At 71.4% G+C, this 57,671-nt stretch carries 41 protein-coding genes and 1 pseudogene (2 of these 42 running past the window's edge); 17 read left to right on the top strand and 25 right to left on the bottom strand.

The window, feature by feature from the left end:
* The 6 genes from ACZ3HQ_RS01055 to ACZ3HQ_RS01080 all read left to right on the top strand — a co-directional run.
* Positions 1–1,025, top strand: the 3' portion of a protein-coding gene (locus tag ACZ3HQ_RS01055; RefSeq protein ID WP_467506899.1) for an ABC transporter ATP-binding protein. It extends 841 nt beyond the left edge of the window; only the last 1,025 of its 1,866 coding nucleotides appear in the window; the start codon falls outside the window, past its left edge; its stop codon occupies positions 1,023–1,025.
* 22 nt (positions 1,026–1,047) lie between these two features.
* Positions 1,048–2,760 (top strand): ABC transporter transmembrane domain-containing protein, encoded by a 1,713-nt coding sequence (locus tag ACZ3HQ_RS01060; protein ID WP_467506900.1) that lies wholly within the window; start codon positions 1,048–1,050, stop codon positions 2,758–2,760.
* A complete protein-coding gene (locus ACZ3HQ_RS01065; protein ID WP_467506902.1) occupies positions 2,757–4,520 on the top strand; it encodes an ABC transporter ATP-binding protein in 1,764 nt (587 codons plus the stop codon). The genes ACZ3HQ_RS01060 and ACZ3HQ_RS01065 overlap by 4 nt, the downstream gene beginning before the upstream one ends.
* A gap of 302 nt (positions 4,521–4,822) precedes the next feature.
* Entirely contained in the window at positions 4,823–6,862 is a 2,040-nt protein-coding gene (locus tag ACZ3HQ_RS01070) for a M4 family metallopeptidase (RefSeq protein ID WP_467506904.1), read from the top strand.
* 254 nt (positions 6,863–7,116) lie between these two features.
* Entirely contained in the window at positions 7,117–8,754 is a 1,638-nt protein-coding gene (locus ACZ3HQ_RS01075; RefSeq protein ID WP_467506906.1) for a M4 family metallopeptidase, read from the top strand.
* 71 nt (positions 8,755–8,825) lie between these two features.
* Complete coding sequence (locus ACZ3HQ_RS01080) at positions 8,826–9,347, top strand: DUF1990 family protein (protein ID WP_467506907.1); 522 nt, start codon at positions 8,826–8,828, stop codon at positions 9,345–9,347.
* Positions 9,348–9,390: 43 nt separating this feature from the next.
* Here ACZ3HQ_RS01080 and ACZ3HQ_RS01085 read toward each other — a convergent pair whose 3' ends face one another.
* A complete protein-coding gene (locus ACZ3HQ_RS01085) occupies positions 9,391–12,018 on the bottom strand; it encodes a glycosyltransferase family 1 protein (protein WP_467506909.1) in 2,628 nt (875 codons plus the stop codon).
* A gap of 443 nt (positions 12,019–12,461) precedes the next feature.
* On the opposite strand from ACZ3HQ_RS01085, the gene ACZ3HQ_RS01090 reads away from it, so the two are divergent.
* The 4 genes from ACZ3HQ_RS01090 to glgB all read left to right on the top strand — a co-directional run bounded on the left by ACZ3HQ_RS01090 (position 12,462) and on the right by glgB (position 20,161).
* Positions 12,462–14,576 carry an alpha-1,4-glucan--maltose-1-phosphate maltosyltransferase gene (locus ACZ3HQ_RS01090; protein ID WP_467506911.1) on the top strand — a complete coding sequence of 705 codons (2,115 nt, stop codon included), beginning with the start codon at positions 12,462–12,464 and terminating at the stop codon, positions 14,574–14,576.
* The gene (gene treS / locus ACZ3HQ_RS01095) at positions 14,573–16,273 is read left to right on the top strand and encodes a maltose alpha-D-glucosyltransferase (RefSeq protein ID WP_467506913.1); all 1,701 of its coding nucleotides are present in this window, start codon (positions 14,573–14,575) and stop codon (positions 16,271–16,273) included. Before ACZ3HQ_RS01090 ends, treS begins: the two co-directional genes overlap by 4 nt.
* 106 nt (positions 16,274–16,379) lie before the next feature.
* Entirely contained in the window at positions 16,380–17,774 is a 1,395-nt protein-coding gene (locus tag ACZ3HQ_RS01100; RefSeq protein ID WP_467506915.1) for a maltokinase N-terminal cap-like domain-containing protein, read from the top strand.
* 32 nt (positions 17,775–17,806) lie between these two features.
* Positions 17,807–20,161 (top strand): 1,4-alpha-glucan branching enzyme, encoded by a 2,355-nt coding sequence (glgB, locus tag ACZ3HQ_RS01105; RefSeq protein ID WP_467506917.1) that lies wholly within the window; start codon positions 17,807–17,809, stop codon positions 20,159–20,161.
* Between the two features lie 49 nt (positions 20,162–20,210).
* Here the strand turns inward: glgB and ACZ3HQ_RS01110 are convergent, their stop codons facing one another.
* From ACZ3HQ_RS01110 to ACZ3HQ_RS01175, 14 genes are all read right to left on the bottom strand, one after another.
* On the bottom strand, positions 20,211–22,484 hold the full coding sequence (locus tag ACZ3HQ_RS01110) for a HelD family protein (protein WP_467506919.1): 2,274 nt from the start codon (positions 22,482–22,484) through the stop codon (positions 20,211–20,213).
* 123 nt (positions 22,485–22,607) lie between these two features.
* Positions 22,608–22,940: a thioredoxin family protein gene (locus ACZ3HQ_RS01115; RefSeq protein WP_467506921.1), complete on the bottom strand. Its 333-nt coding sequence runs from the start codon at positions 22,938–22,940 to the stop codon at positions 22,608–22,610.
* On the bottom strand, positions 22,937–23,365 hold the full coding sequence (locus ACZ3HQ_RS01120) for a MerR family transcriptional regulator (protein ID WP_467506922.1): 429 nt from the start codon (positions 23,363–23,365) through the stop codon (positions 22,937–22,939). The genes ACZ3HQ_RS01115 and ACZ3HQ_RS01120 overlap by 4 nt, the downstream gene beginning before the upstream one ends.
* 43 nt (positions 23,366–23,408) lie before the next feature.
* Positions 23,409–24,815 (bottom strand): DUF6177 family protein, encoded by a 1,407-nt coding sequence (locus ACZ3HQ_RS01125; protein ID WP_467506924.1) that lies wholly within the window; start codon positions 24,813–24,815, stop codon positions 23,409–23,411.
* The gene (eccCa, locus tag ACZ3HQ_RS01130; RefSeq protein WP_467506926.1) at positions 24,812–28,816 is read right to left on the bottom strand and encodes a type VII secretion protein EccCa; all 4,005 of its coding nucleotides are present in this window, start codon (positions 28,814–28,816) and stop codon (positions 24,812–24,814) included. Before eccCa ends, ACZ3HQ_RS01125 begins: the two co-directional genes overlap by 4 nt.
* Positions 28,813–29,928 carry a MinD/ParA family ATP-binding protein gene (locus ACZ3HQ_RS01135; RefSeq protein ID WP_467506928.1) on the bottom strand — a complete coding sequence of 372 codons (1,116 nt, stop codon included), beginning with the start codon at positions 29,926–29,928 and terminating at the stop codon, positions 28,813–28,815. Before ACZ3HQ_RS01135 ends, eccCa begins: the two co-directional genes overlap by 4 nt.
* 16 nt (positions 29,929–29,944) lie before the next feature.
* On the bottom strand, positions 29,945–31,255 hold the full coding sequence (eccD, locus tag ACZ3HQ_RS01140; RefSeq protein WP_467506930.1) for a type VII secretion integral membrane protein EccD: 1,311 nt from the start codon (positions 31,253–31,255) through the stop codon (positions 29,945–29,947).
* 52 nt (positions 31,256–31,307) lie between these two features.
* Positions 31,308–31,553, bottom strand: coding sequence for a hypothetical protein (locus ACZ3HQ_RS01145; RefSeq protein ID WP_467506932.1), 246 nt, complete (start codon positions 31,551–31,553; stop codon positions 31,308–31,310).
* A gap of 12 nt (positions 31,554–31,565) precedes the next feature.
* Positions 31,566–32,366 carry an immunity 49 family protein gene (locus tag ACZ3HQ_RS01150; RefSeq protein WP_467506934.1) on the bottom strand — a complete coding sequence of 267 codons (801 nt, stop codon included), beginning with the start codon at positions 32,364–32,366 and terminating at the stop codon, positions 31,566–31,568.
* Positions 32,367–32,425: 59 nt separating this feature from the next.
* Positions 32,426–34,924, bottom strand: a complete 2,499-nt coding sequence (locus ACZ3HQ_RS01155; protein WP_467506936.1) for a hypothetical protein — start codon at positions 34,922–34,924, stop codon at positions 32,426–32,428.
* Positions 34,921–35,322 carry a DUF6507 family protein gene (locus ACZ3HQ_RS01160; protein WP_161145659.1) on the bottom strand — a complete coding sequence of 134 codons (402 nt, stop codon included), beginning with the start codon at positions 35,320–35,322 and terminating at the stop codon, positions 34,921–34,923. The genes ACZ3HQ_RS01155 and ACZ3HQ_RS01160 overlap by 4 nt, the downstream gene beginning before the upstream one ends.
* 59 nt (positions 35,323–35,381) lie before the next feature.
* The gene (locus ACZ3HQ_RS01165; RefSeq protein ID WP_467507950.1) at positions 35,382–35,690 is read right to left on the bottom strand and encodes a pore-forming ESAT-6 family protein; all 309 of its coding nucleotides are present in this window, start codon (positions 35,688–35,690) and stop codon (positions 35,382–35,384) included.
* A gap of 23 nt (positions 35,691–35,713) precedes the next feature.
* Positions 35,714–36,043 carry a hypothetical protein gene (locus ACZ3HQ_RS01170; protein WP_467506937.1) on the bottom strand — a complete coding sequence of 110 codons (330 nt, stop codon included), beginning with the start codon at positions 36,041–36,043 and terminating at the stop codon, positions 35,714–35,716.
* Between the two features lie 314 nt (positions 36,044–36,357).
* On the bottom strand, positions 36,358–38,046 hold the full coding sequence (locus tag ACZ3HQ_RS01175; protein ID WP_467506939.1) for an MFS transporter: 1,689 nt from the start codon (positions 38,044–38,046) through the stop codon (positions 36,358–36,360).
* A gap of 140 nt (positions 38,047–38,186) precedes the next feature.
* Here ACZ3HQ_RS01175 and ACZ3HQ_RS01180 point away from each other — a divergent pair, with 140 nt between their 5' ends.
* Positions 38,187–38,801 carry a TetR/AcrR family transcriptional regulator gene (locus tag ACZ3HQ_RS01180; protein WP_467506941.1) on the top strand — a complete coding sequence of 205 codons (615 nt, stop codon included), beginning with the start codon at positions 38,187–38,189 and terminating at the stop codon, positions 38,799–38,801.
* Between the two features lie 96 nt (positions 38,802–38,897).
* On the opposite strand, the gene ACZ3HQ_RS01185 is transcribed toward ACZ3HQ_RS01180, so the two are convergent.
* Entirely contained in the window at positions 38,898–40,313 is a 1,416-nt protein-coding gene (locus ACZ3HQ_RS01185; RefSeq protein ID WP_467507951.1) for a cation:dicarboxylate symporter family transporter, read from the bottom strand.
* A gap of 123 nt (positions 40,314–40,436) precedes the next feature.
* Between ACZ3HQ_RS01185 and ACZ3HQ_RS01190 the strand changes: the two are divergent.
* Both ACZ3HQ_RS01190 and ACZ3HQ_RS01195 read left to right on the top strand, forming a co-directional pair.
* Positions 40,437–42,027 (top strand): annotated as a pseudogene (locus ACZ3HQ_RS01190) (sensor histidine kinase); the annotation flags it as partial.
* A gap of 478 nt (positions 42,028–42,505) precedes the next feature.
* Entirely contained in the window at positions 42,506–43,198 is a 693-nt protein-coding gene (locus tag ACZ3HQ_RS01195) for a response regulator (protein ID WP_467506942.1), read from the top strand.
* Positions 43,199–43,217: 19 nt separating this feature from the next.
* Here ACZ3HQ_RS01195 and ACZ3HQ_RS01200 read toward each other — a convergent pair whose 3' ends face one another.
* Positions 43,218–44,243 (bottom strand): ATP-dependent 6-phosphofructokinase, encoded by a 1,026-nt coding sequence (locus ACZ3HQ_RS01200; RefSeq protein WP_467506944.1) that lies wholly within the window; start codon positions 44,241–44,243, stop codon positions 43,218–43,220.
* A gap of 242 nt (positions 44,244–44,485) precedes the next feature.
* On the opposite strand from ACZ3HQ_RS01200, the gene pta reads away from it, so the two are divergent.
* The 3 genes from pta to pyk all read left to right on the top strand — a co-directional run bounded on the left by pta (position 44,486) and on the right by pyk (position 49,320).
* Positions 44,486–46,576 (top strand): phosphate acetyltransferase, encoded by a 2,091-nt coding sequence (gene pta, locus ACZ3HQ_RS01205; RefSeq protein ID WP_467506946.1) that lies wholly within the window; start codon positions 44,486–44,488, stop codon positions 46,574–46,576.
* A complete protein-coding gene (locus tag ACZ3HQ_RS01210) occupies positions 46,573–47,781 on the top strand; it encodes an acetate kinase (protein ID WP_467506948.1) in 1,209 nt (402 codons plus the stop codon). The genes pta and ACZ3HQ_RS01210 overlap by 4 nt, the downstream gene beginning before the upstream one ends.
* A gap of 108 nt (positions 47,782–47,889) precedes the next feature.
* Entirely contained in the window at positions 47,890–49,320 is a 1,431-nt protein-coding gene (gene pyk / locus ACZ3HQ_RS01215; RefSeq protein ID WP_467506950.1) for a pyruvate kinase, read from the top strand.
* Between the two features lie 93 nt (positions 49,321–49,413).
* Here the strand turns inward: pyk and ACZ3HQ_RS01220 are convergent, their stop codons facing one another.
* The 4 genes from ACZ3HQ_RS01220 to ACZ3HQ_RS01235 all read right to left on the bottom strand — a co-directional run bounded on the left by ACZ3HQ_RS01220 (position 49,414) and on the right by ACZ3HQ_RS01235 (position 53,653).
* Positions 49,414–50,772, bottom strand: a complete 1,359-nt coding sequence (locus tag ACZ3HQ_RS01220; RefSeq protein WP_467506952.1) for a hypothetical protein — start codon at positions 50,770–50,772, stop codon at positions 49,414–49,416.
* Positions 50,762–51,289, bottom strand: coding sequence for a DUF6114 domain-containing protein (locus tag ACZ3HQ_RS01225; RefSeq protein WP_467506953.1), 528 nt, complete (start codon positions 51,287–51,289; stop codon positions 50,762–50,764). Before ACZ3HQ_RS01225 ends, ACZ3HQ_RS01220 begins: the two co-directional genes overlap by 11 nt.
* Positions 51,290–51,405: 116 nt before the next feature.
* Positions 51,406–52,059 (bottom strand): DUF6230 family protein, encoded by a 654-nt coding sequence (locus ACZ3HQ_RS01230; protein ID WP_467506955.1) that lies wholly within the window; start codon positions 52,057–52,059, stop codon positions 51,406–51,408.
* Positions 52,060–52,681: 622 nt separating this feature from the next.
* Positions 52,682–53,653, bottom strand: a complete 972-nt coding sequence (locus tag ACZ3HQ_RS01235) for a tetratricopeptide repeat protein (protein WP_467506957.1) — start codon at positions 53,651–53,653, stop codon at positions 52,682–52,684.
* Positions 53,654–53,877: 224 nt separating this feature from the next.
* Here ACZ3HQ_RS01235 and ACZ3HQ_RS01240 point away from each other — a divergent pair, with 224 nt between their 5' ends.
* On the top strand, positions 53,878–54,528 hold the full coding sequence (locus ACZ3HQ_RS01240; RefSeq protein ID WP_467506958.1) for a TetR/AcrR family transcriptional regulator: 651 nt from the start codon (positions 53,878–53,880) through the stop codon (positions 54,526–54,528).
* Positions 54,529–54,534: 6 nt separating this feature from the next.
* On the opposite strand, the gene ACZ3HQ_RS01245 is transcribed toward ACZ3HQ_RS01240, so the two are convergent.
* The 4 genes from ACZ3HQ_RS01245 to ACZ3HQ_RS01260 form a co-directional block, all read right to left on the bottom strand.
* On the bottom strand, positions 54,535–56,235 hold the full coding sequence (locus tag ACZ3HQ_RS01245; protein WP_467506960.1) for an acyl-CoA mutase large subunit family protein: 1,701 nt from the start codon (positions 56,233–56,235) through the stop codon (positions 54,535–54,537).
* 74 nt (positions 56,236–56,309) lie between these two features.
* Positions 56,310–56,648, bottom strand: coding sequence for a DUF3817 domain-containing protein (locus ACZ3HQ_RS01250; protein WP_467506962.1), 339 nt, complete (start codon positions 56,646–56,648; stop codon positions 56,310–56,312).
* Between the two features lie 67 nt (positions 56,649–56,715).
* On the bottom strand, positions 56,716–57,225 hold the full coding sequence (locus tag ACZ3HQ_RS01255) for a MarR family winged helix-turn-helix transcriptional regulator (RefSeq protein ID WP_467506964.1): 510 nt from the start codon (positions 57,223–57,225) through the stop codon (positions 56,716–56,718).
* A gap of 11 nt (positions 57,226–57,236) precedes the next feature.
* On the bottom strand, positions 57,237–57,671 hold the final stretch of the coding sequence (locus ACZ3HQ_RS01260) for an MFS transporter (protein ID WP_467506965.1). It continues 810 nt past the right edge of the window; only the last 435 of its 1,245 coding nucleotides appear in the window; the start codon falls outside the window, past its right edge; the stop codon is at positions 57,237–57,239.

Consider the following 57,671-nt stretch of genomic DNA (forward strand, 5'->3'; position numbering starts at 1 on the left):
AGTACGTCGTCGGCTCCCGGCTGGTCGCCAACACGGCCGTCGCCGGGATCGTGCTGTGGGGCGCCTACCGGGTCGCCTCGGACACCCTGGCGCTCGGTGTGCTGGCGGCGGCGGTGCTGTATCTGCGGCGGCTGTACGACCCGATCGACCGGCTGGGGATGTTCCTCAACTCCTACCAGTCGGCGGCCGCCTCGCTGGAGAAGATCGCCGGTCTGCTGGCCCAGGTCCCGTCCGTGCCGGAGCCCGCCGAGTCCCGCCAACTCCCGCCGCTGAACAGCGACTTCCCCGGCCGCGAGGTGGTCTTCGACGGGGTGCGGTTCGCCTACCGTACCGGCGGCGAGGTGCTGCCCCGCTTCGACCTGACGCTGCCGGCCGGGCAGACGGTCGCCGTGGTCGGCTCCACGGGCGCGGGCAAGTCGACGCTGGCCAAGCTGCTGGCCCGCTTCTACGACCCGACCGAGGGCGCCGTCCTGCTCGACGGGGTGGACCTGCGCGAGCTGGCGCTGCCCGAACTGCGGCGCGGGGTGGTGATGGTGACCCAGGAGGCGTTCCTGTTCTCCGGCACGGTCGCGGACAACATCGCCATCGGCCGCCCGGAGGCCACCCGGGAGGAGATCGAGCACGCGGCGAAGGCCATCGGCGCGCACGAGTTCATCAGCGCCCTGCCCGACGGCTACGACACCGACGTACGCAAGCGCGGCGGCCGCATCTCCGCAGGCCAGCGCCAACTGGTGGCGTTCGCGCGGGCGTTGCTCGCGGACCCGGCGGTGCTGATCCTGGACGAGGCGACCAGCTCGCTGGACGTGCCCGGTGAGCGGGCGGTGCAGCGGGCGATGGCGACCGTGCTGCGCGGCCGTACGGCGGTGGTGATCGCGCACCGGCTGTCCACGGTGGAGATCGCCGACCGGGTGCTGGTGATGGAGCACGGCCGGATCGTCGAGGACGGCCGCCCGGCCCAACTGATCGCCGGTTCCGGTAGGTTCTCCGAGCTGCACAAGGCGTGGCGGGACAGTCTGGCTCAGTGACGGCCGGTGGAACGGGGGCAGGATGATCGACGCGTACGGAGATCCCGGCATACCTGATACGCGCGGCGGCTGGCGCTATCTGTGGTGGCTGGCGCTGCGCCAGCCGGGACGCTCGCTGGCCGGCGCGGTGTTCGGCTCGGCGTGGCTGGTGCTGATGGCGGCCCAGCCGTATCTGCTGTCGCGGGCGGTGGACGACGGGCTGGTGCCGGGCAGGCTCGGGGTGCTGGCGGCCTGGACCGGCGCGATGTTCGCGGCCGGGGTGGCGTGCGCGTGGCTGAGCATCATGCGGCACCGCACCATGACGCGGGTGCGGATGGACGCCAACTTCCGCACGGTGAAGCTGGTGGTGGAGCACGCGGCCCGGCTGGGTGCCGCGCTGCCGCGCCGGGTGGGGGCCGGTGAGGTCGTCACCGTCGGGGTGGGCGATGTGCAGACCCTCGCGCAGGCGCTGACCGTGATGGGGCCGGGCGTCGGCTCGGTCGTCGTGTACTCGGCGGTGGCCGCCCAGCTCCTCACCATCTCCGGCTCGGTGGCCGCCGTGGTGCTGCTGGGCGTGCCGGTCATCGCGCTGCTCACCGGCCCGCTGACCCGCCGCCTCCAGGGCACCGAGACCGAGTACCGCGAGCGCCAGGGCATCCTCACGGCCCGCATCGGCGACCTCGCGGGGGGCTTGCGCGTGCTGGGCGGGCTCGGCGGCAAGTCGCTGTTCGCGGACGCCTTCGCCAGGGACTCCGGGCGGCTGCGGGAGCAGGGCTACCGGGTGGGCGCGGTGACGAGCTGGGTGCAGGCGCTCGGTCTCGGCCTGCCGACGCTGTTCCTGGCCGCGGTGACCTGGCTGGCGGCCCGGCTGGCCGCCGAGGGCGCGATCACGGTGGGCGAGCTGGTGTCGGTGTACGGGTACGCGGCGGTGCTGATCGGCCCGGTCGCCTTCTTCGTCGAGATGAACTACGACCTGAACCGCGCCGTGGTGGCCGCCCGCCGCGTGGTCGCCCTGCTCCGCCTGGCGCCCGAGCCGGACGACGGCACGCAGGCCGCCCCCGAGGGACCGGCCGAGCTGCACGACCCCGCCTCGGGCGTCCGGGTGGCGCCGGGCCGGCTGACCGCGCTGGTCGCGGCCCGCTCCGCCGACGCCGCCGCCGTGGTGGACCGCCTGGGCCGGTACGGGCCGACCGAGGCGCTGTGGGGCGGCGTACGCCTGGACGCGGTGCCGCTGGCCGAGGTGCGGGCGCGGGTGCTGGTCGCGGACAACGAGGCCGACCTGTTCGCCGGGCCCCTGCTGGAGACGGTGTCCGCCGGGCGCCCGGCGGACGAGGCCGCGGTGCGCCGGGCGGTGCGGGCGGCGGTCGCCGAGGACGTCGTACGGGGGCTGCCCGAGGGGCTGGACACCGTGGTGTCGGGGCAGGGCCGCAGCCTCTCCGGGGGCCAGCGGCAGCGGGTCCGGCTGGCGCGGGCGCTGCTGGCCGATCCCGAGGTGCTGCTCGCCGTGGAGCCGACCTCGGCGCTGGACGCGCACACCGAGTCGGCGGTCGCGCACCGGCTGCGCGAGGCGCGGGAGGGCCGTACGACGGTGGTGACCTCGACCTCGCCGCTGCTGCTGGACGTGGCGGACACCGTGCTGTTCCTGGTGGACGGCAAGGTGGCCGCGAGCGGCCCGCACCGGCTGCTACTGGACCGCGAGAAGGGCTACCGGGCGCTGGTGGCACGGGACTTGAGCGACGGGGAGGCCGTGCGGTGACGACGGACACGGGAGCGCTGCCGGTCGCGGACCGGGGCACGGTACGGCGGGCGGCCGCCCGGCTGGTCCGCGCCGACGGGCGGGCCTTTTCGGCCGCGCTGGCCCTGAACGCGCTGGCGGCCGGCGCGGGCATCGTCGGCCCCTGGCTGGTCGGCCGGATCGTGGACGACGTGCGCGCCGGGCGCGGCGTCGGCGCGGTGGACCGGCTCGCGCTGTGGATTCTGCTGTGCGCGCTGGCCCAGTTGGTGCTGGCCCGCTGGGCGCGGTACGTGGCGCACCGGTTCGGGGAGCGGACGCTGGCGCGGGTGCGCGAGACCTTCGTGGAACGGCTGCTGGGGCTGCCCGCCTCGGTGGTCGAGCGGGCCGGCACCGGCGACCTGACCGCGCGCGGCACGGCGGACGTGGCCACGGTCGGCACCACCCTGCGGGACATCGGCCCGGAGCTGCTGGTGTACGCGGTGCAGGCACTGTTCGTGCTCGGCGCGGTGTTCGCGCTCAGCCCGTGGCTCGGCCTGTTCGGGCTGCTCGGGCTGACCCCGGTGTGGCTGGCGGTGCGCTGGTATCTGCGGCGGGCGCGGGACGCCTATCTGGCCGAGGGCGCGGCCACCTCGGCGGTGGCGGAGATCGTGGCGGCCACGGCGGCGGGCGCCCGCACGGTGGAGGCGTTCCGGCTTCAGCGGGCGCGTACGGCGGCGAGCCGGGAGGCGCTGGAGAAGTCCCGCCGCTCCCGCTACCGCACGCTGGGCCTGCGGACCGTGTTCTTCCCCTCGGTCGAGATCTCGTACACCGTCCCGGTGGCCGGGGTGCTGCTGGTCGGGGGCTGGCTGCACGGGCGCGGGCTGATCGGGCTGGGCGCGGTGGTGGCCGGGGCGCTGTACATGCGGCAGTTCACCGACCCGCTGGACATGGTGCTGATGCGGCTGGAGCAACTCCAGTCCAGCGGAGCCTCGTTCGCCCGCGTGGAGGGCATCGCCCAAGCGCCGGCCGCCCCCACGGACACCGCGCGGACCCCGGTGGACGACCGGATCGAGGTGCGCGGGGTGCGGTACGCGTACGAGCGGGGCGGTGAGGTGCTGCGGGGGGTGGACCTGACGGTTCGGCCCGGTGAGCGGCTGGCGGTGGTGGGCGCGTCCGGCGCGGGCAAGACCACGCTGAGCAGGCTGCTGGCCGGCATCGACGCGCCCGCGTCCGGCTCGGTCACGGTGGGCGGGGTCCCGGTCGCGGAGCTGGAGCCCGCGCGGCTGCGCCGCCAGGTGGTGCTGGTGACCCAGGAGCACCATGTGTTCCTCAGTTCGGTCCGGGACAACCTGCTGATCGCCGAACCCGGCGCCACGGACGAGGAGTTGTGGCGGGCGCTGGCGGCCGTGGGCGCCGACGGCTGGGTGCGGGAGCTGCCCGGGGGACTGGACACCGGGCTCGGCCAGGGCGGCCGGGTGACCGACGGTTCCCAGGCGCAGCAGCTCGCGCTGGCCCGCGTGGTGCTGGCCGACCCGCACACGCTGATCCTGGACGAGGCGACCGCCCTGCTCGACCCGGCCACCGCCCGGCACACCGAGCGGGGGCTCGCGGCGGTGCTCGCGGGCCGCACGGTGATCGCCATCGCGCACCGGCTGCACACCGCGCACGACGCGGACCGGGTCGCGGTGATGGAGGACGGCCTCGTCACCGAGCTGGGCACGCACGAGGAACTGGTGGCGGAGGACGGCGCCTACGCGGCGCTGTGGCGCACCTGGCACGGGGACGGCGACGGCACGGCCTGAGGGCCGTCGACACACCGGTTCAACACTGCTCAACACGCTTGCAACAAAGGGGAGTTGGTACGGGAGGCACACCTTCCGGCCAACTTCCCGACGCGCTCCTGACAGGCCCCCCGCTCCCCTGTCACTCTTCCCACGACCGACTCACAGCGACCGCACAGCGCTCACGCGTCCCGCGCCACCCGCGCCCGGACCCGGAGCACGCACCGCGCACCTCGCACTTCCCTGTTCTGCCCCGGACGCCCCAACCCACCGTCCGGTCTCCCTCGGCCGCGCGACCGGCGGCCACGCAGAAGGAGTCAGTGTTGAGCAGCAGCCCCTCCAGCAACCCCTCCCGCAGACGCGCCACCGCGCGCCGCCGCACCGCCACCGTCGCCCTGGCCGGTGTCGCCGCGCTCATCGCCGCCGCCGTCCAGTCCGGCGCGGCGACCGCGGCCCCGGCGGGACCCCGGCCGGGCAAGGCGAACCCCGCCCACACCTCCGTACACCTCACCGCCGCCCAGCGCGCCGCGCTGATCCGGGACGCCGACGCCGGCCGGGCCGCCACGGCCCGCTCGCTCGGGCTCGGCGCCCGGGAGAAGCTCGTCGCCCGCGATGTCGTCAAGGACGGCGACGGCACCCTGCACACCCGCTACGAGCGCACCTACGCGGGCCTCCCCGTGCTCGGCGGCGACCTGATCGTGGACACCGCGCCCTCGGGCGCGGCCAAGCGCGTGGTCAAGGCGTCCGGTGCCGCCCTGAACGTCGCCGGCCTCACCCCGGCCGTGCCGAAGGCGACGGCGGAGCGGCAGGCGGTGGCGCGGGCGAAGACGCTCGGCGGCACCGAGTCGGCCGCCGACAGCGTGCGCACGGTGATCTGGGCCGCCACCGGCAAGCCGGTCCTCGCGTACGAGACGGTCGTCGGCGGCCTCCAGGACGACGGCACCCCGAACGAGCTGCACGTCGTCACCGACGCGGCCACCGGCAAGAAGCTCTACGAGTACCAGGGCATCCGCACCGGCGTCGGCAACACCCAGTACAGCGGCCAAGTGCCCCTCACCACGACTCAGTCGGGCTCGACGTACAACCTGACGGACGGGGACCGGGGCGGGCACAAGACGTACAACCTCAACCGGGGCACCTCCGGCACCGGCACCCTGTTCTCGCAAGGGTCCGACACCTGGGGCAACGGCACCGTCTCGGACCCGGCGACGGCGGGCGCGGACGCGGACTACGGGGCGGCGGTCACCTGGGACTTCTACAAGAACACGTTCGGCCGCAGCGGCATCAAGAACAACGGGGTGGGCGCCTACTCCCGCGTCCACTACGGCAATGCGTATGTGAACGCCTTCTGGAGCGACTCCTGCTTCTGCATGACCTACGGCGACGGCTCGGGCAACGCCGACCCGCTGACCTCGCTGGACGTGGCGGGCCACGAGATGAGCCACGGTGTCACCTCCAACACCGCGGGCCTGAACTACTCGGGCGAGTCCGGCGGCCTGAACGAGGCCACGTCCGACATCTTCGGCACCGGCGTGGAGTTCTACGCCAACAACGCCTCCGACCCCGGTGACTACCTCATCGGCGAGAAGATCGACATCAACGGCGACGGCACGCCGCTGCGGTACCAGGACAAGCCGAGCAAGGACGGCGCGTCCAAGGACAGTTGGTACTCCGGTATCGGCGGCATCGACGTGCACTACTCGTCCGGCCCGGCGAACCACTTCTTCTATCTGCTGAGCGAGGGCAGCGGCGCGAAGGTGATCGGCGGAGTCTCCTACGACTCCCCCACCGCCGACGGCCTCCCGGTCACCGGCATCGGCCGGGACAAGGCCCTCCAGATCTGGTACCGGGCGCTCACCACCAAGTGGACCTCCACCACCAACTACTCGGGCGCGCGCACCGGCACCCTGGCCGCCGCCGGGGAGCTGTACGGCACCACCAGCGCCGAGTACGCGGCCGTGCAGAACGCCTGGGCGGGCGTCGGGGTCGGCACCCGGCCCGGCGGCGACACGGGCACCTCGTACGAATCCACCACGCCGGTGGCCATCCCGGACAACGGTCCGGCGATCACCTCGGACATCACGGTCTCCGGCAGGAGCGGAAACGCGCCAAGCAACTTGCGCGTGGCCGTCAACATCACCCACACCTGGCGGGGTGATCTGGTGATCGATCTGGTCGGGCCGTCGGGCACCTCGTACCGGCTGAAGAACTTCAGCTCCTCGGACTCCGGGGACGACGTGGACGAGACGTACACCGTGAACGCGTCGGGCGAATCCGCCGACGGCACTTGGAAATTGAAGGTGCAGGACCAGGCGGCACAGGACAGGGGCACGCTCAACTCCTGGAAGGTCACCTTCCCGTAGACCACCCCTCCGCCGCCCCTCGCGGCCGGTGAACGGATGCCGTCCGGAGGGTGAACAGCCCTCCGGACGGCGCCCGTTCACACGCCTGCAACAACATCAAGACGCAAGGTTTCGGCCAACATCACCACAGGGTCATGACATGTACGCGTCCCTGGTGCCACGCTCTCCCCACCCGCCGCAGCACAGCGACTTCAGCACGCACCACCCGGCCAGTGACCCCACGCTGGCCGACACCCCCACGTCAAGGAGCTACTGTGAGCCCCCTCTACGCGCGTCACAAGCGCACTTCCCTCGTCATCGCCACCGCCGTCGCCGCCGGTGCCCTCCTCTCCACGGGCCTGGCCTCCAACGCGAGCGCCGAGGGCAAGACCCTGGCCGGCGCCCCGACGCTGCTGTCGGCCTCGGCGCGCACCACGCTGATCCAGCAGGCCCAGTCCGACGCCCCCGAGACCGCCCAGCGCATAGGTCTCGGCGCCAAGGAGAAGCTGGTGGTCAGAGACGTCGTCAAGGACGTCGACGGCACCGTGCACACCCGCTACGAGCGCACCTACGCGGGCCTGCCGGTCCTCGGCGGCGACCTCGTGGTGCACACCGCCAAGTCCGGCAAGGCCGAGGGCGTCACCAAGGCCACCAAGGCGGCCATCAAGGTGGCCTCGCTGAAGCCCCAGATCACCGCGGCCAAGGCGGAGAAGCAGGCGATCGGCGCCGCGCAGACGCTCGGCTCCGCGAAGACCGAGTCGGACGGCGCCCGCAAGGTCATCTGGGCCGGCTCCGGCAAGCCCGTCCTCGCCTACGAGACGATCGTCGGCGGCCTCCAGGACGACGGCACCCCGAACCAGCTCCACGTGATCACCGACGCCGCCACCGGCAAGAAGCTCTACGAGTACCAGGGCGTCGAGACCGGCACCGGCAAGACGCTGTACTCGGGCACGGTCACGCTCAACACCACGCTGTCGGGCTCGACGTACCAGCTCAACGACAGCACGCGTGGCGGGCACAAGGTGTACAACAAGGCCCACAGCTCCAGCTCGACCCAGGGCACCCTGTTCACCGACGCCGACGACGTCTGGGGCACCGGCACCGCCTCCAGCTCGACCTCCGACCAGACGGCCGCCGCCGACGCCGCCTACGGCGCGCAGGCCACCTGGGACTTCTACAAGAACACGTTCGGCCGCAGCGGCATCAAGAACAACGGCGTCGCCGCGTACTCCCGCGTCCACTACGGCAACGCCTACGTGAACGCGTTCTGGGACGACTCCTGCTTCTGCATGACCTACGGCGACGGCTCGGGCAACACCCACCCGCTGACCTCGCTGGACGTGGCGGGCCACGAGATGAGCCACGGTGTCACCTCCAACACCGCGGGCCTGAACTACTCGGGCGAGTCCGGCGGCCTGAACGAGGCCACGTCCGACATCTTCGGCACCGGTGTGGAGTTCTACGCCAACAACGCCTCCGACCCCGGTGACTACCTCATCGGCGAGAAGATCAACATCAACGGCGACGGCACCCCGCTGCGCTACATGGACAAGCCCAGCAAGGACGGCGGCTCGGCGGACTACTGGTCCTCCTCGGTCGGCAACCTGGACGTGCACTACTCGTCCGGCGTCGCCAACCACTTCTTCTACCTGCTGTCCGAGGGCAGCGGCGCGAAGACGATCAACGGGGTCTCGTACAACTCCCCGACCTCCAACGGCTCCACGGTCACCGGCATCGGGCGCGCCAAGGCGCTCCAGATCTGGTACAAGGCGCTGACCACGTACATGACCTCCACCACCAACTACAAGGCGGCCCGCACGGCCACGCTGAGCGCGGCCTCCGCGCTCTACGGCTCCGGCAGCGCCGAGTACAACGCGGTGGCGGCGGCCTGGTCGGGCGTCAACGTCAACTGACGTTCCAGTGGTTGAGACAGGGCGTCCCCTGGGAAGGTGATCTTCCAGGGGGCGCCCTACTCTTGTGACCCATGTCCTCGGCGCCCTTCACCTACGAGCCGGTCGGCGCGACCCGCGACGATCTCGCCGTCTGCCCGCCCGGCTTCCACCACCTCTTCTCCCGCACCCGGATCGGCGAGGGTCCGGGCGTGTTCCGCCGGGCCACGGAGGCGGTCCTGACCTGGGAGATGCACCGGGCGATGGGCGTCGGCATGGAGACCGGCGCCGAGCGCGCGACCCCCGGCACCGAGGTCACGGTCAGCCTCGGCGGGATGATCAAGGCCCCGTGCCGGGTCGTCTGGGCCGCCGACGAACCCCGCCGCGCGGGCTGGGCGTACGGCACCCTGCCGGGCCACCCCGAGGACGGCGAGGAAGCCTTCGTCGTCGAGCGCACCGGCGACGGCACGGTCTGGCTCACGGTCGCCGCCTACAGCCGCCCCGCCAAGTGGTACACCCGCACCGCCGGCCCCCTCGCCCGCGCCCTCCAGCACGCCTACGCCCGCCGGTGCGGCGCGACCCTGAAGCGGCTGTGCGCGGACGAGGCCGAGGACTAGGGCCTTCCCTTCCGGATCGGGCCCCGCCTGGTCGCCGGTCACCTCAGCGCAGCAGCACCCCCGCCGACTCCACCGCCTCCTGGGACGGTGACGTCACCAGGCCCGTTTCCGCTGTGGAGGCGAGGAGGCGGTGGGCGGGGAGGATGCGGACGGTGTAGCCGAAGGGGCCGGTGCGGTCGAGGAAGAGAGGGCCCTCGTAGAGCCAGCGGCCCTCCAGGTCGGGGTTGCCGACCGGCTTCAGCGGGACCGTGCCGGCATCGGTGATGCGGTCGCCGGAGTCCACCCGCCCGGAGACGACCTGGACCTCCACGTCGTCCGGGGTCAGCTCACCGAGCCCCACCCGCACCCGTAGGCCGACGCTGGAGCCCAGCTCCGCCGTGGCGGTGGGCGCGGTGGTCTCCACGTGGTCCACGCTGACCCCCGGCCACGCGGACCGCACCCGCGCCTTCCAGTCGGCCAGTTCGCGCGCGGTGTCCGGGGCGAGAGCCCGGTGGGCCTGGGCGGCCGGGGCGTAGAGCCGCTCGACGTACTCGCGGACCATGCGGCCGGCCAGCACCTTCGGGCCGAGCAGGGTGAGGGTCTGGCGGACCATCTCGATCCACCGGTCGGGCAGCGAGGCCCGGCCGCGCTCGTAGAAGCGGGCGGTGACCCGGCCCTCCAGGAGTTCGTACAGCGCGGCGGCCTCGATGTCGTCCCGGCGCTCGTGGTCGGTGGCCGCGCCGTCCGCCGTGGGGATGGCCCAGCCGAAGTCGGGCTGGAACCATTCGTCCCACCAGCCGTCCAGCACCGAGAGGTTGAGACAGCCGTTCAGCGCGGCCTTCATCCCGGAGGTGCCGCACGCCTCCAGCGGGCGCAGCGGGTTGTTCAGCCAGATGTCGCAGCCGGGGTAGAGCTTCTGCGCCATGCCCATTCCGTAGTCGGGCAGGAACACGATCCGGTGCCGCACCCGAGGGTCGTCCGCGAACCGCACCAGTTCCTGGACGAGCTTCTTGCCGCCGTCGTCCGCCGGGTGCGCCTTGCCCGCCACCACGATCTGCACCGGCCGCTGCGGATGCAGCAGCAGCTCGGTCAGCCGCTCCTTGTCCCGCAGCATCAGGGTGAGCCGCTTGTACGAGGGCACGCGCCGGGCGAAGCCGATGGTGAGCACATCGGGGTCGAGCACCCCGTCGATCCAGCCCAGCTCGGCGTCGGCCGCCCCGCGCTGCCGCCAGGAGGCGCGCAGCCGGGACCGTACCTCCAGCACGAGCTGTTCGCGCAGGGTGCGGCGCAGCTCCCAGATCTCCTGGTCCGGGATCTCCGCGACCGCGTCCCAGCGCTCGGAGCCGCCGACGGTGAGCGCGTCCTCGGCCCGCTGCGCACCGAGCGTGCGGGAGCCGAGCCGCAGCACCTCGGGGGCGACCCAGGTCGGGGCATGCACCCCGTTGGTGACCGAGGTGATCGGCACCTCCTGGGCGTCGAACCCCGGCCAGAGCCCGGCGAACATCTCCCGGCTGACCTGCCCGTGCAGCAGGGACACCCCGTTGGCCCGCTGGGCGAGGCGCAGGCCCATCACGGCCATGTTGAACAGGCCCGGCTCGCCGCCGGGGTAGGTCTCGGTGCCCAGCGCCAGCACACGGCGCGGGTCGAGGCCGGACAGCTCGGCGTCGGGCCCGAAGTGCCGGGCGACCAGGTCCCGGTCGAAGCGGTCGATCCCGGCGGGGACGGGGGTGTGCGTGGTGAACACCGTCCCGGCCCGTACGGTCTCCAGCGCCGCGTCGAAGTCGAGGCCCCCCTTGTCCGGCTCGCCCAGTTCGGCGATGCGCTCCAGGCCGAGGAACCCGGCGTGCCCCTCGTTGGTGTGGAACACCTCCGGTTCGGCGTGCCCGGTGAGCCGGCAGTAGGTGCGCACGGCGCGGACACCCCCTATGCCGAGCAGCATCTCCTGGAGCAGCCGGTGCTCGCTGCCGCCGCCGTAGAGCCGGTCGGTGACGCCGCGTTCGGCGGGGTCGTTCTCCTCCACGTCGGAGTCGAGCAGCAGCAACGGCACCCTGCCGACCTGCGCGACCCAGATCCGGGCGTGCAGGGCGCGCCCGCCGGGGAGGGCGAGGGAGACACGGGCAGGGGTTCCGTCGTCCTCCTTGAGCGGGGTGAGGGGCAGCTCGTTGGGGTCGAGGACGGGGTAGTGCTCCTGCTGCCAGCCGTCACGGGAGAGGGTCTGGCGGAAGTAGCCGTGCCGGTAGAGCAGGCCGACGCCGATCAGCGGTGCGCCGAGGTCGCTGGCGGCCTTGAGGTGGTCGCCGGCCAGGATGCCGAGGCCGCCGGAGTACTGGGGCAGGGCCGCGGTGATGCCGAATTCCGGCGAGAAGTACGCGACCGCCGCGGGCAGCCCGTCACCCTGCTGCTGGTACCAGCGGTCGCCGGTCACGTAGTCGTCCAGGTCGTCGGCGACCGCGGTCAGGCGGCGCAGGAAGCGCCGGTCCTGCGCCAGCTCGGCGAGCCGGGCGGGGCTCACCCGGCCCAGCAGCCGCACCGGGTCACCCTCGGCGGCGGCCCAGTGCTCGGGGTCCACGGACTGGAACAGGTCGCGCGTCTCCGCATGCCAGGACCAGCGCAGGTTGCGCGCCAGGTCGCTGAGCGGCCGGAGGGGTTCGGGGAGAACTGGACGGACGGTGAACCGACGGATCGCCTTCACATTCCACCTCGGACGCATCGCATGGTGAGACGCACGGCGCTGTACGTCTCGTCGTCATTGTCGACGGTAGTGGTTACCGGGGCGTCACCGGGGACGCATCCGGGTGAAGCGGCCCGAATACGGCACATCCGGTACGCAGGGGAACGGAGCGCGGACGAGGGGCGCGCGGTGCACAAGTGCCGGGAAGTGCCGGGAAGCACCGGAATTGGCCGAACCCCGCCGTACCGGGGGGAGTCAAGGCACGCCGGGCGGGAATCCGGGAGACGTAAGGCCGGACCCGTACGCGGCTGTACGCGCGAGTAGTTGACCCAAGTTCCGGATTGCCCACCCGAACCGGGTGGGAAGGCTCCCCCGGTACGACGCATCAGGCACCACAGCACCGCAGCAGGAACCGTCGCCCGCACACCCGGCCCACACCCAAGTCGACGCGGACAGGAGCGGTCATGCCCGCCACGCACCACTCGTCAGCACCGGTGACCCCCGGCAAGGCGGCCGGCAGAAAACCGGCCCGGCCCGCCCACAAGGCTCCACCGCAGGACACCGCCCCGACCGCACCCCCCGAGCCCCCCGCCGGGCAGCCCGTGACGGGCCGCATCCCGGTCCTGGACGTGCGGCCGGTGGTCCAGGGCGGGCGCAGGCCCGCGAAGGCGGTGCCGGGCGAGGTCTTCGAGGTGTCGGCGACCGTCTTCCGCGAGGGGCACGACGCCGTCGCCGCCGATGTCGTGCTGCGCGACCCGGACGGCCGCCCCGGCCCCTTCACCCCGATGCGCGAACTCGCCCCCGGCACCGACCGCTGGGGAGCCACGGTCAGCGCGGACCGGCCCGGCAACTGGACCTACTCGGTGGAGGCGTGGTCCGACCCGGTCGCCACCTGGCGGCACACCGCCGAGATCAAGATCCCGGCCGGCATCGACACCGAGGCGGTCCTGGAGGAGGGCGCGCGGCTGTACGAGCGTGCGGCCGCCGGCGTCCCGGAGAAGCTCCGGAAGACCGTGCTGGACGTGGTCACGGCCCTGCGCGACGCGGACCGCCCGGCCGCCTGGCGGCTGGCCTCCGCCCTGGCCCCGGAGGTCTCCGAGATCCTGTCCCGCCACCCCCTGCGCGAACTGGTCACGGCCTCCGACCCCCTCCCCCTCCAGGTGGAGCGCCGGCGGGCGCTGTACGGCTCCTGGTACGAGTTCTTCCCCCGTTCCGAAGGCACGGTGGACGAGCCCCACGGTACGTTCCGTACGGCGGAGCAGCGTCTGGAGGCCATCGCGGAGATGGGCTTCGACGTGGTGTACCTCCCGCCGATCCACCCGATCGGCACCACGCACCGCAAGGGCCGCAACAACACGCTGACCGCGACCCCGGACGATGTGGGTGTTCCGTGGGCGATCGGCTCCCCCGAGGGCGGTCACGACGCGATCCACCCGGACCTCGGCACGCTTGAGGACTTCGACCACTTCGTGGGCCGGGCGGGCGAGTTGGGCCTCGAAGTCGCCCTGGACTTCGCTCTCCAGTGCTCCCCCGACCACCCGTGGGTGGAGAAGCATCCCCAGTGGTTCCACCACCGCCCCGACGGCACGATCGCCTACGCCGAGAACCCGCCGAAGAAGTACCAGGACATCTATCCCATCGCCTTCGACGCCGACATGGACGGCCTGGTCACCGAGACGGTACGGGTGCTGCGGCACTGGATGGACCACGGCGTCCGCATCTTCCGCGTCGACAACCCGCACACCAAGCCCGTGGTGTTCTGGGAGCGCGTGATCGGGGAGATCAACCGCGCCGACCCCGATGTCATCTTCCTGGCGGAGGCGTTCACGCGTCCGGCGATGATGCACACCCTCGCCCAGATCGGCTTCCAGCAGTCGTACACCTACTTCACCTGGCGCAACGACAAACGGGAGTTGACGGAGTACCTCACCGAACTCTCGGGGGACGCGGCCGCCTACATGCGGCCCAACTTCTTCGCCAACACCCCGGACATCCTGCACGCCTACCTCCAGCAGGGCGGGCGCCCGGCCTTCGAGGTGCGGGCGATCCTCGCGGCGACCCTCTCCCCCACCTGGGGCATCTACAGCGGCTACGAACTCTGTGAGAACGAGCCGTTGAAGGCGGGCAGCGAGGAGTACTGGGACTCGGAGAAGTACCAGCTCAAGCCGAGGGACTGGGAGGCGGCCGCCCGCGAGGGACGCACCATCGCCCCGCTCATCACCAAGCTCAACGAGATCCGCCGGGAGAACCCGGCCCTGCACCAGCTCAGGGACATCCACTTCCACCACGCGGACCAGGACGGAGTGATCGTCTACTCCAAGCGCAGCGGTTCGAACACGGTTCTGGTGGTCGCCAACCTCGACCCGCACCACACCCAGGAGGCCACGGTCTCGTTGGACATGCCGCAACTCGGCCTCGACTGGCACGAGTCGGTGCCGGTGCGCGACCTGCTCACCGGCGAGTCCTATCACTGGGGCAGGGCCAACTATGTGCGACTCGAACCGGGTCGTCGACCCGCGCATGTGTTCTCGGTTCTGCGACCGTCCAACCCGCGGATCGGAGGGTCACCCGCCATATGATCGTCAACGAGCCCGTTCCCGACACCTTCGAGGACACTCCGGCCAAGGACCGGGACCCCGAGTGGTTCAAACGTGCCGTCTTCTACGAGGTCCTGGTCCGCTCCTTCCAGGACAGCAACGGCGACGGTGTCGGTGACCTCAAAGGTCTGACCGCCAAACTCGACTACCTGCAATGGCTCGGCGTGGACTGTCTCTGGCTCCCGCCGTTCTTCAAGTCGCCCTTGCGCGACGGTGGTTACGACGTCTCCGACTACACGGCCGTGCTCCCCGAGTTCGGGGACCTCGCGGACTTCGTGGAGTTCGTGGACGCCGCGCACCAGCGGGGCATGCGGGTCATCATCGACTTCGTCATGAACCACACGAGCGACCAGCACCCGTGGTTCCAGGAGTCCCGCAACAACCCCGATGGCCCGTACGGGGATTACTACGTCTGGGCCGACGACGACAAGCAGTTCCAGGACGCCCGGATCATCTTCGTCGACACCGAGGCGTCGAACTGGACGTACGACCCGGTGCGCAAGCAGTACTACTGGCACCGCTTCTTCTCGCACCAGCCGGACCTCAACTACGACAACCCGGCCGTGCAGGAGGAGATGATCTCCGCCCTCAAGTTCTGGCTGGACCTCGGCATCGACGGGTTCCGGCTCGACGCGGTGCCGTATCTCTACCAGCGCGAGGGCACCAACTGCGAGAACCTCCCGGAGACCCATGACTTCCTCAAGCGGGTCCGCAAGGAGGTCGACGAGCAGTACGCGGACAAGGTCGTACTGGCGGAGGCCAATCAGTGGCCCGAGGACGTGGTCGACTACTTCGGCGACTACTCCACCGGCGGCGACGAATGCCACATGGCGTTCCACTTCCCCGTCATGCCCCGCATCTTCATGGCCGTCCGCCGTGAAAGCCGCTACCCGGTCTCCGAAATCCTCGCCAAGACCCCCGCGATCCCCACCAATTGCCAGTGGGGCATCTTCCTGCGCAACCACGACGAGCTGACCCTCGAAATGGTCACCGACGAGGAACGCGACTACATGTGGGCCGAATACGCCAAAGACCCGCGTATGCGCGCCAACATCGGCATCCGCCGCCGCCTCGCCCCGCTCCTCGACAACGACCGCAACCAGATCGAGCTGTTCACCGCCCTGCTGCTCTCCCTGCCGGGCTCGCCGATCCTGTACTACGGCGACGAGATCGGCATGGGCGACAACATCTGGCTCGGCGACCGCGACGCCGTCCGCACCCCCATGCAGTGGACCCCCGACCGCAACGCCGGCTTCTCCTCCTGCGACCCCGGACGCCTGTTCCTGCCCACCATCATGGACCCGGTCCACGGCTACCAGGTCACCAACGTCGAAGCCTCCATGTCCTCCCCGTCCAGCCTCCTGCACTGGACCCGCCGCATGATCGAGATCCGGAAACAGAACCCCGCCTTCGGGCTCGGCTCCTACACGGAGCTGGTCTCCTCCAACCCGGCGGTGCTCGCGTTCCTGCGGGAGTACGAGGACGACCTCGTGGTCTGCGTGCACAACTTCTCGCGGTTCGCGCAGCCCACCGAGCTGGATCTGCGCCAGTTCACCGGGCGGCACCCGGTGGAGCTGTTCGGCGGGGTGCGCTTCCCGGCCGTCGGTGAGCTGCCGTACCTGCTGACGCTGGCCGGGCACGGCTTCTACTGGTTCCGGCTGCGCCAGGACGCCGCGTAGTCCGGGTAGTTGCGACCGAGCGGGGCGGCGGCCACCGGTTTCCACCGCCCCGCTCGGGGCACCGTTCAGTAACACCCCGACGACCCGGGGAAAGGACGTGACGCCCATGGCGGAAACGGTCACCCCCTCCAGCACGTCAGGTACCACAGCCGAGCTGCTCGAATCGCTCGATCCCCTGTTGCGCGAATGGCTGCCCCGGCAGCGCTGGTTCGCCGGGAAGGGGCGCGCGGTCACCGGATTCGACCTGGTGGCGGCCACCGAACTCCTGCCCCCCGAGGGGAGGTTGGGTCTCTACCACGTACTGCTGCGCGTCCACCAGCCACCGGTGCCGGGCGCTCCCCCGCAGCCCGGTGACTGCTACCAGTTGCTGATAGGCGTGCGCGAGGCGCTGCCGCCCCGGCTGGCGCCCGCGCTGATCGGCCATGTCGTGGACGGCCCGCTCGACGGGCGCACGGTCTACGACGCCCTGTACGACCCCCGGCCCGCCGAGGTGCTGCTGGAGGCCCTGCGCACCGGCGCCCGCGTCGGCGCGCTGCGCTTCGAGCGGGACCCGGCGCACGAGATCCGCGACCAGTTGGTGGCCCGGCTGATGACCGCCGAGCAGTCCAACTCCTCGGTGGTGTACGGCGATACGTTCATCCTCAAGCTGTTGCGCCGGGTCACCGCCGGCGTCAACCCCGACCTGGAGCTGCCGCTCGCCCTGGCCCGTGAGGGCTGCGCGCGGGTGCCCGCGCCGGTGGCCTGGCTCCGTGCCGACCTGGACACCGAGCCGTACGTCCTCGCGGTGCTCCAGCCGTTCATGAACGGCGCGACCGACGGCTGGGAGCTGGCCCTGCGCGAGCTGGCCAAGGGCGAGGACTTCACACGGGAGGCACGGGCGCTCGGCCGGGCCACCGCCGAGGTGCACACCGCCCTCGCCCGCGCCCTGCCGACGGTCACCCTCGGCCATGCCCAACTGGAGCTGATGGCAGGAGGGATGACCGAGCGGCTGGCGGCTGCCGTACAGGCGGTGCCGGCGCTGCGGCCGTACGAGACCGGGTTGCGCTCGGCGTTCGAGGCGCTGGCCGACCTGGCCCGCGAGGGGCAGACCTGGACCGCGCAGCGGGTGCACGGTGATCTGCACCTCGGACAGTGCCTGCGCTCGCCGGGCGACGGCTGGTCGCTGATCGACTTCGAGGGCGAGCCGTCCCGTCCCCTGGCCGAGCGGCGCATGCCGCAGCCCGCCGTGCGTGACATCGCGGGCATGCTGCGCTCCTTCGACTACGCGGCCCACTCCGCGAAGACCCCGGCGCCCGACTGGGCGCACGCCTGCCGGGCCGCCTACTGCACCGGGTACGCCGAGGTCACCGGCCGCGATCCCCGTACCGACCCGGTGATGCTGCGCGCGTACGAGACCGACAAGGCGATCTACGAGGTCGTCTACGAGGCCCGGCACCGGCCCGAGTGGCTGGCGGTCCCGATGTCGGCAGTGCGCCGCCTCGCCACCCCCGACCTGTCATGAGCCCGACCTGACCCCGACCGGGAGACTCGTCCGTGACGTCCAAGAAGCCAGCCGGCCCGAAGAGCAAGTCCGGCAAGAAGCAGGCCAAGTCCTCGCAGGCGGCACCGGTGAAGCAGGTCCGGGCGAAACCCGGCAGGCAGGCGGACTCGCCGGAGAACGCGCCCGCGATCCCGAAGGCGCGTACTCCGGAAGTACCCGCGGTCTCGCCGGCTCTGGAGCGGGCCGACCGTGAGCGGCTGCTCGCGGGCACGCATCACGACCCGCACACCGTGCTGGGCGCGCATCCGGTGCCCGGCGGGGTCGCCTTCCGGGTGTTCCGGCCGTACGCGGAGGCGGTGACCGTCGTCTTCGAGGACGTGCGGGCCGAGCTGCGCGACGACGGGGAGGGCTTCTTCTCCGGCCTGCTCCCGCTGGCCGAGGTCCCGGCCTACCGGCTGTTGGTGTCGTACGACGGCACGGTGCACGAGACCGAGGACCCGTACCGCTTCCTGCCCACGCTGGGTGAGCTGGACCTGCATCTGCTGGGCGAGGGGCGGCACGAGGAGCTGTGGCAGGCGCTCGGGTCGCGGGTGCTGACCCAGCAGGGCGTGACCGGCACCCGGTTCGCGGTGTGGGCGCCGAACGCGCTCGGGGTGCGGGTCGCGGGCGGCTTCGACTTCTGGGACGCGACCGGCTTCCCGATGCGCTCGCTGGGCTCGTCCGGGGTGTGGGAGCTGTTCGTGCCGGGCGTCGGGGAGGGTGAGCTGTACAAGTTCGAGATCACCCGCCCGGACGGCTCGCGCACCCTGCGCGCGGACCCGATGGCCCGCCGTACGGAGGTGCCGCCGGCCACGTCCTCGATCGTGGACGTCTCGCACCACGAGTGGGGCGACGCGGAGTGGATGGCCCACCGCGCGGACCGCCCGGTGCACGAGGCGCCGTTCTCGGTGTACGAGGTGCACCTACCGTCCTGGCGTCCGGGCCTGACCTACCGTCAGCTCGCCGAGCAGCTTCCCGCTTATGTAGGCGATCTCGGCTTCACGCACGTCGAGTTGATGCCGGTGGCCGAGCATCCCTTCGGGGGTTCCTGGGGCTATCAGGTCACTGGGTTCTACGCCCCGACGGCCCGGCTCGGCACCCCCGACGACTTCAAGTACCTGGTGGACAAGCTGCATCAGGCGGGCATCGGGGTGCTGATGGACTGGGTGCCCGCCCATTTCCCGCGCGACGAGTGGGCGTTGGCCGAGTTCGACGGGCGCCCGCTGTACGAGCACGGCGATCCGCTGCGGGCCGCCCATCCGGACTGGGGCACGCTGGAGTTCGACTTCGGGCGGCGCGAGGTGCGGAACTTCCTGGTGGCCAACGCGGTGTACTGGTGCGAGGAGTTCCACATCGACGGGCTCCGCGTGGACGCGGTCGCCTCGATGCTCTACCTCGACTACTCGCGCGAGGCGGGCCAGTGGACGCCGAACGAGTTCGGCGGGCGGGAGAACCTGGACGCGGTCGCCTTCCTCCAGGAGATGAACGCCACCGTCTACCGGCGCTGCCCCGGCGTGGTCACCATCGCCGAGGAGTCCACCGCCTGGGACGGCGTGACCCGGCCGACCCACCACAAGGGCCCGAGCGGCTTCGGCGGGCTGGGCTTCGGGCTGAAGTGGAACATGGGCTGGATGCACGACTCGCTGGCCTACATGAGCCACGAGCCGGTGCACCGCAAGTACCACCACCACGAGATGACCTTCTCGATGGTGTACGCGTACAGCGAGAACTACGTCCTGCCCATCTCCCACGACGAGGTCGTGCACGGCAAGCGGTCGCTGGTCTCCAAGATGCCGGGCGACTGGTGGCAGCAGCGGGCCAACCTGCGGGCCTACCTGGCCTTCATGTGGGCCCACCCCGGCAAGCAACTGCTCTTCATGGGGCAGGAGTTCGCGCAGGGCGCCGAGTGGTCCGAGGCGCACGGCCCGGACTGGTGGCTGCTCGACCCGGCCTACGGTGCCGAGTCCGAGCACCGGGGCGTACGGGAGCTGGTCCGCGACCTGAACACCGCGTACCGGGCGACCCCGGCCCTGTGGGAGCGGGACACCGATCCGGCGGGGTTCGAGTGGATCGTGGGGGACGCGGCGGAGGACAACGTCTTCGCCTTCCTGCGCCGCGACGCCGAGGGCGGCCCGCTGCTGTGCGTCGCCAACCTCTCCCCGCTGGCCCGCCACGACTACCGCCTCGGCGTCCCCGACGACATCCCCGCCTGGCACGAGACCCTCAACACCGACCTCGCCCGCTACGGCGGCGGCGACGTGGCCAACCAGGACACCCTCAAGCCCGAACCCCAGCCCTGGCACGGCCGCCCGACCAGCATCCGCCTGACCCTGCCACCGCTCGCGACGGTGTGGCTGCGGCCGGCGTGAGACCGCGACCGTCCGGGGGCCTTGAGAACGGCTCCCGGACGGACCCCGGTCACACCGTGAGCGCCGCCGGCACCTCGCCCGTGTGCAGTACGCCCAGGCGCTGGGTGGCGCGGGTGAGGGCCACGTACAGGTCGCTGGTGCCGTAGGCGGCGGGGTCGACGACCAGGACCGAGTCGAATTCCAGACCCTTGGACTGGCGGGGGTCGAGCAGGACCACGTTCCGGGTCAGGTCGGGCTCGGCGCCCGGTGTGACGCCGTCCAGCTCGGCGGCGAGGGTGGTGTGCAGGGCGCGCGGCGCGATCACCGCGAGCCGTCCCTCGGCCGGGGTCAGTTCGGCCACCGCCTGCGCGACCGCGCCGGGCAGGTCGCCGGAGGCGTCGCGCACCCAGGGGCGTACGCCGGTGGAGCGGACCGAGCTGGGCGGCTCGAAGTCCGGGTGCTCGGCGCGGACCACGGCGGCGGCGAGGTCCATGATCTCCGACGGGGTGCGGTAGTTGACCCCGAGCCGGGTGTGCTCCCAGCGGTCCTCGACGTAGGGCTGAAGGATGTCCGACCAGGACCCGACCCCGGCCGCCTCGGCCGTCTGCGCGGGGTCCCCGACCAGGGTCATGGAGCGGGTCGGGCTGCGCCGCATCAGCAGCCGCCACGCCATCGGGGACAGCTCCTGCGCCTCGTCCACGATGATGTGCCCGAACGCCCAGGTGCGGTCGGCGGCCGCGCGCTCGGCGGCACTGCGGTGGTCGTCCTCCTCGTGCCGCTCCGCGAACCGCTCGGCGTCGATGATGTCGTGCGCGGACAGCACCTCGGAGGACTCCGGGTCGTCCTCCTCCTTGTCGTCGAACTCATAGGTGCGGGACGCGTACGACACGTCCAGCACGCCCTGCGCGTAAGCGATCTGCGTCTCCCGCTCCCGGTCGGCGCGGGCGCGGGCCAGCCGGTCGTCCTCGCCGAGGAGTTCGGCGGCCTCGTCCAGCAGGGGCACGTCCGCGACGGTCCAGGCTCGGGTGACGGGGCGGCGTACGGCGTCGGCGTCCTCGGGCGAGAGGTGGCCGTCGGGCTCGGCGAGGAAGTCCGCGACCAGCCGGCGCGGGGTGATCCGGGGCCACAACTGGTCGATGGCGGCCCAGACTTCGGGGTTCTCCGCGAGTTCGTCACGGATCTGGGTGATGTCGGAGGGGTCGAGCAGGCTGCTGCCGTCGTAGGGGTCGGTGCCCACGCGTTCGGCGTACAGGTCGGTGAGGGTGTTGAGGATGTGGCCCTCGAAGTGCTCGCGGGCCGCGTTGTGCGGCAGCTTGGCCGCGCGGGTGCGTTCGCGGGCGGTGGCGACCAGGCCCTCGTCGAGCATCAGCACCTCGCGGTCGTGCTCGACGGCGATCACCGGGTCCGGCAGCGCCTGCCGCTCGGCCACGACGGCGGCGAGCACGTCGGCCATCCCGGCGCGGCCCTTCACCACGGCCGCCTCGGGGGTGTCGGTGGCGGTGGCCCTCACGCCGGGGAACAGCTCCCCGACCGTGGCCAGCAGGACGCCGGTCTCACCGAGCGAGGGCAGCACCTCCCCGATGTAGCCGAGGAAGGCGGGGTTGGGGCCGACGATGAGCACCGCGCGGCGGGCGAGCAGTTCGCGGTGCTCGTAGAGCAGGTAGGCGGCGCGGTGCAGGGCGACCGCGGTCTTGCCGGTGCCGGGACCGCCCTCGACCACCATGACGCCCCGGTGCGGGGCCCGGATGATGTCGTCCTGCTCGGCCTGGATGGTCTGCACGATGTCGTTCATGCGGCCGGTGCGGGCGGTGTTCAGCGCGGCGAGCAGGACGGCGTCGCCGGTGGGGTCCTCGTGGCCGGTGCGGGTGTCGTCACCGAGGTCGAGGATCTCGTCGTGCAGCGCGGTGACGGTGCGGCCCTCGCTGGTGATGTGCCGGCGGCGGCGCAGGCCCATCGGGGTGTGCCCGGTGGCCACGTAGAAGGGGCGGGCGACGTCGGCGCGCCAGTCGATGAGGACGGGGGTGCGCTCGGTGTCCTCGCGGCGCAGGCCGATACGGCCGATGTGGTGGGTGGTGCCGTCGGCGAGGTCGATCCGGCCGAAGCAGAGCGAGCCGTCGACGGAGTTCAGCGCGGCGAGCAGCCCGGAGCGCTCGGCGACCAGGATGTCCCGCTCCAGCCGTGCCTGCTGGGGCTTGTCGCCCTGCGCGAGGGCGTCCTTGACCCCGGTCTCGGCGTCTTCCCGCAGCTCGTCCACGCGCTCGTAGAGTCCGTCGATGAATTCCTGCTCGAACCGCAATTCATCGTCGGGAAATTCGGTGTTTGACAATTCCACTCCCGCCCGCATATACTGTGCTCATCAGCTTCCGCATGACCTCTTCCAAAAAGAAGTCGCGAACGGTCCAATATACCGAAAGAAATCCCCCGGGCGCCAATGCCCGGGGGATTTCTTTGCTTGCGGACTCCTTGTTCAGAGCAGGTCGGCCAGCTCCTCCAGCAGCTTGCGCCTAGGGCGGGCGCCGACCATGGAGCGCACCGGCTCACCGTCCTGGAAGACCAGGAGGGTGGGGGTGGAGAGCACCTGGTAGGCGATGGTGGTCGCGGGGTTGCGGTCCACGTCGAGCTGGACCACCTTCAGCCGGTCGCCCTCCGCGAAGGCGATGTCCTTCAGCACCGGCGCGAGCTGCCGGCAGGGCCCGCACCAGTCGGCGGTGAACTGCACCAGCACCGGCAGATCGGCGCCGAGCACCTCCGCCTCGAAATTCGCGTCCGTGACTTCCTCAAGACCGCTGATGACACTCATGCCTCTCGCACTCCCAGCTCGCACACGGGTTCCGGACCCCCCGGAACCAGCGCCTCGGCGGCCAGCCCGGCCCGCGCCTCCTCGGCCCGCCGCAACTGCCCCGCGACCGTCTCCCGCACCGCCACCAGCTCGCCGATGAGCCGGTCCAGCTCATCCAGCTTCCGCCGGTACACCTCCCGCGACGCCGGACACGCGTCCCCCTCCGCGTGCCCGGCCCGCAGACACTCCACGAACGGCCGCGTCTCCTCCAGCTCGAACCCGAAGTCCCTCAGCGTGCGGATCTGCCGCAGCAGCACGAGATCCCGCTCGTCGTACTCCCGATACCCCTTGGCATCCCGCCGCGCGGGCAACAGCCCCCGGGTCTCGTAGTACCGCAACGCCCGCACGGTCGTCCCGGCCCGCTCGGCCAGCTCCCCGATTCGCATGGCTTCGACGGTAGGGGGTGACGTGGGCGTCAGGGCAAGGCGGTCAGGTGGGGGAACCGGCCCTGAGATGGTCGGAGAGCACCTGGAGCGCCGTCCAGGCGGCGGCGTCGGTGCCGTCGCCCAGGGGGTAGTGGAGGGCCGGGGCGGTCGCCGGACCGAGCTGCCGGGGCCGGACGGCCAGGGGCGGCCGACGGGCATGAGTGAGGCCGATGGTCCGTACGTCGCGCGCGCCGAGGGTGAAGGCGACCGGCAGGGGCGGGGGCTCCAGGTGCGGCGGCAGGGTGAGGTCGGCGCGGGCCCGGCGCAGGGTGGTGAGCATGGTGGTCAGACCGTGTTCGCCGACCAGCTTCCCGGCCAGGGCCTCCAGGGCGTCGAGGGGGACCTCACCGGGTGCGGCGAACCCGAGGGTCAGGGTGGTGTCCTCGGCCACTCCGGCGGTGGTGCGCGTGACGCGGTGCGTGGCGATGGCGGGCCGTTCGGGGGTGCCGATGACGACGAGGTGAGCCGGAGCGGGCGCCCGGTCGCGGGCCACCTCGGTCAACTGACGGCGCGACCAGGGCAGGTTCACCGGCTCCGCGGTGCCCCATCCGGCGGGCGGTGCGCCGGTGAGGTGGCGCCAGGCGGCTTCCAGCGCGCCGCCCAGCTCCAGCTCGGCGTCGGGTGCGTGCACCGTACGGAAGGACACGGTGAGCTGCCGGTGTCCCTCGGGCGTCACCCGCGACGTGAACGCGTCGGCGACCTCGATGCCGGGCGGGGCGAACGTACCGTCGCGCCAGGCGAGGCGGACGCCGGACAGGCCGTCGTGGTAGCCGCCCGCGGGGTCCCGGACCACCCACCGGTTGGGGGTGCCGCCGAGCGCGGTGCGCAGCGGCAGCGTCAGCCGGACGTGGGGCGGGGTGACGAGGTGGAACGCGCGGTCCGAGCGAGCCGTGGCGCGCAAGAGGTCGGAGAGCCACGCGGTGAGGGGGACGACGGGGCGATCCGCCAGGACCACCGCCGTGGAGTCGGTCAGTACGTCGACGACAGGCAGGACGGGACCGGAAGCCTCCGCCGGACGGTCCCCCTCGTCGGGCGACGTCACGCGGGCGGTGTGGCCGGCCTCGGGCGGCCAGGTGGTGCCGCCGAGCAGCATCGTCAGGCGTCCGCACACGGAGCCCGCGAGGGATTCGGCGGCGGGGACCGCCGTGGAGGCCCGTGTCTCGGTCCACCAGTACGGCGGTGCGGGTGCCTCGGCCCGCGCACCGAGCAGCCGCTCCGCCTCGCCGGGCGTGTGGACGAGGAGCGGGGCCTCGACCGACACCAGCGGGCGCCCGTCCGCCGTGCAGAGCTGGAGGACCGCGCCGTCGTCGGTGGCGGTCAGACCCAGTTCGGGTCCACCTGCGTGCAGCGCGGCCAGCAGGGCCCCGGTGTCGGGCATCTTCGGCGTGAGCGCGATGACGTCCTTGGTCACGCCGGTGCCTCCCCGGACCCGCTCTCCGCCGCGAGTGCCGTCTGGACGATCTGGTGGCGGCGGCCCCGGCGCACCAGGGTGCCCCGGCCCGGCGGCTGCGCGGAGGCGTACAGACCGGGGAAGAGCTGGCCCTCCGTGCGGTCTCCCGTCATCACCAGCGCCGTGGCGCCGGTCTCGCGCAGCGCCGTCAGGACCGGGTCGTACAGGGCGCGCGAGGCACCCGCGACGCGGCGCGCGACGACGAAGTGCAGTCCGATGTCCTGGGCGGCGGATATGTACGGCAGGAACGGCGCGAGAGGCTGTGACCCCGCCGCGGTGAGGACGTCGTAATCGTCGACCAGGATCACGATGCGCGGGCCGGTGAAGCCGGGTTCGTCGGCCATGGCGTCGGGGTCGACGGTGTCCGGGAGGCGCTTGCCCAACTCTGCCTCGATGCCGTTCGCCAGCGCGAGGGAGAGCTTGGCGTTGTGCGCGTAGCCGCCCCGATAAGGTTCCGGCACCGCGCGGCGTAGGCCCCGGCGGGGGTCGAAGACCGCGAACACCAGCTCATCCTCGCCGTACCGGTCGACGAGTGCGCCGGAGATCAGGCGGAGCAGGTTCGTCCTGCCGCACTCGTTGTCCCCGAGGACCAGCAGGTGCTGGTCGGTCCCGAACAGGTCCAGCACGACCGGGGCCAGGGATTCCTGGTCGACCCCGATCGGCACCGCGCGCGGCTCCTGGTCCGGGCCGGGCAGGCGCTGCGCGGGCAGGCGGGTCGGCAACACCCTTACGGGGGCTGCGGATTCACCGTGCCAGGTGGCCCGCAGGGAACGTGCGGCGGATTCCAGGGCCGGACCCAGGTCGGCCGCCGAGGCGCTCGCGTCGAGCCTCGGCAAGGCAACCTGGGCGAACAGCTTGCCGTCGGTCAGGGCCCGGCCGGGGGTGTCCGCCGGCAGGGTCTCGGAGAGCTTGCGGTCCACGGAGGAGTCGGCGGGGTCGTTCAGCCGGAGCTCGATCCGGCTGCCGAACATCGACTGCGTGGCGATGCGTACGTCGTTCCAGCGGAGCATGCCCGCCACGACGTGGATGCCGTAACCGCCGCCCCGCTTGAGCAGGTCGGCGACCGGCTCGTCCAGCTCGGCGAACTCGTCCCGGAGCGCGCCGAAGCCGTCGATGAGCAGCACCACGTCGGTGGAGCCCAGTTCGGGCAGTTCGCCCTTGGCGCGCAGGGCGCGGAGCTGGTCGACGGAGTCGATGCCGCGCTCGCGGAAGACCGTCTCCCGCTCGGCGAGCATGCCGCGCACCTCGGCGACCGTGCGGGCGGCGCGTTCGTGGTCGGCCCGTCCGGCGATACCGCCGACGTGCGGCAACCCGGCGAGCGCGCCGAGGCCGCCGCCGGCCAGGTCGAGCCCGTAGACCGCGACGTCGCGCGGGGTGTGCGTGACGGCCAGGGAGAGGGCCAGGGTGCGCAGCAGGGTCGTCTTGCCGGACTGGGGGCCGCCGATGACGGCGGTGTGGCCGCCGGCGGTGTTCAGATCGTGCACCCATCTGCTCTGCCACTGCCGCGCCGGATCGTCCAGCACTCCGAGCGGCACCCGCAATGGCCCGTCCAGTGCGGCCAGTTGCATGCCCTCGCCGGAGGCCCGCACCGGCCCGGCCGCTCCGGTCAGCGTCACCGCCTCGGGCAGCGGGGGGAGCCAGATCCGGCGCACCGGCTGTGCGGCGCCCGCCAGTTGGTCCACAACGACGGACAGCACCGTGGGCCCGGTCTCCCGCTCGCGCGGAGCGGTCGGCTGGTCGGCCTCCGAACCGGCCTGCGTGTTCAGGGTGTTGTAGGCCGGATAGGGCCACGCCGAGGGCTCGTCGCCCTCAATCGCCTCCGGCCCGACCGGCCCCCGGTACGCGCCGGAGACGAACCCCGCCTTGAAGCGCGTATAGGTGGAGGTGTCGACCTTGAGGTAGCCGAAGCCCGGCAGCGGCGGCAGGTTGAAGGCGTCCGGGGTGTCCAGGACCGTGCGCGACTCGTCCGCCGAGAAGGTGCGCAGCCCGAGCCGGTACGACAGATAGGTCTCCAGACCCTTCAGCCTGCCGCTCTCGATGCGCTGGCTGGACAGCAGCAGGTGCACGCCGATGGAGCGGCCGATCCGGCCGATGGAGAGGAACAGGTCGATGAAGTCCGGCTTGGCGGTGAGGAGTTCGCCGAACTCGTCGATCACGACGAACAGATGCGGAAGGGGCTCGAGGTCCGGCCGGGCACTCTCGCGCAGCGACCGGTAGTGCCCGATGTCGGCGATGTTCCCGGCGTCCTTCAGGACCTGCTGGCGCCGCTTGATCTCCCCGGCCAGCGAGGTGTGGACGCGCTCCACCAGGTCCGCCTGGTTCTCCAGGTTGGTGATGACACCCGACACATGGGGCAGCCCCGCGAACGGCGCGAAGGTGGCGCCGCCCTTGTAGTCGACCAGCACCATGGCCAGGTCCTCGGGCGGGTGCGTCGTCACCAGCCCGAGCACGAGGGTGCGCAGCAGTTCGCTCTTGCCGGAGCCGGTCGAGCCCACGCACAGACCGTGCGGCCCCATGCCGAGTTCCGACGACTCCTTCAGGTCGAGCAGGACCGGCCGGTGCCGGTCGTCCAGTCCGATCGGCACCCGCAGGAAGTCGCGCTCCCCACGCGGCGCCCACTGCCGCGGCAGGTCGAGCGCCGCCGGATCGTCGATGCCGAGCAGATACGGGAAGTCCACCGGCCCCGACACCGGGGCGCCCTCGGCGGACGACTCCGGGGACAGCCGCAGCGGCGCCAGCATCCGGGCGAGCCCCTCGGCCTCCGCCTCGCCGACCGGGTCCAGGGTCCCGAAGACGCGTACGACCCGCTCGCCCCGCAGGTCCTCGACGAGGATCCGGTCCTCGTCGACGACGATCCGCACCGCCACATCACCGGGCTCCTGCACCTGCTCGGCGAGCAGATGCACGACCGTCACCCCCATGTCGGCGAGGGTCACGGCCGAGTCCGGTCGCGGGAGTTCGGCCGCGTTGTGCCCGTACTCGTCGCTCACCACGAGCAGACGGCTGCCGAGGCCGAGCGCCTTGCGGTCGGCGAGTCCGCGGCGCACCTCGGCCGCGTAGGAGGCGCGCTTCTTCAGGTCGGCACCCATGACGCGAGCCAACTGGGTCGTGTCCGGTGCGATCCGGCGGGCGGCGATCGGGCCGTCGTCCGCGCCGGTGTCGAGGACGTGCGGTAGCCACTTGGCCCACTCCCACTCCGCCAGGCGCTCTCCGGGCACGCCGAGCCCGAGCGCCAGGTCGTCCGGTGCGTGCGTCACCGCGGCCTGGACGAGAAGCGCCCGCGCGACGCGCAGTACGCCCTCCCGGTCGCCGACCACGCTCACATCGCCCGCGCGGTCCAGCGGCACCGTCAGCGGATGGCCGGCGGACGTGGTGAAGCGGGCCTGGAGGGCGCGCGCCTCGTTCAGCATGAACGGGTCCGGCGGGGTGAGCACCCCGCCCGCCGTGTTCTGTCCGACCACCACGTCCTGCACCGGTACGTCGCCGACGCCCACCCGAACCTTCAGGAAGTCCGCGTCCGCGCGCCGTCGTTCCCACAGGCGGGCCGGGTCGCGCAGAAGGTCGTACAGGGCAGCCGGCGGCGGGCTGAGTTCCCGGGCCGCCTGCCGTCGCGCCCGCTCGGCCGCGCCCAGTTCCTCGCGCAGTTCCTCCAGGTACTCCAGATACCGCTCGCGCTGCACCCGGCGCTGGCGCTGGGCCTTGCCGCGCTGCGACAGGAACAGCGTCACCGCGCCCAGGAGCGCGATGACGAGCACGACCGCGCCGAGGCCGGCGAACTGGCTGGACCGGATGACGGTCATCATCACCACGGAACCCAGGACACCGGTCATGGGCAGCAGCGCGGTGGCCGCGCTGCCCATCTTGCCCTCGGGCAGGTTCGGCGGCGGCTCGATGGTCCGCGCCCCGGTCTCGGGCAGCGGGCGGGTGGCGCGGGCCGGCCGGTGGACCAGGTGCTGCGTCAACGGACCCGCACCGCCCGCCCGAGCGCCTCCGCCGCCAGCCGCGTGGTCGCGCCCCGAGTGGCGGACGCGAGCAGCTCCGTGCGTATGGGTCCGCCGGCCGCGAGATGCCGGTCGTAGGGCAGGTGCACGATGGTGACCCCTGTCTCGCGCAGATGCGCCGTGGCCGTCTTCAGGTCGAGATTCATGTCGGGTGTGCCCGAGGTGAGGGCGACGGTGGTGGAGGTCAGGGCGTCGTGCGGAAGCCCGGCCAGCCAGTCGAGGACGACACGGGTGCCGTCCACGCCTTCGGCGGTGAGCGGTGCGACGACGACGCGGGCGTGGGCGGTGTCCATCGCGGCGCGGGCCACTTCGGCGGGCAGCGTCTCGCAGTCCACCACGGTGACGGCGAAGTACCGGCGCAGTGCCTGCGTCACCTTGAGGTACACCCGCGTCTCCAGGGGCGCCCCGACCCGTCCTTGGCTCGCCGGCAGCAGCCAGCCGCCGTCCGGGACGGGCACCAGGTAGCCGGTGATGTCGGTGAGCTGCATCGACGGGGTAAGGATCTGGGCCAGTTCGGCGCACGACCACCGCACCGACTCCGCGCCCATCCGCACCGGCAGCGTGCCGAGCGCGGCGTCCGCCTCCAGCGCCAGCACCGGGTCGTGCCGGTAGTGGTGCAGGGTACGGGCGAGCAGCGTGGCGGTCGTCGTCTTGCCGACCCCGCCCCGGATCGACGTCACGGCGATCACCCGGCCGGTCGTCACCGGCTGCTGCAACTCCTGTGCGATCCGCGTCTCCTCCGCGACCTCCTGCGCGGCGGACGCGGCCAGCCGCCGGATCGAGCGTCCGGTGCGCCGGGTGACGGAGTCCCCGTGCTGCGGCCTGCCGAGGGCGACGGCGAGGCGGGGGTCGATGGTGGGGACGGACTCGGGGGTGGGCAGGGGTCGGGAGAGGGCTGTGGGGGTGCGGACGGCGGGGGACGTGCCCGTCCGCTTCTCCGGCACCGGCGCTTCGGGCGCGGTGCCGTGGTCCGTGGGTGTCGTGGCGTCCACCGCTGCCGGGCCCGGCGGGGATACGTCACCCCGGAGTTCCCGCAGCACGTCGTCCTGCCAGCCGTCCTGAGGCCGGGTCATGCCTGCCGCCTCCCGCTCACGCGAACGTGCCGAGCAGCCGCCCGTACACCCCGAAGACGCCCATCAGGAGCGGGAACAGTGCGATCACCCCGATGGACTCCAGTACGTCGCCGAGCCGGCGCAGCCGTACCCGTACGTGTTCGGGCGGCTGGACGACGAGGACAGCGAGCGGTACGACCGCCAGCGCCACCGGTACCGCGAGCACAGCGGCGGTGTCCGACCGCTCCTGCCACACCCAGGCCAGCCGGACCAGCACGACCCCGGCGGCCACGAGCAGGGCGACCACCTCGGGGACCAGCGGGTACGCCCGCGCCCGCAGGCCCAGCACCAGCGCGACGGCCACCGCGAGCAACACCGTCCAGAGCGAGACCGTACGCAGCGCGAGCGCCCCGGCGACGGCGGCGGAGGCGGCGGTCACGACCGTCGCCAGCGCGAGTCCCCGGTGCGTGGCGGCGAGCGCGGTCGACACCTGATACCGGCTCACGGAGACCCCGCCGGACCGGCGGTCGTCGAGCCCGGCGAGGCCCGAGGTCATCAGCGCGAACCTGGGCAGCAGGCCCAGCACCACCACGGACACCACGGCAAGGAGCGCCCCCGAGCGCGCGGCCGGCTGGAAGAAGAGGGCGGCCTCCCAACAGACGCCACCGCCCACGAGCGCGGCAGCGCCGAACAGTCCGCCCCGGCCGAGGGACGAGCACCACCCGAGCAGCAGCAGCGCCCCGGCGGCCACACCCGCGACACCGGCGAGCCGCGCCGGGCCCGACCAGGCGTGGGCGTCCCCGAGACTCCAGACCCCGAAGACGCCGAGGGCGCCACCGGTGACGACGAGTGTGGCGGCGAGCCCGCGCGCTCCGGCCCGTCCGGCCAGGGCGCCCGCGACCGCGCCGAGCACGGCGAGGACGACCAGCGCGGCACCCACGCTCCGCGCGGCGAACTCCTGCCGGGCGAGGACGGACGCGGCAAGCGCCCAGGCGACCGTGGCGGCCCCGGCGACGATCCGTCGCGCGGCGGGGTTCCATCGCCAGGCCCGTACGTCCAGATCGTCGGCGGCCTCGTCGGTCACGTCGTGGATGACGGGCGCGGAAGGGGCGTCCTCCACGCGCACGAGCCGCAGCACCGCGCCGTCGGACACGGCCGCCGACTCCAGGGTGGCGTCCGGCTCCAGGACACTGCCGTCGCCGGCGACCAGATGCCGCGTTTGCGGTCGCGCACCGACCTGGTCGTCCAGCAGCCGCAGCACCTCGGGAAGCAGCCGTCCCACCGGCTCCCGCGAAGGAAGGACCAGATCGACCCGCCGCCGCTCACCGACCAGAGTGACCCGACTCAACGCCGGTCCCGTACGGCTCGATGTCCCCGTAGATAGCACGCGTTCGAACTTATCACCGAGTGGTGGCGGGGCTGGTGGGCGACGAAGTGGCGGGTAGCACGCGGTGCGAGACGAACGACCACCCCACACACCCGGCACAGAGCACGGCCCCGATCACGAGCCCCGCGAACACCTTCCCCAGCCGCTCGTCGACGGTACGCCGCTGCCGCTGCCCCCCGAACAACACCGCATCCCGCAAACGCCGCCGCCGAACGGCGACGGATTCGAGAAGCTGACTGTCATAGTCCTGGGCCGACACGAATTTCCTTTCTCAGACCTCGAACTCGCCGACCCAGTCCCGCTGGAGGAGGTGCTTGGGGAGGTACTCCGACTCCACGTCGATCGGGAAACCGGCGTCGTAGGCGAGACACGCGACGGCCAGGAGACTGAACGACACCACGCCCTCGAAGTCGTTGGCACGCTCTTCGTCGGCCGACCAGTAAGCCTTGTGGAAGTGCAGCGCCTCGATCAGCGCGGTGTTGAAGGCGTCGTGATCCTTGCGGAGAAACTGATAGAAGAGGTTGATCGGTGGATACAGGACGTTCTGGAGGAGATCGCGAGGCGCGATCGTGGCGACTTCCGGGAAGGAATTGTCAATCGCCTTCCCCAACTTCTCCACCAGGCCCGGACGTTCGAGCCAATACGCCTGAAGTGCGTCGATCCAGTTGTAGATGTACTCGTCACCCCGGACGCCGGATGCCCGCAGCACTTCCAGCGGGACCTCACACAGCTCGGTCATGCGCACCTGATCACGACAGATGATGGCGAGCCAGAAGGCGTTGAGCCACCTTCCCGCATCGGCGTAGAACTGAGGACCCGTGGCGGGAATCGAGCGCACCTCGCCCAGGACCCTGCGCTCCACGGTACCTTCGGTCCTAGCCGCCGCGGCAAAAGCGGCTTCCCAGAACTGCATAGCCGCCACGGTGGCTTCCCACGTGGGCAACTCGGCCGCTGGCGGATCGACAATGAGACGGCCCTGGAGAACGGTCATGGACTCACTGACGGCGAACGCGAAGTTCGTGGCGGATTCCCCGAGTGCCAAAGCACGTCGATCCTTCAGCTTCTCAGCCATGTACTGCACCACGGTCACGTCCACATCGCCTGGGCGATGATGCCGAGTCACCGATTCAGTCACAACGCTCCCTCTTTACTGATATCGAAATTCCACTTCAGATAACCAGCATACGTGCCGTCCGCCGCCACCTTCCCCTTGACCAGGATATATTCCACGTCGCCCCGCTCCATCGCGTCACTCAAGTCATTGTACAGACGGGCTTCGTTCATATCCCCACTGGCGCCACGCTTTCCCATCTCATCCAGAATATCCATGAAATACCTACGGGACCCTTGCCGAGCTTCCATACCCCCTGGAAGTTTTCTGGTTCCCAGTTCTGTGGTAACGGTACTTTTGGACTCTACAACAACGAACTTTTTCTCACCGGAGCCATCCACCCAGCTCCACACCTGATCGAACTGGTCATTCCCGTTCTTGGGTCCGCCCAGCGTCTCCATCTGCGCGTGCGGGTAGTTGTCCGGGATGACGTGATGTCGTGCGACCGCCTCCCCGAACGCTTCACTGTCCACACTCATAGCCCGATGAAAGGGAGCATGCTGAGCCTTGAGGTCCTGATATGCCTGAAGGTTTTCCGGGGTGGGGGCGTCCTGCCAGGCGGCCTTCGCGTCCTTCAGCGGCCCGTGCCACGCATTGTCGGCGGTCAGCGATTGATGCCGCTTGAGGGCTTGCCTGCCAATGACATCCAGGTCCGATCCGACGTGCACGCTATGCGGACCGTGGTCGATCTTGGAGCCGGGGACGTACTTCTCGGCGATCGGCGACACCTTGCCGCCGGCTGCAATCCACGCCTGGTGGCCAGGGTCTTTGGTCAACTGGGGTGGGGCGAAGCCACTTTCGTCCGGTGTCGCCACACGAAGACGATGACCATTCTGCTGATAATACTTCTCAAAATATCCCGGCTCGTAATTGGCCCGATATATCTGAACGTCCTTGATCTCACGCGGATTGAGGCTGTCGTACCAGTCACCGCCACTGGGAGGCTGATCGGCGCCGCGTTGCCCCGGGAGGTCCGGGGCGCTGCCCCCACCGTGCCCGGAGCCGTGTCCCGTGTGACCGAGTGATCCCACTGAGCCCACGTCACGAGTGGGAATGGCGACTCCGGGTCCGGCGCCGCCGGAGGCATGGCTCTCCAGTGCATTGTTCGCGGCATGCGCCCCGACCGGTTCCGGTTCCCTGGCCGCTCCGTCCATCCGCGAGCGATCCGCGGCGGATGCCTCGACGTGGGAGTGGGAGACGTGCTGTCGCATCGCCCCGTCCGCGTCCAGGACATGCCCGTCAGCGGTGAGATAGAGGACGTCGCCCCGCGCATCGACGTACTCGACAGCACTCTCCGGGACGGCAGCCGGCCTCTCGATCACCGGCACCGGATGCTCCGCCGGGGCGTATTTCCCGCCCAGGTCCGCCATGTCCGCATACGCGCCCGTGCGGAGGTTCTTCAGGGTGCTGAAGGTGTCGCCCACCCGTATGAAGGCGAACTTGGCCGCCTTGCCGGCGTAGGTCATCGGGTCGATGGCGCGGCCGACCTTGCCGGCGATGGAGAGGGTGCGGGCGGCGGCGCCCGCCTTGCCGGCGCCGCTCACGGCGCTGCCCGCGCCCTCGGTGCCGACGATGGTCAGTACGTTGAAGGTGACCGCGCCCGCCGCACGGGCGGGGTTCGTCTTCCACTGGTCGTAGGCGATGAACCCCTTGGCCGTCTCCTTGTACGCCTTGCGGGAGTCGCGCAGCCAGGACGGCTGTTTGTCCTCCGGCAGCAGCCACCACGTGCCCATCGTGACGCTGGTGAGCGCCGAGGCCGTGCCCAGCTTGGCCAGGTTCGTCCACGCCTCGCCGGCCGCGTCCCAGCCGTCCGAGCCGAACAGGGTTCCCACGCCGTGGATCGTGCCGATGACGCCGTCCTGCCAGACGCCGTCCCACACCTGCTTGCCCTGGTGCGCCAGCCAGGCCCACCCCTCGTACTCCCGCTCGGCGGGCGCTCCCCAGGGGGTCACCTCGGCGTGGTCGAGGTCCTCGGCCCGGTAGCCGTACGTGTTCTTGCCGCCGGAGCCGTCGTCGACGCTCATCCGGGTGCCGCCGATCAGCGCCATGATCTTGTTGTAGGCGGTGCGTTCGGCGTCCTGGAACGCGGCGACGGTGTGGTTGACGTCGTGCCAGAGGTCGTTGTTGTGGTCGACCTTGTCCTGGTCCTTGCGCCAGTCGTCGTCACCGGAGACGGAGTTCACGAAGGCGGTGGCATCCGCCTTCAGCGTGTCCAGCTTCTTCGCCAGTGGCTGGACCTCGAAGCTGTAGTCCGACAGGGCGGTCGCGACCTTCTCCAGGTCGTCGGCGAACGCGTCGGACTTCTGCCGCACCGGAAGCGTGGTGGCGAACAACTGCTCCGCCTCCGGTGCCTCGTAGAACGCCGACAGCCCCTGGAACTCGGTGTGCACGTCCGATCCGGAGGCGCGGAACTGGCCCGCGTCCGCCGTCAGCAGCATCACGTCGGTGTCGAGCGTGCCCAGGTCGCCGATGAAGTGCGGTATGCCGGACGGGTCGATCAGTTTCGCGTCGTCGCTCATCGCTGAGACCGGTCTCCCCCGTGGCCCCCGCCCGCGCCGGGCAGGTCCACCTTCGGCTCCTTGGCCGCCTCCTGCTGTGCGTTCGCCGCCTGCTCCAGCGCCCCGGCGACATAGCAACGGGTCGCCTGATCAGCCCCGTTGAGGGACTTCGAAGTGCGCTTGGCGATGTACAGCAGGTCCCGGCCCCAGGCCTGCGCGAACTGTCCCAGCGCCGAGCCGACGAGCCCGACCGTACTGCTGTACGGACCGTACTGGCTGGTCAGCGTGCCTGCGGCGGACGCCGCCTCCTCCAGGTTGCCCTGCATCGCGCTGCCCGCGTCCGACATGTTCTTCGCCGCGGTGCCCGCCTTGGACAGCACGCTGTACACCCCGGCCGGATCGACGTCCCACCCCGTCACGAAATGCCCCTCATCCCCGTACCCGCCGAGCACCTGCCCGGCGGGCGACTGCCGCTGTCTCAGCCGATGTTGTCGACCGCGGCACGAGCCTTGGCCAGCGTGGCCTGTGCGGTGCCGTCGTTCTTCTCCAGCGTGCCGCGCACCAGTTGGATGATGTCGCGGACCTCGCCTGCGGCCTTGTGCCAGCGGGCTTCCTTGCCGTGGTACTCGTCCGAGACCCCGTCGGCCTGGTAGTCGGCCATCGCGGCCTTCACCGCACGCTCGCGCTCGCCGAGCACGGTCTCCAGCCGGCCGATGATTCCCTGAAGGCCGCTCTGTACGTCACCGGAGGCACCGGTGTCGTAGGAGCGGCGGTCCTGGTTACCCATGGTGCTCAAGTCCCCCTCGTGGTTCAGCCGCGGAAGCGGGCCGCGTCGAAGTTGGCGGCGCTCATCGTCTGGCGGGCATTGTCGGACTGCTCCTGGTCGCCGCCGACGAACGCGTTGTCCATCCCGGACTGACCGCCCAGGATCGAGGCGAGCGAGCCGTTCAGCGCGGCCGTGATCTCGTCCGCGCGCTGCTTGAAGGAGTCGAACATCGTCTTGCCCTCGCCGTTGAACTTCCCCTCCAACGGCTGGGCCGCGGCGATCAACTGGTGGATCAGCGCACCCAGGTCGTCACTCGACCCGACCGTGCTCTTCGTCAGCGTCGCCAGCGTCGTCGACCCCATGTCGAACTTCATGGAGATTCCCCCCGCACCCGTGGTCCAGATCATCGGCGGTCATGACGCCACATCACCCTCCGACGCCACAACTGCCACCCATCTCATCACACATACTCACCGCGGGTGGTTGCTGATGCAACGCATGAACGCCGGGTTGGCTTGAACTGCCGCCCGCGTCGAGCGACTCGACGTGGATCAGCCGAAGACGAGCTCGACATCCTTGTCCACACAGACCCGCAGAAATCTGATGAGTAAGCCACCTCCTCCTCGTGGCCATCGCACGCGCCGACGTGCCGCCCCCTTCGACCCCAGGGGCGGCACGTGAACCGATGTCAGTTGGCGGTCGCCTTCTCCTTCTCGGCAGCCTCCTGCTCCGGAGCCTCCCTCGGGTCACCGGTCGTGAGCTTCTCCCGCCCCGGCAGCAACACCGCCACCACGACCGTTCCCACCCCCAGGATCACCGCCCCGATCAGGCTCGTATGCGCCACCGCGTCCGAGAACGACGCCCCCACGGCGTCAGCCATCCGATGCGCGCCCGAGGCCAGGGACGACGCCTGTTGCTTGAGTTGGGCCGCCTGCGCGGGGTTCCCCGCCCCGGCTGCCTTCGCGGCCAGCGACTGGGCCTTCTCGCCGATGGCCTGCGCCACCGCGTACCCCGCGCCCACCGAGTCCTGCGCCTGCGCCAGGGCGTCGGCCGGGAGGCCGGAGCCGCGGGTGGCCGAGGTCAGGTGGTCGTCGTACGAAGTCGCCAGCAGGGAGCCCAGGATCGCGATGCCCAGGGAGCCGCCCAGTTCCAGCGAGGTGTCGTTCACCGCGCCGCCCACGCCCAGTTCGGACTCGGGGAAGGCGCCCATGATCGCGTCCGTGCAGGGGGACAGGGCGAGGCCGATGGCGAGGCCCAGGATCACCAGGGAAGGGACGAAGTCCAAGTACGTCGAGCCCGCGTCGACCCGGGTCAGCAGCGCGAGCGCCACCGTGCCGGCGACCATGCCCGCGCCGACCGTCCAGCGCATACCGACGCGCGGGGTGAGGTAGCCGGTCAGGGCCGAGCCCGCGAAGACCGCGCCGGCCAGGGGGAGCATGCGGACGCCGGTCTCCAGGGCGTCGTAGCCGAGGACGAACTGGAGGTGCTGGGTGAGGTAGTAGAACGCGCCGAAGACCGCGAGGAAGAAGAGCGCGACCGCGAGGTTGGAGCCCGCGAAGCGGCGGTCGGTGAAGCGGCGTACGTCCAGCACCGGGCGCGGGTGGCGCAGTTCCCACAGGACGAAGGCGACCAGGCCGACGCCCGCGACGACCGCGGCGGTCACCGCCTTGACGCCCCACCCGAAGTGCGGCCCCTCGATGATCATGTAGACCAGCGCGGCGATCCAGAGGACCGACAGCAGGCCGCCGACGTAGTCGATGCGCTCGTGGTGGCCGGCCTTCGACGGCGGTACGAGGACCAGCGCGCCGACGATGGCCAGGACGGCGACCGGCACGTTGATCAGGAAGGTCGACGCCCAGCCGTGGTCCCGCAGCAGCGCGCCCGCGACGACCGGCCCGGCCGCGATGGCGAGGCCCGCCGTCGCGGTCCACAGGGTGATCGCCTTGACCCGCTCGGCGCGCGGGAAGGTCGCCGCGAGCAGCGAGAGCGTCGCGGGCATGATCAGCGCCGCGCCGACACCCATGACCGCGCGGGCCGCGATGACCGTGGCGGAGGAGTCCGCGAGGCTGCCGAACACCGCGCCACCGCCGAAGACGACGAGGCCGAGGATCAGCGCCCCGCGCCGGCTGTACTTGTCGCCGATCGCGCCGAGCAGCAGCATCAGCGCCGCGTACGGGACGGTGTAGCCGTCGATGACCCACTGGAGGTCCGCACTGGACAGCCCGAGGTCGCGGGTCATGTCGGGCGCGGCCACCGTGAGGGCGGTGTTGGCCATCACGATGATCAGCAGGCTGAGGCAGAGCACGAGCAGCGCCCACCAGCGCCGGGCGTACGGGCGCTCCATCCTCTCGACCGGTTCGTTCATGACGAGTCGCATGACAGCGGCTGACCTTCCTCGACGACAGGCACGACAGGCACAAGAAGTACTTGCACAGTGGCGTGCAATTGCACAACCATGTGCAATGTACGACCTTGCACAGTGCCGTGCAAGTCGGGAAGGTGTGCACAATGACTGCCATGACCACGGGTAACCCCAGCCGCGCCGACACCAACAGGCGCCGCATCCTCGACGTCGCCCTCGCCGAGCTGCTGCGCGACCCGGACGCCTCGATGGACCAGATCGCGCGCGCCGCCGGTGTTGTCCGGCGCACGGTGTACGGGCACTTCCCCAGCCGGGAGGCGCTGATCGGCACGCTCGTCGACGAAGCCGTGCGGGTGCTGACCGACGCCGATCTGGGCGCCCTCGACGCCGAGGCCGGACCGGCCGACGCGGTGGCCCGTTCGGTGCTCGCGGTCTGGAAGATCGCCGACCGCTACCGTCTGCTGATCGCGCTGGCCCAGCGGACGGTCACCGTCCAGGGCATCCGCGACCGCCTCGCCCCCTTGCGCGAGGAGAAGACGCGCGTTCTTCAACGCGGCCTGGACGAAGGGGTGTTCAGCTCACCGCTGCCCGCCGCCGCGCTGGCCTTCGTACACGAGCAGCTCCTCTTCGCCGTCATGGAGGCGGTGAACGAGGGGCTGCTCCCGCCCGAGGAGGCGGGTCACGCGGCGGCGGTCACCGCGCTCACGGCGGCGGGCGTACCGGTCGGCGCGGCAACGGAGTTGGTGGCGCGGGCGGGCGAGACGGCGTGAAAGACCGGCCGCCCGGCCCCGGTTCAGGCGGGGTCGGGCGGCCGGCGACAACAGGCCCTTGCAGGGCTCCCGTTCATGCGGGTGCGGGAGAGTCCCTCACGCCTTGGCGAGTTCCTTCCCGCCCTCTTCCTCCTCCGCCGAGGACCGCTCGTCCTCCCGCCCCTCGTCCAGCAACGTCGTCTCGTCGAACGGCAGCTCCCCCGCGAGCACCCGCTTCACCCGGTCCGAGTCGATCTCCTTCGTCCACGTACCGATCAGCACCGTGGCGACGGAGTTGCCCGCGAAGTTGGTCAGCGCGCGCGCCTCGCTCATGAACCGGTCGATGCCGACCACCAGCCCGATCCCGTCCACCAGCGCCGGCTTGTGCGACTGGAGACCGCCCGCGAGCGTGGCGAGCCCGGCGCCGCTGACCCCCGCCGCGCCCTTGGACGCCAGCAGCAGGAACAGCAGCAGCGGGATCTGCTCGCCGAGGGACATCGGGGTGCCGAGCGCGTCCGCGATGTAGAGGGACGCCATGGTCATGTAGATCATGGTGCCGTCGAGGTTGAAGGAGTACCCGGTCGGCACGGTGATGCCGACGACCGCCTTGCTGACACCGAGGTGCTCCATCTTGGCGATGAGCCTCGGCAGCGCGGACTCCGAGGACGAGGTCGACAGGATCAGCAGGAACTCGCGGGCGAGGTACTTCAGCAGCAGGAGGATGTTCAGCCCGGAGACGATCCGCAGCAGCGCGCCGAGCACCACGAAGACGAACAGCACGCAGGTGACGTAGAAGCCGAACATCAGCACGGCGAGGCTCTTGAGCGCGTCGATGCCGGACGAGCCGACGACGGCCGCGATCGCGCCGAAGGCGCCGATGGGCGCGGCCCACATGACCATGGCCAGGATGCGGAAGACCAGCCGCTGGATGTGCTCGATGCCCCGCAGTACGGGCTGCCCGGCCGCGCCCAGCGCCTGGAGCGCGAAGCCGGTGAGCAGCGCGACCAGCAGGGTCTGGAGGACCTGGCCCTCGGTGAAGGCGGACACGAAGGTGACCGGGATGATCGACAGCACGAAGTCCACCGGGGGCAGCGCGTCGGCGGACACCTGCGCGTGGCCGCTCTGGCGGAGCGCGGCGGTCAGGTGCAGGCCCTCGCCGGGGTGCAGCACGTTGCCGACGACCAGGCCGATGGTGAGCGCCACCAGCGACATCACGGTGAAGTAGCCGAGCGCGATGCCGCCGACCGCGCCGACCTTCGCGGCCTTCCGTACGGAACCGATCCCGAGCACGATCGTGCAGAAGATGACCGGCGAGATCATCATCTTGATCAGGTTCACGAATCCGGTGCCGAGCGGCTTCAGCTCCACCCCGGCGTCCGGCCAGATCAGGCCCACGGCGATGCCGAGCGCGACCGCCACGATGACGGCGATGTACAGGTAATGGGTACGGTCCCGCTTCACGGCGGGGGCGGCTGGTGCCGTACCGGGGGTGCTGGCGGCCACGACTGCTCTCCTTGACGTCTTCGTCGGCATGACCGGCGTGCGGCTCACGTCCGGGCGTTGCAGGGGATCGCGGAGACTATCTCCCGCCCTGTGAGGGCGGTCACCCTTCCGTTCATTTAGTTCACGCCCGAACGGACAGGCACACTGCTAGGCATGCGCGCCCCCGCCCTCCCCCGACCCCGCAGCCTGGCGGGCCAGCTCTTCGCCATGCAGGCGGTGCTGGTCGCGGTGCTGGTGGCCGGGTACGCGCTGTTCACCTACGTCAGCGACCAGCGCCAGGCCCGCGACGCGGCGGAACGCCAGGTCACGGCGGTGGCCCGGTCCATCGCGGACGCCCCCTCGGTGCGGGCGGCGATCCGCACCCCGGACCCCTCCGCCGAGCTGGAGCCGTACGCGCTCCAGGTGATGCGGGACGCGGACGTCGACTTCGTCACGATCATGGACCCGCGGGGCATCCGCTGGACCCATCCGACGCGGGACGAGATAGGCCGGCGCTTCCTCGGCCGGACCGGCCCGGCCCTGCGGGGGCACACCTTCACCGAGACGTACACCGGCACGCTGGGCCCCTCCGTGCGCGCGGTGACGCCGGTGACGGACGGGGGCCGGGTGGTGGGGCTGGTCAGTGCCGGAATCAAGGTGGAAGCGATCAGCGCGCGGGTCCAGGACCAGGTGACGGCGCTGCTCGGGGTGGCGGGGGCGGCGCTGCTGCTGGGCGCGGTGGGTACGTACGTGATCAACGCGCGGCTGCGCCGGCACACCCACGGGATGAACGCGGCCGAGCTGAGCCGGATGCACGACTACCACCAGGCGGCGCTGCACGCGGTGCGCGAGGGGCTGCTGATGCTGGACGGGCGGTACCGGGTGGCGCTGATCAACGACGGCGGGCGGGAGCTGCTCGGGGTCGGCGGCGAGGTGGTCGGCCGCTCGGTCGCGGACCTCGGACTGCCGGGGCCGCTCACCGGGGCGCTGCTGTCCTCCGAGCCCCGGGTGGACGAGGTGCACCTGACCGCCTCCCGCGTCCTGGTGGTCAACACCTCGCCGGTGTCCGGCGGGGAGCACCGGGGTACGGTCGTCACGCTCCGGGATGTGACCGAACTCCAGTCGCTGATGGGCGAGTTGGACTCCGAGCGCGGGTTCAGCCAGGCGTTGCGGTCACAGGCGCACGAGGCGGCGAACCGGCTGCACACCGTGGTGTCGCTGATCGAGCTGGGGCGGGCCGAGGAGGCGGTGGAGTTCGCCACGGCCGAGCTGGAGCTGGCCCAGACGCTCACCGATCAGGTGGTCGCGGCGGTGGGCGAGCCGGTGCTGGCCGCGCTGCTGCTGGGCAAGACCGCGCAGGCGCACGAGCGGGGTGTGGAGCTGCTCGTCTCGCCCGAGAGCCGGCTCGACGACGGCGTGCTCCCGGCGGACCTCGCGGTGCGCGACCTCGTCACCATCCTGGGCAACCTGATCGACAACGCGGTGGACGCGGCGCAGGGCAGCACGGGGGCCCGGGTCACGGTGACGGCGTACGCGGCCGGGGAGGCGCTGCTGCTGCGGGTGGCGGACACCGGTCCGGGCGTCGACCCGGCCCACGCGGACCTGGTCTTCCGGCGCGGCTTCACCACCAAGCCGGCCGGCCCCGGCGGGCGGGGCCTCGGCCTGGCCCTGGTCAGGCAGACGGTCACCCGGCTCACCGGCACGCTGACGGTGGCCGAGGCGGCGGGCGGCGGCGCTGTGTTCGAGGCCCGGCTGCCACTGGAGCCTCCGGCGGAGCACCCGGACACCCGGCCACCGCTGGAGCCCCCGGTGGAGCACACGGACACCCGGCCGCCGCCGGAGCCCCCGACGGAGCACACGGACACCCGGCCGCCGCCGGAGCCCCCGACGCAGCACACGGACACCCGGCCGCCCGCCGAGAGGAGCCCCGGCGCCCCGGCCGGGGCCGACGGCCACCCACTCCCGGCCCGGCCACCGCTGGAGCCCCCGACGGAGCACACGGACACCCGGCCGCCGCCGGAGCCCCCGACGCAGCACACGGACACCCGGCTGCCGCTGGAGCCTCCGACGCGGTACGCGGACACCCGGCTGCCCGCCAAGAGGAGCCCCGACGCCCCGGCCGAGGCCGACGGCCACCCACTCCCGGCCCGGCTGCCGCTGGAGCCCCCGACGGAGAGCGTGGACACCCGGCCGGCCGGTACCACGTCCGACGCGCCCACGCGCCCGGTGCCGGGAGGCGGCGCATGACCCCCGGGCAGCAGCCGACCATCCGCGTCCTGGTCGTGGAGGACGACCCGGTGGCGGCGGACGCGCACGTCCTCTACGTCGGCCGGGTGCCCGGCTTCGTGGCGGTCGGCCAAGCAGGCACCGGCGCCGCCGCCCGCCGCATCCTGGACCGCACCCCGGTCGACCTCCTCCTGCTCGACCTGCACCTCCCCGACGTCCACGGCCTCCAGCTCGCCCGCTCCCTGCGCGCGGCGGGCCACCAGGCGGACGTCATCGCGGTCACCTCGGCCCGCGACCTGGCGGTCGTCCGCGAGGGCGTCTCCCTGGGCGTGGTCCAGTACGTCCTGAAACCCTTCACCTTCGCCACCCTCCGCGACCGCCTCCTCCGCTACGCCGAGTACCACGCGGCGGCGGGCGAGGCGAGCGGCCAGGACGAGGTGGACCGCGCGCTGGCCGCCCTGCGCGCACCGGCTCCGGCGGCCCTGCCGAAGGGCCTGAGCGCGCCGACGCTGGAACGGGTCACGGGCGTCCTGCGCGAGACCCCGGAGGGCCGCACGGCGGCGGAGGTCGCGGAGGTGGTCGGCATCTCCCGCATCACGGCCCGCCGCTACCTGGAGTACCTGGTGGACGCGGCCCGCGCGGCGAGGCGCCCGCAGTACGGCCAGGTGGGGCGCCCGGAGCTGCGGTACCACTGGCTGCCGGAGCGCTGAGCGCGCCCGCGCGCGTCGGCTAGAAGACCGACTCCGCCTCGTCCATGCGGGACACCGGGACCGTCTTGAGTTCCGTCACCGCCTCCGCCAGCGGGACCATCGCGATGTCCGTGCCGCGCAGGGCGGTCATGCCGCCGAACTCGCCCCGGTGGGCGGCCTCCACGGCGTGCCAGCCGAAGCGGGTGGCGAGGACGCGGTCGTAGGCGGTGGGGGTGCCGCCGCGCTGGATGTGGCCGAGGATGACCGGGCGGGCCTCCTTGCCGAGGCGGCGCTCCAGTTCGTAGGCGAGGGCGGTGCCGATGCCCTGGAAGCGCTCGTGGCCGAACTGGTCGATGTCGCCCTTGCCGTAGTCCATCGTGCCGTCCAGCGGGTGGGCGCCCTCGGCGACGCAGACGACGGCGAACTTCTTGCCGCGCGCGAACCGTTCCTCGACCATCTTGACCAGGTCGGCCGGGTCGAAGGGCCGCTCGGGCAGGCAGATGCCGTGGGCGCCGGCGGCCATGCCGGACTCCAGCGCGATCCAGCCCGCGTGCCGGCCCATGACCTCGACGACCATGACCCGCTGATGCGACTCGGCCGTGGTCTTGAGGCGGTCCATCGCCTCCGTGGCCACACCCACCGCGGTGTCGAAGCCGAAGGTGCGGTCGGTGCCGGAGATGTCGTTGTCGATGGTCTTCGGCACACCGACGACCGGCAGACCGGCGTCGGACAGCATGCGGGCCGCCGTGAGCGTGCCCTCGCCGCCGATCGGGATCAGCGCGTCGATGCCGAACTCCTGGGCCATGTCGGTGGCCCGCTCGCACGCCTCACGCAGCCGGTCCCGCTCCAGGCGGGAGGAGCCGAGGATGGTGCCGCCGAGCGCCAGGATGCCGCCGACCGCGTCCAGGTCGAGGGTGCGGTAGTGGCTGTCCAGCAGCCCCCGGTAGCCGTCCTCGAAGCCGATGACCTCGTCGCCGTAGTGCGCCACGGCGCGGTGCACGACCGACCGGATCACGGCGTTCAGGCCGGGGCAGTCGCCGCCTGCGGTGAGAACTCCGATGCGCATCGTGCTGTGCTCCTGCTCGTCGCTGTGGGTACCGGTGAGCCGCTCCGATTCTTTCACGGCCGCCGAACGGCCGACGACCACCGCCCCCACCAGCGGCTTCGGGCCCTCACCGGACTGACGGGCGCCTTATCCAGACCCGCAGGTATTGTCAAGAGGGTTCCGCTCACCTCGGGTGGGCGATTTCTGTGCAGGCGTGAGGCGAAGCAGGCGGACGCCGTACGAGCAAGGATCGGAGAGCACGCGTGACACGCAGCGTGTACGTGACCGGGATCGACCGGGGCGACGGCCGGCAGGTCGTCGACCTGGGCGTCATGGAACTGCTGACCCGGCAGGTCGACCGGGTCGGGGTGTTCCGCCCCCTCGTCCACGACGGCCCCGACCGCCTCTTCGAACTGCTCCGGTCCCGCTACCGCCTCCAGCAGGACCCCGCCACCGGGTTCGGCATGAGCTACCAGGAGGCGTCCACCCTCCAGGCCGAGCGCGGCACCGACGAACTGGTCTCCGCCCTGGTCGACCGCTTCCACCTGGTCGCCCGCGACTACGACGTGGTCCTCGTCCTCGGCACCGACTTCGCCGACACCCAGCTCCCCGACGAGCTGGCCCTCAACGCCCGCCTCGCCAACGAGTTCGGCGCGTCCGTGATCCCGGTGGTCGGCGCCCGCAAGCAGTCCGCCGAGTCGGTGCTCGCCGAGACCCGCAACGCCTACCGCGCCTACGCCGGCCTCGGCTGCGACGTCCTCGCCATGGTCGCCAACCGCGCCGCCCGCGAGGACCGCGACAAGATCGCCGGCCGGCTCGCCGACCGCATGCCGGTCCCCTGCTACGTGCTGCCCGACGAGCCCGCCCTCTCCGCGCCGACCGTCTCCCAGATCGCCCACGCCCTCGGCGCGAAGGTGCTGCTCGGCGACGACTCCGGCCTCTCCCGCGACGCGCTGGACTTCGTCTTCGGCGGCGCCATGCTGCCCAACTTCCTCACCGCACTGACCCCCGGCTGCCTGGTCGTGACGCCGGGCGACCGCGCCGACCTGGTCGTGGGCTCGCTGGCCGCGCACAGCGCCGGCACCCCGCCCATCGCCGGTGTGCTGCTCACCCTGGACGAGGTGCCGAGCCAGGAGATCCTCACCCTGGCCGCCCGCCTCGCCCCCGGCACCCCGGTGCTCTCGGTGGCCGGCACCAGTTTCCCCACCGCCGGGCAGTTGTTCTCGCTGGAGGGCCGGATGACGGCCGCCACCCCGCGCAAGGCGGAGACCGCCCTCGGCCTCTTCGAGCGGTACGTGGACACCGCCGACCTGGCCCGCCGGGTCTCCGCGCCCAGCGGCGACCGGGTCACCCCGATGATGTTCGAGCACAAGCTGCTGGAGCAGGCCCGCTCCGACAAGCGCCGCGTCGTCCTCCCCGAGGGCACCGAGGAACGCGTGCTGCACGCGGCGGAGGTGCTGCTGCGCCGGGGCGTGTGCGACCTGACGCTGCTCGGCCCCGAGGACCAGATCCGCAAGAAGGCCGCCGACCTCGGCATCGACCTGGGCGACTGCCAGTTGATCGACCCGGCCACCTCGGAGCTGCGCGACTCCTTCGCGGAGAAGTACGCCGCGCTGCGCGCCCACAAGGGCGTCACCGTGGAGCTGGCCTACGACGTGGTCTCCGACGTCAACTACTTCGGCACCCTGATGGTGCAGGAGGGCCTGGCCGACGGCATGGTCTCCGGCTCGGTGCACTCCACCGCGGCCACCATCCGCCCGGCCTTCGAGATCATCAAGACCAAGCCGGACGCCGCGATCGTCTCCTCGGTCTTCTTCATGTGCCTGGCCGACAAGGTGCTGGTCTACGGCGACTGCGCGGTCAACCCCGACCCGAACGCCGAGCAGCTCGCGGACATCGCGGTGGAGTCGGCGGCGACGGCCGCACAGTTCGGCGTGGAGCCGAGGATCGCCATGCTGTCGTACTCCACCGGCACCTCCGGCTCCGGCGCCGACGTGGACAAGGTGCGCGAGGCGACCGAGCTGGCCCGCGAGCACCGGCCCGACCTCAAGATCGAGGGCCCGATCCAGTACGACGCGGCCGTGGACGCCGCCGTGGCCGCGACCAAGCTGCCCGGCTCGGAGGTGGCCGGCCAGGCCAGCGTGCTGATCTTCCCGGACCTCAACACGGGCAACAACACCTACAAGGCCGTCCAGCGCTCGGCCGGGGCGATCGCGGTCGGACCGGTCCTCCAGGGCCTGCGCAAGCCGGTCAACGACCTCTCGCGCGGCGCCCTGGTGCAGGACATCGTCACCACGGTCGCCATCACCGCGATCCAGGCGCAGGCGCCGACCGAAAGGGCTTCCCAGCAGTGACCCCCACCCGTGTACTCGTCCTCAACTCCGGCTCGTCCTCGCTGAAGTACCAGCTCCTGGACATGCGGGACAGCAGCCGTCTCGCGGTGGGCCTGGTGGAGCGGATCGGCGAGCAGACCTCCCGGCTGCGCCACACCCCGCTGGCCACCGGCGAGACCCGTGAGCAGACCGGGCCCATCGCCGACCACGAGACCGCGCTGAAGTCGGTCGCGGAGGAGCTGGCCCGCGACGGCCTCGGCCTGGACTCCCCGGAGCTGGCCGCGATCGGGCACCGGGTGGTGCACGGCGGCATGTTCTTCACCGAGCCCACCGTCATCGACGACTCGGTGCTCACCGAGATCGAGCGGCTGATCCCGGTGGCCCCGCTGCACAACCCGGCCAACCTGACCGGCATCCGCACCGCCATGGCGCTGCGCCCGGACCTGCCCCAGGTCGCCGTCTTCGACACCGCGTTCCACACCTCGATGCCGGAGTCCTCGGCGCGGTACGCGATCGACCCGAAGATCGCCGACCGCTACCGCATCCGCCGCTACGGCTTCCACGGCACCTCGCACGCGTACGTGTCGCGGGAGACCGCGCGGCTGCTCGGCAAGGCGCCGGAGGAGGTGAACGTGATCGTGCTGCACCTGGGCAACGGCGCGTCCGCCTCGGCGGTGGAGCGGGGCCGGTGCGTGGACACCTCGATGGGGCTGACCCCGCTGGAGGGCCTGGTGATGGGTACCCGGTCCGGTGATCTCGACCCGGCGGTCATCTTCCATTTGGCCCGTGTCGGGGATATGTCCATGGACGAGATCGACACTCTTCTCAACAAGAGGAGCGGTCTGTTCGGTCTGTGCGGGGACAATGACATGCGGGAGATCCGGCGCCGCGTCGACGAGGGCGACGAAGCGGCGGCCCTCGCCTTCGACATTTACATTCATCGCGTCAAGAAGTACATCGGCGCCTATTACGCCGTACTCGGGCAGGTGGACGCGGTGGCGTTCACGGCCGGGGTCGGGGAGAACGCGGCGGCCGTGCGGTCCGCGGCGATCGCGGGCCTCGACGGCCTCGGCCTGGCGGTGGACGAGGAGCTGAACGCCGTACGGTCCGACGGGGCCCGGCTGATCTCGCCCGCCTCCGCGCGGGTGGCCGTCGCCGTGGTGCCGACCGACGAGGAACTGGAGATCGCGACGCAGACCTATGCGCTGGCCGGAAAGAAGAGCTGAGCATTACACCGCAGTAACACGCCTGAGCGCCTGTCCGCCCATTTGCATCGTCTGTATCTTGCGCCGGCCGGAATATTCCGCAGGGAAACAAACCGATAGGATCGCCTCATGCGCCGTTCGAAAATCGTCTGTACTCTCGGCCCCGCGGTCGACTCCCACGACAAGCTCGTCGCCATGATCGAGGCGGGCATGAATGTGGCCCGGTTCAACTTCAGTCACGGCACCCACGCCGAGCACCAGGCGCGGTACGACCGCGTCCGGGCCGCCGCCAAGGAGACCGGGCGCGCCATCGGCGTCCTGGCCGACCTCCAGGGCCCGAAGATCCGGCTGGAGACCTTCGCCGAGGGCCCGGTGGAGCTGCAGCGCGGTGACGAGTTCGTCATCACGACCGAGGACGTGCCGGGCGACAAGCACATCTGCGGTACGACGTACAAGGGCCTGCCGGGCGACGTCTCGCGCGGCGACCAGATCCTGATCAACGACGGCAACGTCGAACTGAAGGTCGTGGACGTCGAGGGCGCGCGGGTCAAGACGATCGTCATCGAGGGCGGTGTCGTCTCCGACCACAAGGGCATCAACCTGCCCGGCGCGGCCGTCAACGTGCCCGCGCTGTCCGAGAAGGACGTCGAGGACCTGCGCTTCGCGCTGCGCATGGGCTGCGACATGGTCGCCCTGTCCTTCGTCCGCGACGCCAAGGACGTGCAGGACGTCCACAAGGTGATGGACGAGGAGGGCCGCCGGGTCCCGGTCATCGCCAAGGTGGAGAAGCCGCAGGCGGTCGAGAACATGGAGGACGTCGTGATGGCGTTCGACGGTGTGATGGTCGCCCGTGGCGACCTCGCCGTCGAGTACCCGCTCGAGAAGGTCCCCATGGTGCAGAAGCGCCTGATCGAGCTGTGCCGGCGCAACGCCAAGCCGGTGATCGTGGCGACCCAGATGATGGAGTCGATGATCACCAACTCCCGGCCGACCCGCGCCGAGGCGTCCGACGTGGCCAACGCGATCCTGGACGGCGCGGACGCGGTCATGCTGTCGGCCGAGTCCAGCGTGGGCGCGTACCCGGTGGAGACCGTCAAGACGATGTCGAAGATCGTCAAGGCGGCCGAGGAGGAGCTGCTCTCCAAGGGCCTCCAGCCGCTGGTGCCGGGCAAGAAGCCGCGTACGCAGGGTGGTTCGGTGGCCCGTGCGGCGGCCGAGATCGCCGACTTCCTCGGCGGCAAGGGCCTGATCGCGTTCACCAAGTCCGGTGACACCGCCCGCCGGCTCTCCCGCTACCGCGCGGCCCAGCCGATCCTGGCCTTCACCACGGACGAGGGCACCCGCAACCAGCTCACGCTGAGCTGGGGCGTGGAGTCGCACGTGGTGCCGTTCGTGAACACCACGGACGAGATGGTCGACATGGTGGACCAGGAGCTGGCCAAGCTGGGCCGCTTCAACGACGGCGACACGGTCGTCATCACCGCGGGTTCGCCCCCCGGTGTCCCCGGCACCACCAACATGGTCCGGGTGCACCACGTGGGCGGCGGCGACCGCGACTGACACCCCCCGACAGGACCGTGGCCCGGTTCCCCTCACTGAGGGGGACCGGGCCACGGTGTTGTGCGGCTCCCGAACGGGCTCGTGGTGGTGCTTTCAGTCGGCGTACTGGTGCAGCTTGGGGATGGTCAGCGTGCCGCCGAACTGGGCCGCCTGCTGGACCGTCACGTCGGTGAAGTAGATCAGCGGGATGTTCAGCGGCGGCGGGCTGTCCGGGCTGAAGGTGATCGGGATCAGACCGAACAGCTTGCCCGAGATGCTCTCGGTGTACATGGTGGTGTCGCCGCCGCGGATCGTGGACATGGTGCCCTTGCCGGCCTGGACGTGGTACGTCTTGCCGGACGCCTTGTCCTTCACCGTCTGGTGCAGGTCGCCGATGTCGGTGCCGTCGGAGATGACGTACTTCAGCACCTTCTTGACCTTGCCGCTCGCGGTCCGTACCTGGACCACGCCCTGGTAGTCGGCGCCCTTGAGCAGCAGGGAACTGGCGTTGAGGTACCACGGGTCGTCGGCGAGGAGCTGCTTGTTGTCGATGCCGCCGACGTCGTCCGTGGCCTTCTCGCAGTCCTCGGCGGCGTCGGAGGCGCTCGCGGAGGGGCTGGGGCTCGCGGAGGCGGAGGTGCTTGCGGAGGCGGAGGTGCTCGGCCCGGGGGTCTCCCCGGCCTTCTCACCCGCTTCGGCGGAACCCGTTTCCGCGCCCGTCGCCGCGCCCTTGGCGCCCGCCGCGGGGGTGCCGGCCGGCTTGTCCTCGTCGTCCTTGGTGGGGGCCGAGGAGGAGGCGGAGGGGGCGGGGGTGCTGGAGGCGGAGGGCGCGGGCTCGGTCGCGGACGGCGTACCGGCCTGCTTGCCCCCGGTGAGCACGTCCCCGAGGGCGTCCCCGATCGTCCCGAGCAGCCCGCCGTCGGCGCCCTTCGAACTCGCCGAGGGCGACGGGGTGTCGGCGGGGGTCTCCCCGGCGGCCGGCGGCTGCGCGGAGGGCGCGGCCGCGGGCTTCGAGCCGGATGCGGAGGGACCCGTGGCGGGCGCACCGCCCAAGGCGTCGTCGCCGGAACCTGAACCCGGCGAGGACGCCTTGCCGTCACCCTCGTCCGCCTTGTCCCCGGCGGACGCCGAGGGGCTGGGCGTGGCGGAGCCGGTGGTCGCACCGGCGGAGGGCGAGGGGCTCGCGGAGGTGCCGTCCACCTTGCCGCCCAGCGCCTCGACGCAGTCCTTGTAGTCGGCCGCCTTCTGGCTGTTGGAGGCCGGGGTGCCGCCGCCGCTGTCGGCGATGGCGAGTGTGGGCGTGAAGCCCATGCCCATCAGTACCGCCGTCGGCATCGCCACGGAGGCGATGGCCTTCCCGGCCGGCATGTGGAGCCGGGTGAACAGCAGTTTCTTGGGGGCCGCGTGGCGGGGCCCGGTTCTCGCACGGGACCCGTCCACATCGGGCCCGTGGGTCACCTCGTCAGCCGGCACTGTGCCTCCCGTTCACCTCGTTGGCCGGGCTCGTTCCTGACAGGTCCATCGGCTCGTTCACCGGCTCCTCGCTCCGCGGGGCCGGGACGCCGTACCGGCCGGACTCCTCCGCCTGCGCACCCGGACCGGGCGTCCAGGCGATGCCCATGGCACCGCCCACCATGGAGAGGAGGAAGCCGATGACGAAGCCGCCGAAATTGGACACGGGGATGGACACCAGCGCGAGCAGGATCGCCGCGACGCCCGCGAACACCCGTACGTGCTTCTGGAACCAGAGGCTGATGCCCAGCACGATGAGCAGCACGCCGATGATCAGCGAACCGGCTCCGGCGGTGGTGGCCATCGCCACCGTCAGATGACCGATCTGAAGATGGGCGTACGGGAAGTACATGATCGGAAAGCCGCCGAGCATGACGAACAGACCGGCCCAGAAAGGCCGGGCGCCCCGCCAGGCGCGGAACTGCAGCCTCCGGCGGGTGAACTGGCCGGGTGCGGCGGCAGGAGTCTCGGCGCTCATGGAAAACAGCTCCCTGGTGCGGCATTGCTGTGGTGGAGATGTGGGCCGCGGGTGAAGCGGCGGCCGGAGAGTGGACGGGCGGGGGAGTGCAGCCTCCCCCGCCCGTCAGGCAGTGCCTAGTAGCACTCGGCCTTGGTGCCCGTGGACAGGGCCATGTGCAGACCGTTGAGCTTGAAGGTTCCGGCGGTGGTGGCCCACGCCGTCTGCTTCACGTCGGTCAGCTCGGCCGAGGTCGCCTCCTGGGCGAACCCGTACGGGTTGGCCTGCTTGTTGGCGATCTCACCGCTCTTGATGCCGGGACCCTTGAGGTCCTTGGCCGCGACACCGATGTTGATGTCGTGGAACGTGGCGTCAGCGCCCAGGTCCTCGACGTCGATGTACAGGTTCTCGGCGGCGACCTGCTTGTCCGGGTCGCTGCTGTCACCCGCCGTCAGCCGCAGCGTGACGGAGCCGATCCCCGGAATGCCGGGGGTGACGACCGACTGGCACATCTTCTGGATCTTGGCGCTGGAGAACGCCGAGACCGCCACCGGATGGGCCGTCTTCTCGCCGCTCAGGGTGTAACCCGAGTCGATCGCGCCGTACTGCGAAAAGCCCTGGCCGTTGAGCGTCTTCGCGGTCACCTTGAACGACTGACCGGACACGCTGAACGACGCGGCGAGAGCACCCTGCGCGAGGGCGACGCCTATCACGGCCGTAGCGGCGACGCTGGGCACCATGACCACAGCGAAGCGCTTCCATCTGGTCCCGCCACGCACCTGGGACTCCATATTTCCTCCTTCTCGGACGTACATCTCCTGTCCCGGAATCGCCCCAGCGGGCGGCTCGGCCGGGCAGGGATGGGAGAAGTGCTACGTCCTCGGGAAGGGGAGCGCCCTCGCTCGACGGCACGAAACCGCGCCCGAACAACCGGCGTTCACCCCCGAGCGACAACCACTGGTCGCGCCTGACGCACATCACGCACAACCTTCGGGACAGGCTTCACCAAGAGGGTGAAGACCCCCCTGCCCCAGAGCCGGCGCCACTGCCGCCGGCTCTGCTCGGTGGGGACCCAGAATCTCCCACTTCCCGGCCGGCTGCCGGGGTACGGGAATGGACCGAGCGTGGCCGATCGTGGTGCATTCTCGCCGCCCGCACAAGGGGCGCCGTTACCGGCTAGTAACGGCGCGATAACCGAACGACGACCCAGCGGTCTCGGAGTGCGACAGACCGTGCCATCGGTGGGCAGAGCAAAGCCGTTGATCCTCGGGCGAAGCCGGACAGACCAACGGCTGTGACTTACTCGGAGTAACAGCAGGCGGGTTTACCAAGTTTTGGTAAAGCGTGATCACTCATGGACCAGACCGGCCATCCGGCGAGCCCGGTATCACGCGCCACGCGCCCGACCGCTCGTCAGAACAGCGCCCGTGCCAGGGCCCTGCGCGCGGCCACCACCCTCGGGTCGTCGGCGCCCACGACCTCGAAGAGCTCCAGCAGCCGGCGGCGCACCGCGTCCCGGTCGTCGCCGGCGGTACGGCGCACGGTCTCGGTGAGCCGGCCGAAGGCGTCCTCGACATGACCGCCCACCAGATCCAGGTCGGCGGCGGCGATCTGGGCCTCCGCGTCCGCCGGCTTCTCGGCCGCGTCCCTGCGCACCCGCTGCGGGTCCATGCCCTGCACGCGCTGGAGCAACTCGGCCTGCGCGAGGCCGAGTCGGGCCTCGGTGTTGGCCGGGTCGTCGCTCAGCACATTGCGGTACGCCTGGACGGCGCCGCCGAGGTCGCCCGCGTCCAGCGCCTCCACCGCGGCCGCCAGCAGGGCGTCGTACGGTCCCTCCGGCGCCTCCGCGGCGGGCGCGGCGCCCGGAGCGGCGTCCGGGTCGACGGTCAGACCGGTCAGGCCGAAGCGCTGTTCGGCGACCTGGATCAACTGGTCGAGGGTCTCGCGGATCTGCTGCTCGTCGGCCGCGCCCTGGAAGAGGGGGAGCGCCTGCCCCGCGACGACCGCGAAGACGGCGGGAATCCCCTGGACCCCGAACTGCTGCATCAGCATCTGGTTGGCGTCGACGTCGACCTTGGCGAGCAGGAAGCGCCCGTTGTACTCGACGGCCAGCCGCTCCAGCAGCGGGCTGAGCTGCTTGCAGGGCTGACACCATTCGGCCCAGAAGTCGATGACGACCGGGACTTCGGCGGAGCGCTGGAGGACTTCGCGTTCGAAGCCCGCCTCATCGACGTCGATGACGAGGTCGGCCGGCGACACCGCGCCCGCGCCGCCGTGCCGGGCGGCTTCGGCGCGCGCCTGCTCCGCCTTGGCCTTGGCCTCCTGGGCCGCCTTCACCGCGGCGAGGTCGACGACGCCGCTCATGGACATGTTCCGTGGCTGCATGCGTCTATCCTCCCCCGTTCCGGCGCATGAAGGAAAAAAACGATCGTGGTCGGCGATCGCGGTCGGCGCCGGGTCCCCACCCGCGCCTGTGGTCGTCGCCCGTGTACGTCCGTCACGAGCTTTCGCTACGAGTCGTAGCGTAATAGTAGTGACCGCTTCCGCGACAGCACTTTCCGGTGATCTCTCTCACGACGTCCCGGGGGAACCCGGCTAGGGTCGTGTCCATGCAGAGCCGCTCCCCCGCCACCCGTACCGGGCGCCCGCGCAGCGCCGCCGCGGATGCCGCGATCCTGGCCGCGACGCGGGAGGGGCTGGTGGATCTGGGCTGGTCAGGGCTCACGCTCTCGGACGTGGCGGCGCGGGCCGGGGTGGCCAAGACGACGCTCTACCGCCGCTGGTCGGGCAAGCACGAGCTGGTGGTGGACGCGGTCGCGGAACTGTTCGACGAGTTGGTGCTGCCCGACCGGGGCTCACTGGCCGCCGACATCGAGGGCGTGGTGCTCCAGTTCGCGGCGATCCTGAACCGTCCGGAGGCCAAGTGCGGGCTGATGGGCGTGGTCGCGGAGTCCACGCGGGACGACGCGCTGCGCGAGCGGGTGCGCGCCTCGATCGTGGAACGGCAGAAGCGGCTGGTGCTGGCCGGGCGGGCGCGGGCCCAGGAGCGGGGCGAACTCCCGTCGGAGGCCGACCCGGAGGAGTCCGCGCGCACGGTCGACCTCATCTTCGACATGGTGGCGGGCGCGGTGGTCCACCGCGCCCTGGTCAGCGGCAAACCGGCGGACGAGGAGTGGGCCCGCGGCTTCACCCACATCCTGCTCCTGGGCCTCACCGCCGCGCCGCCGAACCTCACTCCCTCGGGGGAACCGGCGAGTTGACGCGGGTCAGAACCCGGCGGGCTCCGTGTACACCCCCCACTCGTCGCGCAGCACCCCGCAGATCTCGCCGAGGGTGGCCTCCGCGCGTACCGCTTCCAGCATGGGTTCGATCATGTTGGCCCCCGAGCGGGCGGCGTCCAGCATGGTGTCGAGGGCCTTGCGTACGGCCGTGTCGTCGCGGGCGGCCTTGCGGGCGGCCAGGACGCGGACCTGCTCGCGCTCGACCTCGTGGCTGACCCGGAGGATCTCCAGGTCGCCGGTGACGGAGCCGGTGGCGACGTTGACGCCGACGACCCGCTTCTCCCCCTTCTCCAACGACCGCTGGTAGCGGAAGGCGGACTCGGCGATCTCGCCGGTGAACCAGCCGTCCTCGATGCCGCGCAGGATGCCGGAGGTGATGGGGCCGATGGGGTGCTGCCCGTCGGGGTGAGCCCTGAGGCCCCGCTCCTTGATCTGCTCGAAGATCTTCTCGGCGTCCGCCTCGATGCGGTCGGTGAGCTGCTCGATGTACCAGGAACCGCCCAGCGGGTCCGCGACGTTGGCGACGCCGGTCTCCTCCATCAGCACCTGCTGCGTGCGCAGCGCGATCTCCGCGGCCTGTTCGCTGGGCAGGGCGAGGGTCTCGTCCAGGGCGTTGGTGTGCAGCGAGTTGGTGCCGCCGAGCACGGCCGCGAGCGCCTCCACGGCGGTGCGGACGACGTTGTTGTACGGCTGCTGCGCGGTCAGCGAGACCCCGGCGGTCTGGGTGTGGAAGCGGAGCCACTGCGCCTTGTCGGTCTTCGCCCCGTACACGTCCCGCATCCAGCGGGCCCAGATGCGGCGGGCGGCGCGGAACTTGGCGATCTCCTCGAAGAAGTCCACGTGGGCGTCGAAGAAGAAGCTGAGGCCGGGCGCGAAGACGTCCACGTCCAGGCCGCGGGAGAGGCCCAGCTCCACGTAGCCGAAGCCGTCCGCGAGGGTGTACGCCAGCTCCTGCGCGGCCGTCGCCCCGGCCTCGCGGATGTGGTAGCCGGAGACGGAGAGCGGCTTGTAGGCGGGGATGCCGGCCGCGCAGTGCTCCATCAGGTCGCCGATGAGGCGCAGGTGCGGCTCGGGCTGGAAGAGCCACTCCTTCTGGGCGATGTACTCCTTGAAGATGTCGGTCTGGAGCGTGCCGTTGAGCACCGCCGGGTCGACGCCCTGGCGCTCGGCGGCGACCAGGTACATGCAGAAGACGGGGACGGCGGGGCCGCTGATCGTCATCGAGGTGGTGACGTCACCGAGCGGGATGTCCCCGAAGAGGACCTCCATGTCGGCGGCCGAGTCGATGGCCACCCCGCAGTGCCCGACCTCGCCCAGCGCGCGCGGGTCGTCGGAGTCGCGGCCCATCAGGGTCGGCATGTCGAACGCCACGGACAGGCCGCCGCCGCCCGCCGCGAGGATCATCTTGTACCGCTCGTTGGTCTGCTCCGCGTTGCCGAACCCGGCGAACTGGCGGATGGTCCAGGTCCGCCCCCGGTACCCGGTGGCGTGCAGCCCCCGCGTGAACGGGTACTCCCCCGGCCACCCGATCCGCTCGAACCCCTCGTACACGTCCCCGTCGCGCGGCCCGTACACCGGCTCGACCGCGTCCCCCGACAACGTGCTGAAATCCGCGTCGCGCTTCCGCGCGCGGTCATACCGGTCCTGCCACCGCCGGCGGCCTTCTTCGATCGCGTGAGCGTCCATACCATCGAATTTACTTGGACGTCCTAGTAAATGTCGATGGCAAACCGCCGTACGGGTGGGTACGGCGGTTCCGGTTACGCCTTGACGGCCGTCGGGGACGGCTGCGCGACCTGGGCCTCCAGCTCGTGGCTGATCTTCCGCTCGACGAAGAAGGCGGCGGTGGGGATGGTGCCCGCGATCAGCACCCAGAGCTGCTTGCCGACCGGCCACTTCGCCTTGGAGCCCAGGTCGAAGGCGAAGACCAGGTAGACCACGTACAGCCAGCCGTGGGCGATGCCGATGATCCGGGTGAAGTCGCCGGCGCCGTCCAGGTGGAGCAGGTACTTGGCGATCACGCCCAGGGTCAGCAGGACCAGCAGCACACCGGTGACGTAGGACATCACCCGGTACCGGGTCAGCACGCTCTTCTTCATACGTACGAGCGTAACCACGCGTTCCGGGAGATCTTGTCCCAGGGTCGTTCTCGCAAGGACCCGCAGGTCAGGCGTCCTCGAAATCCCCCGCCGCCACCCGCAGCGGCCGGAGCAGGGTGAAGATTTCGGCGCAGCTCTCCGCGTCGTAGGCGCTGAGGCCGAAGTCCATGGACATGAGGTCCCGGGTGGCGGCGTCGACGACCTCGCGGCCCTTGTCGGTGATGACGGCGAGGGTGCCGCGGCCGTCCTTGGGGTTGGGGCGTCTGGCGACGAGGCCGGTCTTCACCAGGCGGTCGACGGTGTTGGTGACCGAGGTGGGGTGGACCATCAGCCGTTCGCCGATCTTGGACATGGGCAGCTCCCCCTCCTTGGAGAAGGTGAGCAGCACCAGCGCCTCGTAGCGCGCGAAGGTCAGCCCGTACGGTTTGACCACGGCGTCGACCTCGGCCAGCAGGATCTGCTGGGCCCGCATGATCGAGGTGATCGCGGCCATCGAGGGCACGCTTCCCCAGCGCTGCTTCCAGAGCTCGTCGGCACGGGCGATGGGGTCGAAGGGGAGACTGAGAGGCTTGGGCACGTCATCAGACCCTACCGGCCGGTCATATCGCGGGCAGCCCCGTCTCGGCTTTCGGTCACCCGGCACCCCACGGCGAGCGCCACGCAGCACACCGTGCCCACCACTCCCGCCGCCACGACGGCCGCCCGCACCCCCATGACCTCGGCCACCACCCCCGCCAGCGCCATGCCGACCCCCTGGACCGACATCAGCCCGGCGCTCAGCAGCGTCATCGCCCGCCCCCGCAACTCCTCCGGCACCGCCCGCACGAACCACTGGTCGAGCCCGAGCGTGTACGCCGAACACGCCCCGGCCGGCACCAGGAGCAGCAGGGAGGGCCAGAGTCCGGGCGCCAGGGCGTACCCGAGGTACGGCACCACCGCGAGACAGAGCAGCGGCAGCACGATCCGCTCCCGCGCCGCCGGCCCGAGCCGCGCCCCCGCGAACAGTTCCCCGGCGATCGTGCC

It is taken from the genome of Streptomyces sp. NPDC018263 (assembly GCF_055562575.1).

Excerpts from the sequence above, each read along its gene's own strand:
- ACZ3HQ_RS01060 (WP_467506900.1), top strand. The coding sequence starts at position 1,048 with ATGATCGACGCGTACGGAGATCCCGGCATACCTGATACGCGCGGCGGC.
- ACZ3HQ_RS01080 (WP_467506907.1), top strand. The coding sequence starts at position 8,826 with ATGTCCTCGGCGCCCTTCACCTACGAGCCGGTCGGCGCGACCCGCGAC.
- ACZ3HQ_RS01090 (WP_467506911.1), top strand. The coding sequence starts at position 12,462 with ATGCCCGCCACGCACCACTCGTCAGCACCGGTGACCCCCGGCAAGGCG.
- treS (WP_467506913.1), top strand. The coding sequence starts at position 14,573 with ATGATCGTCAACGAGCCCGTTCCCGACACCTTCGAGGACACTCCGGCC.
- ACZ3HQ_RS01100 (WP_467506915.1), top strand. The coding sequence starts at position 16,380 with ATGGCGGAAACGGTCACCCCCTCCAGCACGTCAGGTACCACAGCCGAG.
- ACZ3HQ_RS01110 (WP_467506919.1), bottom strand. The coding sequence starts at position 22,484 with ATGCGGGCGGGAGTGGAATTGTCAAACACCGAATTTCCCGACGATGAA.
- ACZ3HQ_RS01115 (WP_467506921.1), bottom strand. The coding sequence starts at position 22,940 with ATGAGTGTCATCAGCGGTCTTGAGGAAGTCACGGACGCGAATTTCGAG.
- ACZ3HQ_RS01120 (WP_467506922.1), bottom strand. The coding sequence starts at position 23,365 with ATGCGAATCGGGGAGCTGGCCGAGCGGGCCGGGACGACCGTGCGGGCG.
- ACZ3HQ_RS01135 (WP_467506928.1), bottom strand. The coding sequence starts at position 29,928 with ATGACCCGGCCTCAGGACGGCTGGCAGGACGACGTGCTGCGGGAACTC.
- ACZ3HQ_RS01150 (WP_467506934.1), bottom strand. The coding sequence starts at position 32,366 with ATGGCTGAGAAGCTGAAGGATCGACGTGCTTTGGCACTCGGGGAATCC.
- ACZ3HQ_RS01155 (WP_467506936.1), bottom strand. The coding sequence starts at position 34,924 with ATGAGCGACGACGCGAAACTGATCGACCCGTCCGGCATACCGCACTTC.
- ACZ3HQ_RS01165 (WP_467507950.1), bottom strand. The coding sequence starts at position 35,690 with ATGGGTAACCAGGACCGCCGCTCCTACGACACCGGTGCCTCCGGTGAC.
- ACZ3HQ_RS01170 (WP_467506937.1), bottom strand. The coding sequence starts at position 36,043 with ATGAAGTTCGACATGGGGTCGACGACGCTGGCGACGCTGACGAAGAGC.
- ACZ3HQ_RS01175 (WP_467506939.1), bottom strand. The coding sequence starts at position 38,046 with ATGCGACTCGTCATGAACGAACCGGTCGAGAGGATGGAGCGCCCGTAC.
- ACZ3HQ_RS01180 (WP_467506941.1), top strand. The coding sequence starts at position 38,187 with ATGACCACGGGTAACCCCAGCCGCGCCGACACCAACAGGCGCCGCATC.
- ACZ3HQ_RS01185 (WP_467507951.1), bottom strand. The coding sequence starts at position 40,313 with ATGCCGACGAAGACGTCAAGGAGAGCAGTCGTGGCCGCCAGCACCCCC.
- ACZ3HQ_RS01195 (WP_467506942.1), top strand. The coding sequence starts at position 42,506 with ATGACCCCCGGGCAGCAGCCGACCATCCGCGTCCTGGTCGTGGAGGAC.
- ACZ3HQ_RS01200 (WP_467506944.1), bottom strand. The coding sequence starts at position 44,243 with ATGCGCATCGGAGTTCTCACCGCAGGCGGCGACTGCCCCGGCCTGAAC.
- pyk (WP_467506950.1), top strand. The coding sequence starts at position 47,890 with ATGCGCCGTTCGAAAATCGTCTGTACTCTCGGCCCCGCGGTCGACTCC.
- ACZ3HQ_RS01225 (WP_467506953.1), bottom strand. The coding sequence starts at position 51,289 with ATGAGCGCCGAGACTCCTGCCGCCGCACCCGGCCAGTTCACCCGCCGG.
- ACZ3HQ_RS01230 (WP_467506955.1), bottom strand. The coding sequence starts at position 52,059 with ATGGAGTCCCAGGTGCGTGGCGGGACCAGATGGAAGCGCTTCGCTGTG.
- ACZ3HQ_RS01235 (WP_467506957.1), bottom strand. The coding sequence starts at position 53,653 with ATGCAGCCACGGAACATGTCCATGAGCGGCGTCGTCGACCTCGCCGCG.
- ACZ3HQ_RS01240 (WP_467506958.1), top strand. The coding sequence starts at position 53,878 with ATGCAGAGCCGCTCCCCCGCCACCCGTACCGGGCGCCCGCGCAGCGCC.
- ACZ3HQ_RS01245 (WP_467506960.1), bottom strand. The coding sequence starts at position 56,235 with ATGGACGCTCACGCGATCGAAGAAGGCCGCCGGCGGTGGCAGGACCGG.
- ACZ3HQ_RS01250 (WP_467506962.1), bottom strand. The coding sequence starts at position 56,648 with ATGAAGAAGAGCGTGCTGACCCGGTACCGGGTGATGTCCTACGTCACC.